At 62.6% G+C, this 55,624-nt stretch carries 57 protein-coding genes (2 of these 57 cut by a window edge); 35 read left to right on the forward strand and 22 right to left on the reverse strand.

Annotation, left to right across the window (positions count from 1 at the left end):
• Window positions 1–829: the 5' portion of a sugar diacid recognition domain-containing protein gene (locus V5F23_RS15985; protein ID WP_212802686.1), read on the reverse strand. 296 nt of this gene lie to the left of the window's left edge; the window shows 829 of its 1,125 coding nt (coding positions 1–829); its start codon is at window positions 827–829; its stop codon lies off the left edge, out of view.
• 194 nt (window positions 830–1,023) lie between these two features.
• Between V5F23_RS15985 and V5F23_RS15990 the strand changes: the two genes are divergently transcribed.
• The 3 genes from V5F23_RS15990 to rarD all read left to right on the forward strand — a co-directional run bounded on the left by V5F23_RS15990 (window position 1,024) and on the right by rarD (window position 4,577).
• On the forward strand, window positions 1,024–2,334 hold the full coding sequence (locus V5F23_RS15990) for an MFS transporter (protein WP_053143671.1): 1,311 nt from the start codon (window positions 1,024–1,026) through the stop codon (window positions 2,332–2,334).
• Between the two features lie 189 nt (window positions 2,335–2,523).
• A complete protein-coding gene (locus V5F23_RS15995) occupies window positions 2,524–3,537 on the forward strand; it encodes an aldo/keto reductase (RefSeq protein WP_042729399.1) in 1,014 nt (337 codons plus the stop codon).
• Window positions 3,538–3,689: 152 nt separating this feature from the next.
• Window positions 3,690–4,577 (forward strand): EamA family transporter RarD, encoded by an 888-nt coding sequence (gene rarD, locus V5F23_RS16000; RefSeq protein ID WP_042729398.1) that lies wholly within the window; start codon window positions 3,690–3,692, stop codon window positions 4,575–4,577.
• Between the two features lie 121 nt (window positions 4,578–4,698).
• Here the strand turns inward: rarD and hppD are convergent, their stop codons facing one another.
• Both hppD and V5F23_RS16010 read right to left on the reverse strand, forming a co-directional pair.
• Window positions 4,699–5,775, reverse strand: a complete 1,077-nt coding sequence (gene hppD, locus V5F23_RS16005) for a 4-hydroxyphenylpyruvate dioxygenase (protein ID WP_123578939.1) — start codon at window positions 5,773–5,775, stop codon at window positions 4,699–4,701.
• Window positions 5,776–6,021: 246 nt separating this feature from the next.
• Entirely contained in the window at window positions 6,022–6,966 is a 945-nt protein-coding gene (locus tag V5F23_RS16010) for a DMT family transporter (protein WP_047738898.1), read from the reverse strand.
• 124 nt (window positions 6,967–7,090) lie between these two features.
• Between V5F23_RS16010 and V5F23_RS16015 the strand changes: the two genes are divergently transcribed.
• Both V5F23_RS16015 and V5F23_RS16020 read left to right on the forward strand, forming a co-directional pair.
• Window positions 7,091–7,987 (forward strand): LysR family transcriptional regulator, encoded by an 897-nt coding sequence (locus V5F23_RS16015; protein ID WP_338495578.1) that lies wholly within the window; start codon window positions 7,091–7,093, stop codon window positions 7,985–7,987.
• Window positions 7,988–8,267: 280 nt separating this feature from the next.
• On the forward strand, window positions 8,268–8,633 hold the full coding sequence (locus tag V5F23_RS16020) for a histone-like nucleoid-structuring protein, MvaT/MvaU family (RefSeq protein WP_042731978.1): 366 nt from the start codon (window positions 8,268–8,270) through the stop codon (window positions 8,631–8,633).
• A gap of 90 nt (window positions 8,634–8,723) precedes the next feature.
• Here the strand turns inward: V5F23_RS16020 and V5F23_RS16025 are convergent, their stop codons facing one another.
• Entirely contained in the window at window positions 8,724–9,257 is a 534-nt protein-coding gene (locus V5F23_RS16025; RefSeq protein ID WP_338495580.1) for a DUF4946 domain-containing protein, read from the reverse strand.
• 193 nt (window positions 9,258–9,450) lie between these two features.
• On the opposite strand from V5F23_RS16025, the gene gloA reads away from it, so the two are divergent.
• Window positions 9,451–9,972, forward strand: coding sequence for a lactoylglutathione lyase (gene gloA, locus V5F23_RS16030; RefSeq protein ID WP_338495582.1), 522 nt, complete (start codon window positions 9,451–9,453; stop codon window positions 9,970–9,972).
• A 90-nt stretch (window positions 9,973–10,062) separates the two neighbouring features.
• On the opposite strand, the gene ahpF is transcribed toward gloA, so the two are convergent.
• From ahpF to galU, 4 genes are all read right to left on the reverse strand, one after another.
• Window positions 10,063–11,625, reverse strand: a complete 1,563-nt coding sequence (gene ahpF / locus V5F23_RS16035; RefSeq protein ID WP_338495584.1) for an alkyl hydroperoxide reductase subunit F — start codon at window positions 11,623–11,625, stop codon at window positions 10,063–10,065.
• 124 nt (window positions 11,626–11,749) lie between these two features.
• Window positions 11,750–12,313, reverse strand: coding sequence for an alkyl hydroperoxide reductase subunit C (gene ahpC / locus V5F23_RS16040; protein WP_212802689.1), 564 nt, complete (start codon window positions 12,311–12,313; stop codon window positions 11,750–11,752).
• A 197-nt stretch (window positions 12,314–12,510) separates the two neighbouring features.
• Window positions 12,511–13,866 (reverse strand): glutathione-disulfide reductase, encoded by a 1,356-nt coding sequence (gene gorA, locus V5F23_RS16045; protein WP_042731982.1) that lies wholly within the window; start codon window positions 13,864–13,866, stop codon window positions 12,511–12,513.
• A 345-nt stretch (window positions 13,867–14,211) separates the two neighbouring features.
• Complete coding sequence (galU, locus tag V5F23_RS16050; RefSeq protein WP_003182953.1) at window positions 14,212–15,051, reverse strand: UTP--glucose-1-phosphate uridylyltransferase GalU; 840 nt, start codon at window positions 15,049–15,051, stop codon at window positions 14,212–14,214.
• 233 nt (window positions 15,052–15,284) lie between these two features.
• On the opposite strand from galU, the gene V5F23_RS16055 reads away from it, so the two are divergent.
• Entirely contained in the window at window positions 15,285–15,497 is a 213-nt protein-coding gene (locus V5F23_RS16055) for a hypothetical protein (protein WP_042732064.1), read from the forward strand.
• 116 nt (window positions 15,498–15,613) lie between these two features.
• Window positions 15,614–15,895 (forward strand): hypothetical protein, encoded by a 282-nt coding sequence (locus V5F23_RS16060; protein ID WP_042732071.1) that lies wholly within the window; start codon window positions 15,614–15,616, stop codon window positions 15,893–15,895.
• Between the two features lies 1 nt (window position 15,896).
• Here V5F23_RS16060 and V5F23_RS16065 read toward each other — a convergent pair whose 3' ends face one another.
• Window positions 15,897–16,247: a hypothetical protein gene (locus V5F23_RS16065; RefSeq protein ID WP_042732065.1), complete on the reverse strand. Its 351-nt coding sequence runs from the start codon at window positions 16,245–16,247 to the stop codon at window positions 15,897–15,899.
• A 198-nt stretch (window positions 16,248–16,445) separates the two neighbouring features.
• Between V5F23_RS16065 and V5F23_RS16070 the strand changes: the two genes are divergently transcribed.
• The 5 genes from V5F23_RS16070 (at window position 16,446) to ada (ending at window position 19,624) form a co-directional block, all read left to right on the forward strand.
• Window positions 16,446–16,748 (forward strand): DUF1883 domain-containing protein, encoded by a 303-nt coding sequence (locus V5F23_RS16070; protein WP_030142225.1) that lies wholly within the window; start codon window positions 16,446–16,448, stop codon window positions 16,746–16,748.
• 16 nt (window positions 16,749–16,764) lie between these two features.
• Window positions 16,765–16,950, forward strand: a complete 186-nt coding sequence (locus tag V5F23_RS16075; RefSeq protein WP_042732066.1) for a hypothetical protein — start codon at window positions 16,765–16,767, stop codon at window positions 16,948–16,950.
• 122 nt (window positions 16,951–17,072) lie between these two features.
• Complete coding sequence (locus V5F23_RS16080) at window positions 17,073–17,795, forward strand: 2OG-Fe(II) oxygenase (RefSeq protein WP_338495589.1); 723 nt, start codon at window positions 17,073–17,075, stop codon at window positions 17,793–17,795.
• A complete protein-coding gene (gene alkB, locus V5F23_RS16085) occupies window positions 17,782–18,462 on the forward strand; it encodes a DNA oxidative demethylase AlkB (protein WP_338473603.1) in 681 nt (226 codons plus the stop codon). Before V5F23_RS16080 ends, alkB begins: the two co-directional genes overlap by 14 nt.
• Before the next feature lie 88 nt (window positions 18,463–18,550).
• Window positions 18,551–19,624, forward strand: coding sequence for a bifunctional DNA-binding transcriptional regulator/O6-methylguanine-DNA methyltransferase Ada (ada, locus tag V5F23_RS16090; protein WP_338495590.1), 1,074 nt, complete (start codon window positions 18,551–18,553; stop codon window positions 19,622–19,624).
• Here the strand turns inward: ada and V5F23_RS16095 are convergent.
• Window positions 19,588–20,076 (reverse strand): GyrI-like domain-containing protein, encoded by a 489-nt coding sequence (locus V5F23_RS16095; RefSeq protein WP_042732069.1) that lies wholly within the window; start codon window positions 20,074–20,076, stop codon window positions 19,588–19,590. The two genes, ada and V5F23_RS16095, sit on opposite strands and share 37 nt — an antisense overlap.
• A 147-nt stretch (window positions 20,077–20,223) precedes the next feature.
• On the opposite strand from V5F23_RS16095, the gene V5F23_RS16100 reads away from it, so the two are divergent.
• The 7 genes from V5F23_RS16100 to V5F23_RS16130 all read left to right on the forward strand — a co-directional run bounded on the left by V5F23_RS16100 (window position 20,224) and on the right by V5F23_RS16130 (window position 26,347).
• Window positions 20,224–21,303, forward strand: coding sequence for a nitronate monooxygenase family protein (locus V5F23_RS16100; protein ID WP_047738902.1), 1,080 nt, complete (start codon window positions 20,224–20,226; stop codon window positions 21,301–21,303).
• A gap of 205 nt (window positions 21,304–21,508) precedes the next feature.
• Window positions 21,509–22,261: a molybdate ABC transporter substrate-binding protein gene (modA, locus tag V5F23_RS16105; protein ID WP_338495592.1), complete on the forward strand. Its 753-nt coding sequence runs from the start codon at window positions 21,509–21,511 to the stop codon at window positions 22,259–22,261.
• Window positions 22,262–22,942 (forward strand): molybdate ABC transporter permease subunit, encoded by a 681-nt coding sequence (gene modB / locus V5F23_RS16110; RefSeq protein ID WP_042730357.1) that lies wholly within the window; start codon window positions 22,262–22,264, stop codon window positions 22,940–22,942.
• 3 nt (window positions 22,943–22,945) lie between these two features.
• Window positions 22,946–24,025: a molybdenum ABC transporter ATP-binding protein gene (modC, locus tag V5F23_RS16115; RefSeq protein ID WP_042730356.1), complete on the forward strand. Its 1,080-nt coding sequence runs from the start codon at window positions 22,946–22,948 to the stop codon at window positions 24,023–24,025.
• 196 nt (window positions 24,026–24,221) lie between these two features.
• Window positions 24,222–25,277, forward strand: a complete 1,056-nt coding sequence (locus V5F23_RS16120; RefSeq protein ID WP_042730355.1) for a DNA topoisomerase IB — start codon at window positions 24,222–24,224, stop codon at window positions 25,275–25,277.
• A gap of 106 nt (window positions 25,278–25,383) precedes the next feature.
• On the forward strand, window positions 25,384–25,947 hold the full coding sequence (locus tag V5F23_RS16125; protein WP_042730354.1) for an ATP-dependent Clp protease proteolytic subunit: 564 nt from the start codon (window positions 25,384–25,386) through the stop codon (window positions 25,945–25,947).
• 217 nt (window positions 25,948–26,164) lie between these two features.
• Entirely contained in the window at window positions 26,165–26,347 is a 183-nt protein-coding gene (locus V5F23_RS16130; RefSeq protein WP_042730353.1) for a general stress protein, read from the forward strand.
• A gap of 182 nt (window positions 26,348–26,529) precedes the next feature.
• On the opposite strand, the gene V5F23_RS16135 is transcribed toward V5F23_RS16130, so the two are convergent.
• Window positions 26,530–27,288 carry an OBAP family protein gene (locus tag V5F23_RS16135; protein ID WP_042730352.1) on the reverse strand — a complete coding sequence of 253 codons (759 nt, stop codon included), beginning with the start codon at window positions 27,286–27,288 and terminating at the stop codon, window positions 26,530–26,532.
• Window positions 27,289–27,405: 117 nt separating this feature from the next.
• Window positions 27,406–27,939 (reverse strand): DUF3087 family protein, encoded by a 534-nt coding sequence (locus V5F23_RS16140; protein WP_042730351.1) that lies wholly within the window; start codon window positions 27,937–27,939, stop codon window positions 27,406–27,408.
• Between the two features lie 217 nt (window positions 27,940–28,156).
• On the opposite strand from V5F23_RS16140, the gene ppnN reads away from it, so the two are divergent.
• A complete protein-coding gene (ppnN, locus tag V5F23_RS16145) occupies window positions 28,157–29,530 on the forward strand; it encodes a nucleotide 5'-monophosphate nucleosidase PpnN (protein WP_042730350.1) in 1,374 nt (457 codons plus the stop codon).
• Window positions 29,531–29,748: 218 nt separating this feature from the next.
• On the opposite strand, the gene V5F23_RS16150 is transcribed toward ppnN, so the two are convergent.
• From V5F23_RS16150 to V5F23_RS16170, 5 genes are all read right to left on the reverse strand, one after another.
• Window positions 29,749–30,480: a transporter substrate-binding domain-containing protein gene (locus tag V5F23_RS16150; RefSeq protein WP_047738907.1), complete on the reverse strand. Its 732-nt coding sequence runs from the start codon at window positions 30,478–30,480 to the stop codon at window positions 29,749–29,751.
• A 48-nt stretch (window positions 30,481–30,528) separates the two neighbouring features.
• Window positions 30,529–31,851 (reverse strand): MFS transporter, encoded by a 1,323-nt coding sequence (locus V5F23_RS16155; protein ID WP_047738908.1) that lies wholly within the window; start codon window positions 31,849–31,851, stop codon window positions 30,529–30,531.
• 62 nt (window positions 31,852–31,913) lie between these two features.
• Window positions 31,914–32,966: a lactonase family protein gene (locus tag V5F23_RS16160; protein WP_047738909.1), complete on the reverse strand. Its 1,053-nt coding sequence runs from the start codon at window positions 32,964–32,966 to the stop codon at window positions 31,914–31,916.
• 18 nt (window positions 32,967–32,984) lie between these two features.
• On the reverse strand, window positions 32,985–35,672 hold the full coding sequence (gene acnA, locus V5F23_RS16165; RefSeq protein ID WP_338495596.1) for an aconitate hydratase AcnA: 2,688 nt from the start codon (window positions 35,670–35,672) through the stop codon (window positions 32,985–32,987).
• A gap of 115 nt (window positions 35,673–35,787) precedes the next feature.
• Window positions 35,788–36,705: a LysR substrate-binding domain-containing protein gene (locus tag V5F23_RS16170; RefSeq protein ID WP_338495598.1), complete on the reverse strand. Its 918-nt coding sequence runs from the start codon at window positions 36,703–36,705 to the stop codon at window positions 35,788–35,790.
• Between the two features lie 291 nt (window positions 36,706–36,996).
• Here V5F23_RS16170 and V5F23_RS16175 point away from each other — a divergent pair, with 291 nt between their 5' ends.
• Entirely contained in the window at window positions 36,997–37,959 is a 963-nt protein-coding gene (locus V5F23_RS16175; protein ID WP_212802694.1) for a GntR family transcriptional regulator, read from the forward strand.
• On the forward strand, window positions 37,956–38,597 hold the full coding sequence (locus tag V5F23_RS16180) for an aldolase (RefSeq protein ID WP_212802695.1): 642 nt from the start codon (window positions 37,956–37,958) through the stop codon (window positions 38,595–38,597). The genes V5F23_RS16175 and V5F23_RS16180 overlap by 4 nt, the downstream gene beginning before the upstream one ends.
• 64 nt (window positions 38,598–38,661) lie before the next feature.
• Here V5F23_RS16180 and V5F23_RS16185 read toward each other — a convergent pair whose 3' ends face one another.
• The 4 genes from V5F23_RS16185 to V5F23_RS16200 form a co-directional block, all read right to left on the reverse strand.
• Entirely contained in the window at window positions 38,662–39,717 is a 1,056-nt protein-coding gene (locus V5F23_RS16185; protein ID WP_053143718.1) for an AbrB family transcriptional regulator, read from the reverse strand.
• On the reverse strand, window positions 39,707–40,975 hold the full coding sequence (gene otnK, locus V5F23_RS16190) for a 3-oxo-tetronate kinase (RefSeq protein WP_123578923.1): 1,269 nt from the start codon (window positions 40,973–40,975) through the stop codon (window positions 39,707–39,709). Before otnK ends, V5F23_RS16185 begins: the two co-directional genes overlap by 11 nt.
• 105 nt (window positions 40,976–41,080) lie before the next feature.
• Window positions 41,081–42,094 carry an isocitrate/isopropylmalate dehydrogenase family protein gene (locus V5F23_RS16195; protein ID WP_244868226.1) on the reverse strand — a complete coding sequence of 338 codons (1,014 nt, stop codon included), beginning with the start codon at window positions 42,092–42,094 and terminating at the stop codon, window positions 41,081–41,083.
• A gap of 341 nt (window positions 42,095–42,435) precedes the next feature.
• Window positions 42,436–43,317, reverse strand: coding sequence for a GntR family transcriptional regulator (locus V5F23_RS16200; protein WP_338498934.1), 882 nt, complete (start codon window positions 43,315–43,317; stop codon window positions 42,436–42,438).
• Window positions 43,318–43,539: 222 nt separating this feature from the next.
• On the opposite strand from V5F23_RS16200, the gene V5F23_RS16205 reads away from it, so the two are divergent.
• The 8 genes from V5F23_RS16205 (at window position 43,540) to V5F23_RS16240 (ending at window position 52,385) form a co-directional block, all read left to right on the forward strand.
• Entirely contained in the window at window positions 43,540–44,199 is a 660-nt protein-coding gene (locus V5F23_RS16205) for an aspartate/glutamate racemase family protein (protein ID WP_047738916.1), read from the forward strand.
• A 234-nt stretch (window positions 44,200–44,433) separates the two neighbouring features.
• Window positions 44,434–45,177 carry an acetoacetyl-CoA reductase gene (gene phbB, locus V5F23_RS16210; protein WP_047738917.1) on the forward strand — a complete coding sequence of 248 codons (744 nt, stop codon included), beginning with the start codon at window positions 44,434–44,436 and terminating at the stop codon, window positions 45,175–45,177.
• Window positions 45,178–45,297: 120 nt separating this feature from the next.
• Window positions 45,298–46,632 (forward strand): CitMHS family transporter, encoded by a 1,335-nt coding sequence (locus tag V5F23_RS16215; protein ID WP_047738918.1) that lies wholly within the window; start codon window positions 45,298–45,300, stop codon window positions 46,630–46,632.
• Window positions 46,633–46,805: 173 nt separating this feature from the next.
• Entirely contained in the window at window positions 46,806–48,428 is a 1,623-nt protein-coding gene (locus V5F23_RS16220; protein ID WP_047738919.1) for a methyl-accepting chemotaxis protein, read from the forward strand.
• Between the two features lie 117 nt (window positions 48,429–48,545).
• A complete protein-coding gene (locus V5F23_RS16225) occupies window positions 48,546–49,220 on the forward strand; it encodes a TetR/AcrR family transcriptional regulator (RefSeq protein WP_047738920.1) in 675 nt (224 codons plus the stop codon).
• Between the two features lie 66 nt (window positions 49,221–49,286).
• Window positions 49,287–50,156, forward strand: a complete 870-nt coding sequence (locus V5F23_RS16230) for an aldo/keto reductase (RefSeq protein ID WP_338495603.1) — start codon at window positions 49,287–49,289, stop codon at window positions 50,154–50,156.
• Between the two features lie 79 nt (window positions 50,157–50,235).
• On the forward strand, window positions 50,236–51,459 hold the full coding sequence (locus V5F23_RS16235) for an alpha/beta fold hydrolase (protein ID WP_338498937.1): 1,224 nt from the start codon (window positions 50,236–50,238) through the stop codon (window positions 51,457–51,459).
• Entirely contained in the window at window positions 51,456–52,385 is a 930-nt protein-coding gene (locus V5F23_RS16240) for an NADP-dependent oxidoreductase (protein WP_338495604.1), read from the forward strand. Before V5F23_RS16235 ends, V5F23_RS16240 begins: the two co-directional genes overlap by 4 nt.
• A gap of 54 nt (window positions 52,386–52,439) precedes the next feature.
• Here V5F23_RS16240 and V5F23_RS16245 read toward each other — a convergent pair whose 3' ends face one another.
• Window positions 52,440–52,997, reverse strand: coding sequence for a helix-turn-helix domain-containing protein (locus V5F23_RS16245; protein ID WP_234407902.1), 558 nt, complete (start codon window positions 52,995–52,997; stop codon window positions 52,440–52,442).
• Window positions 52,998–53,208: 211 nt separating this feature from the next.
• On the opposite strand from V5F23_RS16245, the gene V5F23_RS16250 reads away from it, so the two are divergent.
• The 4 genes in view from V5F23_RS16250 to V5F23_RS16265 are tightly spaced (at most 12 nt apart) and all read left to right on the forward strand, a layout consistent with a single transcriptional unit that may run on beyond the window.
• Entirely contained in the window at window positions 53,209–54,096 is an 888-nt protein-coding gene (locus V5F23_RS16250) for an ATP-binding cassette domain-containing protein (RefSeq protein ID WP_080964356.1), read from the forward strand.
• On the forward strand, window positions 54,093–54,872 hold the full coding sequence (gene mlaE, locus V5F23_RS16255; RefSeq protein ID WP_047738924.1) for a lipid asymmetry maintenance ABC transporter permease subunit MlaE: 780 nt from the start codon (window positions 54,093–54,095) through the stop codon (window positions 54,870–54,872). Before V5F23_RS16250 ends, mlaE begins: the two co-directional genes overlap by 4 nt.
• 12 nt (window positions 54,873–54,884) lie before the next feature.
• Window positions 54,885–55,355, forward strand: a complete 471-nt coding sequence (gene mlaD / locus V5F23_RS16260) for an outer membrane lipid asymmetry maintenance protein MlaD (protein ID WP_047738925.1) — start codon at window positions 54,885–54,887, stop codon at window positions 55,353–55,355.
• On the forward strand, window positions 55,352–55,624 hold the 5' portion of the coding sequence (locus V5F23_RS16265) for a VacJ family lipoprotein (RefSeq protein ID WP_047738926.1). Its footprint extends 483 nt past the window's final position; only the first 273 of its 756 coding nucleotides appear in the window; its start codon is at window positions 55,352–55,354; the stop codon falls past the right edge of the window. The genes mlaD and V5F23_RS16265 overlap by 4 nt, the downstream gene beginning before the upstream one ends.

Below are 55,624 nucleotides of genomic sequence, written 5' to 3' on the forward strand. Positions count from 1 at the left end.
CCGGCAGGCGATAACGGGCAAGGCTCAGCAGCCGCAATTGCGGCAACACATCGCGACCGTAGGCCAGCAGGTCCGCGACCCGACGGTAGCACCGACGCAGTCCCGCCAGCCCTTCGGCCTGGCCACCCACCGCCACTCGCAAGATGCACCAGCCCAGCCCGTCGAGCTTGCCCAGCAGCCGCTCGTTTTCCACCGACGCGGTGACCGGCCGGCACCAGAGCAACGAGGACTTGGACGAGGTCAGGCACCAACTGTCCGGGTAGCGTGACATCAACCAGGCGCTCAACGTCTCGACGCTCTGCCCTGGCCCATGCTCCGGGCCCAGCTCGAACAGATACGGCACCCGTGACAGTTGCGGCTTGAGGCCCATCTGGCGGGCTTCGTCCAACAACCGCGGCGAATCCCCGGCGTCCCCCAGCAGCAAAGCCAGCAAGTCGTCACACCGTTGCCGGCGCCATTGCTGCTCGGCCTGCTGGTTGCGCTGGCCCACCAGCATCTCGGCGGTCATGCGTACCAGTTCGGCGTAGGTGCGCAACTGCTCGGGCTCGCCGGTGATGCCCAGCACGCCGATCAGGCGCTGATCGAGCATCAGCGGCAGGTTGATGCCTGGCTGCACGCCCTTGAGGTGCCTCGCCGTGTGCGCGTCGATTTCCACCACCCGGCCATTGGCCAGGACCAATTGCGCGCCCTCGTGGCGGGTATTGACGCGCCCGGGCTCACCGCTGCCGAGGATCAGGCCCTGGTTGTCCATGACATTGACGTTGTATGGCAGGATCGCCATCGCCCGGTCGACGATGTCCTGCGCCAGGTCATGATCCAGTTCGAACATGGGACGGTGTTCCTTGCAAGCGGCGTGGGTGAAGGTTTGGAGCGCAGGGCGCCAGGGCGATTGGTCAGGCGCACAGGGTCCTGCTCCAAACCCTGTGCTCAGGCACAAAGACACGGCCCCCGGGCTGGCCGAGACTCAAGGGCAGTCAACGTTACCCCTTGGCTCGTACAAATCATAATAAAGAGAGACCCGCCATGTCCCAGAGCGCAACGGCCCTCCTGGCTACGCACGACGAGAAAAACAGCGTCTACAAGCGCATCACCCTGCGCTTGATCCCCTTCATTTTCATCTGCTACCTGTTCAACTACCTCGACCGGGTCAACGTTGGCTTCGCCAAGTTGCAGATGCTCGATGCGCTGAAGTTCAGCGAAACCGTCTACGGCCTCGGTGCCGGGATCTTCTTCATCGGCTACGTCCTGTGCGGCGTACCCAGCAACCTGGCCCTGAGCAAGTTCGGCCCCCGGCGCTGGATCGCGCTGATGATGATCACCTGGGGCACGTTGTCGACCTGCCTGCTGTTCGTCACCACGCCCACCGGCTTCTACACCTTGCGGCTGTTCACCGGCGCGGCCGAAGCCGGGTTCTTCCCGGGTGTGGTGCTATACCTCTCGCAGTGGTTCCCGACCTTCCGACGCGGCCGGATCATGGCGTTGTTCATGTCCGCCATTCCGGTGTCGGGCCTGTTGGGCAGCCCGTTTTCCGGCTGGATCCTCAACCACTTCGCCGCCGGCCAAGGCGGCCTGGCCGGCTGGCAGTGGATGTTCCTGCTGCAAGGCATCCCGACGGTGATCCTCGGTGCGCTGGCGTTCTTTTTGCTCAGCGACACCTTCGCCAACGCCAAGTGGCTGACCGACCAGGAGCGCGCCGTGCTCACCGCCGACCATGCCCAGGACCTGGCGAACAAACCGAACACCAGCAGCGACTCCCTGCTGGCCGTGTTCAAGAACCCGGCGATCTGGGCCTTTGGCCTGGTGTACTTCTGCATCCAGAGCGGTGTGTATGCGATCAACTTCTGGCTGCCGTCGATCATCAAGAGCCTGGGTTTCAGCGATAACCTGGTGATCGGCTGGTTGAGCGCGATCCCCTATCTGCTGGCGGCGGTGTTCATGCTGCTGGTGGGCCGCTCGGCGGACCTGCGCAAGGAACGTCGCTGGCACCTGGTGGTGCCGATGCTGATGGGCGCGGCCGGGCTGCTGATCGCCGTCAACTTCGCTACCACGCCGGCCATCGCCATCCTCGGCCTGTCCATCGCCACCATGGGCGCCCTCACCGGCCTGCCGATGTTCTGGCCGGTGCCTACCGCCCTGCTCAGCGCCGGCGCGGCGGCGGGCGGCCTGGCGCTGATCAACTCCATGGGCCAGATGGCCGGTTTCCTGAGCCCTTACCTGGTGGGTTGGGTCAAGGATGCCACCGGCTCCACCGATGCCGCGCTGTACGTGTTGGCCGGGGTGATCGTGGCCGGCAGCCTGCTGGCGTTGCGCATGACGCGTACGCTCAGGGCCTGAGCATTGCCTCTGTGGGAGCCGGCTTGCTCGCGAAAGCAGTGGATCAATGGCAGCTATGTCAACTGACACGCCCTCTTCGCGAACAAGCCTGCTCCCACAGTGAATGGGGGGGTGTTCGATAAATCTGTTTGATCCATGCGCCTGTTCTGGGGTTTGATTGGACCTTTCCCATGGATGAAGGATTTTGTCATGAGCTACCGCACGCTAGGCCATTCCGGGTTGCAGGTGTCCACGCTGACCCTGGGCACCATGATGTTCGGCGAACAGACCAGCACCGAGGACTCGCTGCGGATCATCGACAAGGCCTGGGACCAGGGCATCAACTTCATCGACACGGCGGACGTCTACACCAACGGCCGCTCCGAAGAGATCGTCGGCGAGGCGATCGCCCGCCACCGCCACGAGTGGGTGCTCGCCACCAAGGTCGGCTTCGGCCCGGCGGACGGCGTGCCCAATCGCAGCGGCCTGAGCCGCAAGCATCTGTTCAACGGCATCGAGGCCAGCCTGAACCGCCTGGGCACCGACTACCTGGACATCTACTACCTGCACCGTGAAGACCACAACACCCCGCTGCACGTCACCGTCTCGGCCATCGGCGACCTGATTCGCCAGGGCAAGATCCGCTATTGGGGCCTGTCGAACTACCGCGGCTGGCGCATCGCCGAGGTGATCCGGATTGCCGACAGCCTGGGCATCGACCGACCGGTGATCAGCCAACCGCTGTACAACATCGTCAACCGCCAGGCGGAAACCGAGCAGATCACCGCCGCCCAGAACTACGGCCTCGGCGTGGTGCCCTTCAGCCCCCTCGCCCGTGGCGTGCTCAGCGGCAAGTACGCGCCGGACGCCGCGCCAGATGCCAACAGCCGCGCCGGTCGCCAGGACAAACGCATCCTGGAAACCGAGTGGCGGGTCGAGTCCCTGCGCATCGCCCAGCAGATCCAGCAGTACACCCAGGGGCGGGGCGTGGGCATCGTCGAGTTCGCCATCGCCTGGGTGCTGAACAACCGCGCGGTCACCTCGGCCATCGTCGGGCCTCGCACCGAAGCGCAATGGGACGCCTATGCCAAGGCGCAGGCGGTCAGGATCACGGCGGATGACGAAGCCTTCATCGATTCGCTGGTGACGCCGGGGCATGCCTCGACGCCAGGCTTCAACGACGTCGGGCATTTCGTGTCGGGGCGCGTACCGCTGACGTCATAGGCCTGATACGCAACAAGCCCTTGCGGCGAGGGAGCGTGCTCCCGCTCGGCCGCGCAACGGACCCCACCGCTGCGCGGCCGGGCGGGAGCTCGCTCCCTCGCCACAACAAGGGTCCGTCACACACGCCGCCACCCCGCTAACAAGAGGCCTCCGTGTCCAAAGGTATCGCTCTATCGGTCTCGGCGTCCGCGCTGTTCGCCGTCATGTACTACTACACCTCGCTGCTCACGCCACTGACCGGCGTGGAGATTTTTGGTTGGCGCATGTTGCTGACCATGCCCTGCATGACCGTGTTCATGCTGGTGGCTCGGGAATGGAAACTGGTCACGGCGCTGCTGCGGCGCCTGGTCGACACCCCACGGCTGTTGATCGGGGCGATCGCGTCTTCGGCCCTGATGGGGGCGCAGTTGTGGCTGTTCATGTGGGCGCCGCTCAACGGCTACAGCCTGGATGTGTCGCTGGGGTACTTCCTGCTGCCGCTGTCGATGGTCCTGACCGGGCGCATCGTCTATGGCGAACGCCTGTCGTACCTGCAGAAAATCGCCGTGTTCTTCGCCACGCTCGGGGTGTTCAACGAGCTGTACCAGGCCGGTGGTTTTTCCTGGGCGACCTTGCTGGTGGTGATCGGCTATCCGATCTACTTCATCCTGCGAAAACGCATCAAGACCGACAACCTGGGTGGGCTCTGGCTGGACATGACGCTGATGCTGCCGGTGGCGCTCTGGTTCGTGCAGAGCGGCGAGCAAGGCTTCAACGTGTTCGACCAACACCCCTGGTTGTCGCTGCTGATCCCGGTGCTTGGGGTGATCAGCGCCTCGGCGCTGGTGTCCTACATCATTGCCAGCCGGCTGCTGCCGTTCAGCCTGTTCGGGCTGTTGAGCTACGTAGAGCCGGTACTGTTGCTGGGCGTCGCGCTGTTGCTGGGCGAGAGCATCAAGGCCGGCGAATGGCTGACCTACCTCTCGATCTGGATGGCCGTGGCAGTGCTGGTGTTCGAAGGCTTCAAGCACCTGACGCGACATCATCGGCGTAAAGCTTGAAGTATAAATAGGACCTCGTGGAAGCGAGCTTGCTCGCGATAGCGGTATGTCAGTCAACAGGCATTGAATGACGGGCCGCCATCGCGAGCAAGCTCGCGCCCACAACCGTGTGGCTCGCGGATTACTCCGTGGCCAACACCCCACGCCGCACCTGGTCACGCTCGATGGACTCGAACAGCGCCTTGAAGTTGCCCTCGCCGAAGCCATCATCGCCCTTGCGCTGGATGAATTCGAAGAACACCGGCCCCATCAGAGTTTCCGAAAAGATCTGCAGCAACAGGCGCTTGTCGCCCTGCTCGGACGCGCCGTCCAGCAGGATGCCCCGCGATTGCAGCGCCTCGACCGGCTCACCGTGGTTGGGCAGGCGGCCTTCGAGCATCTCGTAGTAGGTGTCTGGCGGCGCGGTCATGAAGCGCATGCCGATACTCTTGAGCCGGTCCCAGGTCTTGATCAGGTCGTCGGTCAGGAATGCCACGTGCTGGATGCCTTCGCCGTTGAACTGCATCAGGAACTCTTCGATCTGCCCAGCGCCCTTGGACGACTCTTCGTTCAGCGGGATGCGGATCATGCCGTCCGGGGCCGTCATGGCCTTGGAGGTCAGGCCGGTGTACTCGCCCTTGATGTCGAAGTAGCGGATCTCGCGGAAGTTGAACAGCTTCTCGTAGAAGCCGGCCCAATAAGCCATGCGCCCGCGATACACGTTGTGGGTCAGGTGGTCGATGATCTTCAGGCCGGCGCCCACCGGATTGCGGTCGACGCCTTCGAGGAACACGAAGTCGATGTCATAGATCGAGCTGCCTTCGCCGAAACGGTCGATCAGGTACAGCGGCGCACCGCCAATGCCCTTGATCGCCGGCAGGTTCAACTCCATCGGGCCGGTCTCGATGTGGATCGGCTGGGCGCCGAGCGACAGGGCCCGCTTGTACGCCTGCTGCGAATCCTTGACCCGGAACGCCATGCCGCACACCGACGGGCCATGCTCGGCCGCGAAGTACGACGCCACGCTGTGGGGTTCATTGTTGAGGATCAGGTTGATCGCGCCCTGGCGATACAGGTGCACGTCCTTGGACCGGTGGGTCGCCACCTTGGTGAAGCCCATGATCTCGAAGATCGGCTCCAGGGTGTTGGGGGTCGGTGATGCGAACTCGATGAACTCAAAGCCCATCAGGCCCATTGGGTTTTCGTATAGATCTGCCATGTCGGCGCCTCATCATGCTTATCAATTAACAAACGTTAGTTGCCAGTCATGCGAGGGCACGCGGTGGCGCGCAGGAAATGCCGCGAACGCTGCGGGCGAGGAAATCGCCGTAGATCAGTTGAAACCCAAGTATCTTCATTGTCGACCCAAGGCTTTTGCGGGCGAGGCTTCTGCTGCCAGAAGACGTTATTCTTATATGCGTAAATCGATTCTACACAGCGTAACCAGATTTGTCCGCCTTCCGTATCAAATCGCCTTTTTCCTCGACCGCGCAAGAGGTTTGTTGCACAGGAAAATGCCGCCCAGGATCAACCCGCCGCCCAGGCTCATCATGGCGGTGAACCGCTCGTCCAGTAGCAGTGCTCCGAGCAGCACCGCCGTGAGCGGATTGAGGGCGATGAACACCCCGGAACGGGTCGCACCAATCCGCCGGATGCCGTCGTACCAGGCAATGTAGGCCAGGGCCGAGCCCAACACGCCCAGGTACAACAGGCTCAACCACTGCTTCAGGTCCAGCGCGCGCAGGGTGTCGAGGCGAACCTCCCCGCCGATGGCGCAGGCCAGCCACAGCATCAACGTGCCCAGCAGAATCGACCAGGTCACGGTTTGCAGCGGCCCCAGGCGCTCATTCAGGTCCCTGGAAAACAGCGAATAGATGCCCCACCCCAGCACACAGCCAAAAATCAGCCCGTCGCCCAGCCAGCTTTGCGTCGCCCCCTGTAACAGGGCAGGGTCACGGCTCACAATCACCAGCCCCGCCCCACCGATGCACAGCACGATGCCCGCGACTTTCAGCGCCCCAAGGCGTTCCTTGAACAGGCCCCAGGACGCCAACCCGATCACCGCCGGGTTCAAGGCGACGATCAACGAGGCCCGCGATGCGCTGATGGACTGCAAGCCGTAGAAGAAACACAGGTTGTAGAAGAAGATGCCAAAAAAGCCCAGCGCGGCCAATTGCAGCCCTTGCTTGAAGCTGGGCCTGGCCAGGGGAATCCGCGCCAAGGCGAGAAACGACAGCAGCGCGAGGCTGGCGAGCAGGAAACGCAAGCTGGCCGCGAACAGCGGCGCCAATGCATCAGAGAGGATCCGGCCAGCCACGAACGTGCCGCCCCAGATCATGGTGACCATGGCGAGCTTGAAGTAGACCGGCAGGTCGGAGGGGGTTGAGACGGTTTGTTCCAACGCGTTCATGGTTCACCTGGAGGTCAATCGAACCGTGTCGAGGGGCGCTTGCTTCCTCACCACGGTATCGGACGGGGCTGGGATGCCGTATTGTTTGCCTCATGCCTGATCATCGTAAAATGAGCATTCACTCATGACCCTCACCCAACTGGAAATCTTCTCCGTGGTCGCCGAGCTGAGGGGGTTTACCGCTGCGGCTACCCGCCTGGGCATCAGCCAGTCGGCGGTATCCCACGCCATCAAGGCGCTGGAGCAGGAGTTGGGGGTGGAACTGCTCCGACGTCACCAGGCCCCGGTGGAGCTCAGCGACATCGGTCAGCAGTTACTGCCGCGGGCACGGGCCATGCTCGGGTTGGCCAACACATTGCGCCAGGAAGCCGCCGATGCCCGGGGCATGCGCCGTGGTACGTTGCGCATCGGCTCGTTCGGGCCGACGTCGTCCATGAAACTGCTGCCCGCCCTCCTGCAGCGCTACCGTGCCTTGCATCCGGGGATCGAAGTACACATCGACGAAGGGCCGGACCGCCAGGTCATTCAATGGCTGGACGAGCGGCGGATCGACGTCGGCTTCGTGGTGCTTCCCGAAGACCGCTTCGACACCGTTCAATTGCTGGAAGACCAGATGGTCGCGCTGCTGCCCACGCAGCATCCCTTGGCCGCCCATGCCAGCCTGAGCCTCAAGGATTTGTGCAACGACCCGTTCGTGCTCACCGAGGCTGGCTCGTCGGAACTGGTCATGCGGCTGTTCAATGCCGCCCGGCTCACGCCGAACGTGCGCTTTCGCTGCTCGCAATTGCTCAGCACCCTGGACGTGGTACGACGGGGCGAAGCGCTGAGCGTGGTGTCCGAAGGCTCGCTGCCGGCGAGCGGAAACCCGGGTTTTGTCGCTCGCCCCCTGGCACCGCCGATCCCCCGCCAGATTGGCCTGGCGGTCCTGGACAGTCGCCAGGCGTCACCGGCCACCCTGGCGTTCATCGAACTGGCGAGGCAATCATTGCGCGGTCCGCGCGGGCAACTTCCACAACCTTAACTACTTGCAATTGATTAGCCATCAAGACTACTTGAAGCACCCGGCATAAGGCTAACTGCCCACCGTCGAGACATTGACGCCAGCGTTTCATTCATAAATACCGGCGCTATTGTTACATGGAGAAAAAGTTACGATTTACACTTTCGGGATTAACTACTACAATTTTTTTACCTGTGCTAGATAGCAGGAGAGTCATTTATCACCGAGTCGCTTCAAGCGCTTGGCTTGTGGCTTTGTTTGCGGTTGATATCAGCCAAACATTCTGATTGGAGTAACGATTTTGTCCAGACTCGCTGAATTTCGTGCAGCCGAAAAGGCCCTTCAAGAACAGCTCAAGCAGCTGGAATCACTGAAGAACGACGCCGGGCTCAAGAAAGAAATCGAATTCGAAGAAAAGCTCCAGGGACTGATGAAAACCTACGGCAAGAGCCTGCGCGACATCGTCGCGATCCTCGACCCGAACCCGTCCAAGGCCAGCCTGCAATCGAACAAACCCACCAAGACCCGCCGTGCGCGAGTGGTGAAGGTCTACCAGAACCCGCACACGGGCGAACTGATCGAGACCAAGGGCGGCAACCACCGCGGCCTGAAAGCCTGGAAAGAACAGTATGGCGCGGCCACTGTCGATTCCTGGTTGCGTGGCTGACAGCAAACGGCCTGCAAAAAAGCCCTGAATCATTCAGGGCTTTTTTATGGAGCACACTTTTGTTTACACCGGCACATTGCGCTGAACGCCTTATAGTTTCAGGCTGTTTCGTACCGACTGCACTTCATCCTGGCTTTCAACAAATACCTGTGCCTGTCCCGCATAGGACAGCACATAAGCCTTACCCCCATTTAGTGCCGCAACGAGAGCCTGGGACAATACGTGTCGTCCGTTCTGGGTGATGGTGCAAGTGGTTTCCAATGCTGTTACTCCACCCAACATGGCGGCATGGATCTTATTGCAGACACTTTGGTAACCGCCCTGGAAAAAATCCTTCTGGATGGACTTGCGCATTTCCAGCAACACGCCTTGCAAGTTGACCTGATGATCAGGCTCGACGGGGGTCGTGGTCAGTTCCATGACCATCACCGCATTGCCGGCCGAATCGTTTTTAGTGGCTCGCTGGCGCAAGGTACCCACTGCTGCCGGAGCATCGGTGGCGGCGGGCAGCGGTTCGACGACCCACCCCTGGGGCCACGCCACCTGCGGTTCGTCCGCCTGGACGCCGGTGCCCGTAACGGTGGCAATGAGCAGGACAAACAGCGAAAGGAACGGTCGAATCATTGCGTTGGCACTCAAGGACGAAGCGTAAAGTCTGAAGCCCGCCGCCGGACCAGGCAATAGCCACGCGCGGTTTGGCGATGCCGCGCCCCTTGCGTATCATGGGCACGCCTGCAAGGAAGCCGTTTTACGCAAGCCCAGGAACCGTCGCGGCCTGCTGCGACGGCGTTTGCCCCACTTATTTTCCGGAGGGCCCATGAGCCTGCACGAACTCGATACTTTCCCTGGCGTCACCGCCCAACCGGACGCCGCCACGGCCCAATTCGTCTTCAACCACACCATGCTGCGAGTCAAGGACATCACCAAGTCCCTGGACTTCTACACCCGTGTGCTGGGTTTTTCCCTGGTGGAGAAACGCGACTTCCCGGAGGCCGAATTCAGCCTGTACTTCCTGGCCCTGGTGGACAAGAAGCAGATTCCGGCAGATGCCGCGGCGCGCACCGAATGGATGAAGTCGATCCCCGGCATCCTCGAACTGACCCACAACCATGGCACCGAAAACGACCCGGCGTTCGCCTACCACAATGGCAACACCGACCCTCGCGGATTCGGCCATATCTGCATCTCGGTGCCGGACATCGTCGCGGCTTGCGAGCGTTTTGAAGCACTGGGCTGCGACTTCCAGAAGCGCCTGAGCGATGGTCGCATGAAAAGCCTCGCGTTCATCAAGGATCCGGATGGCTACTGGGTCGAAATCATCCAGCCGGCGCCGCTGTGAACCTCACCACCGCTCCCACTGGGTGATGCATGATCCAAAACAAAACCCCATGGGCCAGGCCCATGGGGTTTTGTTTTTTCCAGCGACAACCTACGCCGGCGCAGAGGTACGGATCAGGTGGTCGAAGGCACTCAGCGAGGCCTTGGCGCCCTCGCCCACCGCGATCACGATCTGCTTGTACGGCACGGTGGTCACATCACCGGCGGCGAACACGCCCGGGATCGAGGTTTCCCCTCGGGCATCGACGATGATCTCGCCACGCGGGGACAGCTCCACAGTGCCTTTGAGCCAGTCGGTGTTAGGCAACAGGCCGATCTGCACGAAGATCCCTTCCAGCGCCACGTCCCGTACGTCACCACTTGGACGATCTTTGTAGCGCAGGCCGTTGACCTTCTGGCCGTCGCCCGTCACTTCAGTGGTCTGGGCGTTGGTGATCACGGTCACGTTCGGCAGGCTGTGCAGTTTACGCTGCAACACCGCGTCGGCCCGCAATTGCACATCGAACTCCAGCAAGGTGACGTGGGCGACGATACCGGCCAGGTCGATGGCCGCTTCGACACCGGAGTTACCGCCGCCGATCACCGCCACACGCTTGCCCTTGAACAGCGGACCGTCGCAGTGCGGGCAGTACGCCACGCCCTTGTTGCGGTACTGCTGCTCGCCCGGCACGTTCATTTCGCGCCAGCGCGCGCCGGTCGCCAGGATCACCGTCTTGGCCTTGAGGCTCGCGCCACTGGCGAACCTGACTTCGTGCAGCGCCCCCTCCTGCCCCGGCACCAAGGCCTCGGCGCGCTGCAGGTTCATGATGTCCACGTCGTATTGCTTGACGTGTTCCTCCAGGGCGACGGCCAGTTTCGGCCCTTCGGTTTCCTGGACCGAGATGAAGTTCTCGATCGCCATGGTGTCGAGCACCTGGCCGCCGAAGCGCTCGGCCGCCACACCCGTGCGGATGCCTTTGCGGGCCGCGTAGATCGCCGCTGAAGCACCAGCCGGGCCACCGCCGACCACCAGTACATCGAAAGCGTCCTTGGCGCTGATTTTCTCAGCCTGGCGTTCGATGCCGCTGGTGTCGATCTTGGCCAGGATTTCTTCCAGGCCCATGCGGCCCTGGCCGAAGTTCACGCCATTGAGGTACACGCTCGGCACGGCCATGATCTGACGCTCATCAACCTCAGCCTGGAACAGCGCACCGTCGATGGCCACGTGGCGGATATTCGGGTTCAGCACCGCCATCAGGTTCAGCGCCTGGACCACGTCCGGGCAGTTCTGGCACGACAGCGAGAAATACGTCTCGAAGTTGAATTCGCCCTTGAGTGCGCGAATCTGTTCGATGACTTCAGCACTGGCCTTCGACGGGTGGCCGCCGACTTGCAGCAAGGCCAGTACCAGCGAAGTGAATTCATGGCCCATGGGGATGCCGGCAAAGCGCAGGCTGATCTCGGCTCCCGGGCGGTTCAACGAGAACGATGGCTTGCGCGCATCGGTGCCGTCGTCGAGCAAGGTAATCTTGTCGGAAAGACTGGCAACGTCTTTGAGTAAGGCGAGCATTTCCTGGGATTTCGCACCGTCGTCGAGGGATGCGACGATCTCGATCGGCTGGGTGACCCGTTCCAGGTATGACTTCAACTGAGCTTTAAGATTGGCGTCCAACATACGGGCGATTTCCATGTTTTGAATTCAGAAAAAAAACGCCCGAGCGAATCTCGCCCGGGCGTTTTTGGGGGCGAAGCGGCTTACTTAGATCAAGAGCTGGTTCGCCCTCGGATGATGCATGGACTTAGATCTTGCCGACCAGGTCCAGGGACGGAGCCAGGGTGGCCTCGCCTTCTTTCCACTTGGCTGGGCAGACTTCGCCCGGGTGAGCGGCAACGTACTGGGCAGCCTTGATCTTGCGCAGCAGCTCGGAAGCGTCACGGCCTACGCCGCCGTCGTTGATTTCAACAATCTTGATCTGGCCTTCCGGGTTGATCACGAAGGTACCGCGGTCAGCCAGGCCAGCGTCTTCGATCAGCACGTCGAAGTTGCGGGAGATGGCCAGGGTCGGGTCGCCGATCATGGTGTACTGGATCTTGCCGATGGCTGGCGAGGTGTTGTGCCAGGCTGCGTGGGCAAAGTGAGTGTCGGTGGACACGCTGTAGATCTCGACGCCCAGTTTCTGGAACTCGGCGTAGTTGTCGGCCAGGTCTTCCAGTTCGGTTGGGCAAACGAAGGTGAAGTCGGCTGGGTAGAAAAATACGACAGACCACTTGCCTTTCAGGTCAGCGTCCGAGACTTCAACGAATGCGCCGTTTTTGAAGGCGGTAGCTTTGAACGGTTTAACTTGGCTGTTGATGATAGGCATCGATGTTTCTCCGTCAGGGTTGAAAAGTTGATGGAGAGAATCTTACCCACTCATTCCCGGCCTGGCTCATTGGCAAAGCTCATGCGAATGATTGGTTTTGGCTATCAGGAAACGCTATAGATAGAAGAAATCTGTGGGCGACGGCGAAGGCTGCGATCCGACGTGCTTGCACGAAAGATCGCAGCCTTGTTGGCGCATCAGGCGGTGGGCGTACGCAGGGTAACGAACTCTTCGGCGGCCGTCGGATGCACGCCAATGGTTTCGTCAAAATCACGCTTGGTGGCGCCGGCCTTGAGCGCGATGGCCAGGCCCTGGACGATCTCGCCAGCATCCGGGCCGACCATGTGGCAGCCCAGCACCTTGTCGGTGTGGGCATCGACCACCAGTTTCATCAGGGTGCGTTCCTGACAGTCGGTCAGGGTCAGCTTCATCGGCCGGAAACGGCTTTCGAAAATCTGCACCGGGTGGCCTGCCTCTCGGGCCTGTTCCTCGGTCAGGCCCACCGTGCCGATGTTCGGCAGGCTGAACACGGCCGTGGGGATCATCCGGTAGTCCACCCGGCGATACTGCTCAGGCTTGAACAGCCGCCGCGCCACGGCCATGCCCTCGGCCAGGGCGACCGGCGTGAGCTGGACGCGACCGATCACATCGCCAATGGCCAGAATCGAAGGCTCGGCGGTTTCGTACTGTTCGTTCACCTGCACAAAGCCTTTGTCGTCGAGGGTCACGCCGGTGTTTTCCAGGCCGAGGTTGTCGAGCATCGGACGTCGACCGGTGGCGTAGAACACGCAATCGGTGAGCAAGGTACGACCGTCCTTGAGCGTGACCTTGAGGCTGCCGTCATCCAGCTTGTCGATGCGCTCGATATCGGCGTTGAACTGCAGGTCCAGGCCACGGCGCGTCAGCTCTTCGGCCAGGTGCTTGCGCACCGCGCCGTCAAAGCCGCGCAGGAACAGCTCGCCGCGATAGAGCAGCGACGCTTGCGCGCCCATGCCATGGAAAATCCCGGCGAACTCCACCGCAATGTAGCCACCGCCGACCACGATGACCCGCTTGGGCAGTTCCTTGAGGAAGAATGCCTCGTTGGAACTGATGGCATGCTCGCGCCCCGGAATGTCCGGGATCATCGGCCAGCCGCCCGTGGCAATCAGGATGTGCCTGGCGGTGTAGCGCTGGCCATTGATCTCGACTTCATTGGGCCCGGTCAGCCGTGCATGGCCTTCGTGCAGCACCACGCCGCTGTTGACCAGCAAATTGCGGTAAATGCCGTTCAGACGGCTGATTTCGCGGTTCTTGTTGGCGATCAACGTGGCCCAATCGAAGCTTGCCTCGCCGGCGGTCCAGCCATAGGCCGAAGCTTGTTCGAAGTCCTCGGCAAAGTGTGCGCCGTAGACCAGCAGCTTCTTCGGCACACAGCCGACGTTCACACAGGTCCCGCCCAGGTAACGGCTCTCCGCCACGGCCACCTTGGCGCCAAAACCGGCGGCGAACCGCGCGGCCCGCACCCCACCGGAACCGGCGCCAATCACGTACAAGTCAAAATCGTAGGCCATTTTCTATCTCCTTCGGCAGGCCATCAGCATACCTGCTGTTACTGGCCAGCGTTGCGTTTCGATAGTTATGGGGATGGAAAATAAAAAATGCCAGCCCGAGCAGACGAGGCCCACCGCTCAGGTAGCAATCCCGAATCAATTGTGGCGAGGGGATTTATCCCCGTTGGGGCGCGAAGCGGCCCTGAACCAGATGAACCGGTAGATTGCGTTGACAGCCTGGGGCTGCTTCGCAGCCCAACGGGGATAAATCCCCTCGCCACATTTTGTATGGGGAGCGCCTTTCACCAGGCAAAAAAAAACGCCCCGAACCAGTCGGGGCGTTTTTTCAAGGCGTGGCGCAGGCGATCAGTAAGCCTTGCCCGTCTTGTAGAAGTTCTCGAAGCAGAAGTTGGTCGCGTCGATGTAGCCTTCGGCGCCGCCGCAGTCGAAACGCTTGCCCTTGAACTTGTAGGCCATGACGCAGCCGTTCTGGGCCTGCTTCATCAGGGCGTCGGTGATCTGGATTTCGCCGCCCTTGCCTGGCTCGGTCTGTTCGATCAGGTCGAAGATGTCCGGGGTCAGGATGTAGCGGCCGATGATCGCCAGGTTCGACGGGGCGTCTTCTGGCTTTGGTTTTTCAACCATGCTGTGTACGCGGTAGATGTCGTCGCGGATCATTTCGCCGGCGATGACGCCGTACTTGTTGGTTTCCTGCGGGTCGACTTCCTGGATTGCAACGATGGAGCAGCGGAACTGCTTGTACAGCTTGACCATCTGGGTCAGCACGCCGTCGCCTTCGAGGTTGACGCACAAGTCGTCCGCCAGGACCACGGCGAACGGTTCGTCACCGATCAGCGGGCGACCGGTCAGGATCGCGTGGCCCAGGCCTTTCATTTCGGTCTGGCGGGTGTAGGAGAACGAGCACTCGTCCAGCAGTTTGCGGATACCGACCAGGTACTTTTCCTTGTCGGTGCCCTTGATCTGGTTTTCCAGCTCGTAGCTGATGTCGAAATGGTCTTCCAGCGCGCGCTTGCCACGGCCAGTCACGATGGAGATTTCCGTCAGGCCCGCATCGAGGGCCTCTTCGACGCCGTACTGGATCAGTGGCTTGTTCACCACCGGCAGCATTTCTTTAGGCATGGCTTTAGTCGCTGGCAGGAAGCGAGTACCGTAACCGGCTGCTGGGAACAAGCATTTCTTGATCATATAAGTCCTTGAAAAGGCGGTGTGTACGAGTTTCGGCGCAGTCTAATCAGGCGGCGGGAACCTTACAATGCCCACGCTGGCCAACCGATGCCATCATAGAGAAATAAAAAACGGCGGATAGTTCAATCGTCTTTCATTTCGATGGCTGCGGGGCTCCACTCTACGCTCATGAGCCCTGTTTGCGAGCATTTGACGTATCATGGCGACCTTGATCCCGCCAATGAGGCAGCTAGATGTCGGCAACAAGAAACGCAAACGGTTATTCGGTCAGCCAGGGCAAGGACGGCCAATGGTGGATTATCAACTACCACGGTGAACAGGTCGCCGGCCCCTTGCCGACCAAGACGATGGCCGTGGAAGTGGCCGCAGTGTTCCAGGACGAGCGCCCTGCTCCTGCGGCCAAAGAGCGTGAGAGCGCCCCGGCCCGCCCTCGCCGCAAGAAATAAGCAGCCCAGCCTCAAGTAGATGCCTACCGGGCATCGAACGAGGCTGGTTTAGCTGTACCGAAATGGCCATTCGCTATAACCTCGCGACTGCCCTTTCCCTCTCGATGACGATCCCGATGAAAACACTTCTGGCGCTGTTTACAGTCCTGGCCCTGGCGGGCTGTGCCTCGGCGGAAAAAACCTACCTGGCCAACGGTGAGCAAGGCCTGAGCATCGACTGCTCGGGCGAAGCCAATTCCTGGGCCACGTGCTATGAAAAAGCCGATGCGTCGTGCGCGGGCACCGGCTACCGCATCGTCGGCACCGATGGCACACCACAGGCAAAGGAAAGCGAAAAGACCCTGGGGGTCGATGTCGGCAACTACACCAGCCGCAGTGTCGTGGTGGTGTGTAAGTAACTCAGCCGGAAATACAGGCGTTGGCCGCGTCCTGCACATCACCAGGACGCACCGGCACGTTGGACATGCTTTCGTGCAACTTGATGCTGCTGCCGCTGGAACGCTCGTCGATGTCGAACACCGCCGCCGGCAGGGACGACAGTTTGCCAGGAACGATCAGCCGCACGCCGTTCTTGTGCGGCTCCATCTGCAGCGGGCCACGGCTGCTGGCCAGGTGGTCGGCAACGCACTTGGCATATTCATGGGGTTTCTTGCCGGAGATGACGCTCATGGTGGGCGGCGTCTGGTTGATGTCCGATACGGACGCACATCCACCCAAGGCCAATGCCAACACCCACACGCTGCGCTTCATATGTTTCCTCCGATAAAGATCGTCGGACAGTGCAAACGCTGTTTTTCTCCAGCGCCCACCGTCTTTTTTTGCGCTTCCTGCAATAAATGACCAAAGCCTGGGACGCGGGCCGGATATTACCCCTTGAGGCTGATAAACTGCACACCATTGTCCTTGCTATCGTTTGATTTTGTAGAAAAAGCCCTTCTGGAGGCGCCCATGAAATTCATCCACCAGCGCGAGCACCTGAACGAAGACGACATCGTCGTCATCGAATGCTCCCAAATGTGCAACATCCGGCTGATGAACGACGCCAACTTCCGCAGCTTCAAGAACGGCGGCCGGCACACCTACCACGGCGGTGCGTTCGATACCTTCCCGGCGCGGATTACCGCCCCGAGCACCGGTTTCTGGAACATTACCATCGACACCGTCAGCCGCCGGGCCATCAGCGTCACGCGCAAGCCGACCCTGACCCACAAGATCAAGATCATCCGGCGCTCCAGCTCCAAGCTGAGCTGAAGCATCCCCCACCTTCATGACAGGCAAAACCGTGGCCCAGACGACCAAATACGTCATCAAGTACAAGCTCAACGACGAACGTCGTTTCGAATTCGCGCAACTGGAAACCGGCACCCAAGAAGAAGCCCTGGCCGCTCTGCAGGCGCTGCACGGCAAGACCGACGATGTGATCACCGACGTCAAGGTCAGCAAGGCGCTGTAGGCACCTGTGCAGTTAGTGGTCCGGGAGAGAGGTGTGGCGAGGATTGTCAACGCAAGATCCGGGGTGGCGGGCGATGGAACGCTCGGCAAACTGGCCCATCCTACGCGTTCAGGTTGGTCATCATGCACCCTCTCCCCCCTTCGCTCGCCCACTCCCTCGCCGCAATCGACTGGCCAGCCCTGACAGACAGCCTCGATCAGGACGGCAGCGCTGTCGTGCGCAATCTGTTATCCGTAACGCAATGCCGACAACTCAGCGACTTGTACGCGCAGCCCGCGCTGTTCCGCTCCCGGGTGATCATGGCCCGTCACGGGTTCGGCCGCGGCGAATACCAGTATTTCCGTTACCCGCTGCCCGACATCGTCCAGCCACTGCGCGAATCGTTGTACCCGCTGCTGGTGCCGCTGGCGAACCGCTGGAATGAACACATGGGCCTGACGGTGCGCTACCCCACCACCCACGGCGACTTCATCCAGCGCTGCCATGCCGCCGGGCAGCAGCGCCCTACACCGCTGTTATTGCAATACGACCCCCAGGACTACAACTGCCTGCACCAGGATCTGTACGGCGAGCACGTGTTCCCGTTGCAAGTGGCGATCCTGCTGTCGGAGCCGGGCCGCGACTTCACCGGCGGTGAGTTCGGCCTGACCGAACAGCGCCCGCGCCAACAGTCACGGCCCCAGGTCGTCGATCTGAAACAGGGCGATGCACTGGTGTTTGCCGTGCACCAGCGACCGGTCCAGGGCGTTCGCGGGTATTATCGGGTGAACATGCGCCATGGCGTCAGCCGCGTGCACAGCGGCCGCCGCCACACCTTGGGAATCATCTTTCATGATGCGCAGTAACGACACGCCGGTCACCCTGGACCTGTTCGCGGACCAGGCCCCCACCACGTCCGGGCGGACCGAGCCGATCGGCCAGCAATCGTTCGTGTTGCGCGGGTTCGCCCTGCCATGGCTGGAGCGTCTGCTGCCCGCACTGGAAAAGGTATTGCAGGCTGCGCCCTTCCGGCAGATGGTCACTCCCGGTGGCTTTACCATGTCGGTGGCCTTGACCAGTTGCGGTGCCTTGGGTTGGACCACCGACCGCAGGGGCTATCGCTACACCGCCCACGACCCGCAGAGCGGCCAGCCCTGGCCCGAGATGCCGGGGGTGTTCCGCGAGCTGGCCCAAGCGGCCGCCCGCCACGCCCAGTTCGAAGGCTTCGAGCCGGACGCCTGCCTGATCAACCGCTACGTACCCGGCGCGCGGATGTCCTTGCACCAGGACAAGGACGAACGTGCCCTCGATGCGCCCATCGTCTCGGTCTCCCTGGGCTTGCCGGCGGTGTTTCAGTTCGGCGGGTTCGAGCGTGGCGACAAGTGTCAGCGCATCGCCCTGCTCCATGGCGACATCGTGGTCTGGGGCGGCGTCGACCGGTTGCGCTATCACGGCGTGCTGGCGCTCAAGGAAGGCCTGCACCCGGCCCTGGGCGCCCAGCGGATCAACCTGACCTTCCGCACCGCCGGTTGAGGGTGCAGAATTCGACCGCAAGACCCGGAGTGTCGTCGCCTCGCAGGCTCGCTACTGTAGGCAAAACGGGCCAATGGACAGAACGACCATGAACAGCACTTCGAAACACCTCGCCGCCGAACAGGATCCACGCTGGGCCGCCGTGCTCGCCCGCGACCCTCGTGCCGATGGGCAATTCGTCTATGGCGTGAAGACCACCGGGATCTATTGCCACCCCAGCAGCCTGTCGCGCCGGCCCAACCCGCGCAACGTCGAGTTCTTCGACACCGCGCAACAGGCCGAGGCCGCGGGCTACCGTCCGAGCAAGCGCACCGCTCGGGACCAGACCCAGGTCGCCGCCCAGCACGCCGCGCGCATCGCCGGCGCGTGCCGGCAGATCGAGACGGCCGAGACGCTGCCGAGCCTGAGCGAACTGGCGCAGCACGCGGGCCTGAGCCCATTTCATTTTCATCGAGTCTTCAAGGCGGTCACCGGCCTGACGCCCAAGGCGTATGCCGCCGCTCACCGCTCACGCAAGCTGCGTGAACGCCTGGCCGACGGCAGCAGCGTCACCGACGCGCTGTACGACGCCGGGTTCAATTCCAACAGCCGCTTCTATGAGGCGGCCGACAAACTCCTCGGCATGAAACCCACCGACTACCGCGCCGCCGGCCAGAACACCGACATTCGCTTTGCCGTCGGCCAATGCTCCCTTGGCGCGATCCTGGTGGCACAGAGCGAGCGTGGCGTGTGCACGATCCTCCTGGGCGATGACCCGGATGCCCTGGTGCGGGACCTGCAAGACAAATTCCGCCGCGCCAACCTCATCGGCGCCGACCGGGCGTTCGAGCAGTTGATCGCCCAGGTCGTGGGCTTCGTCGAAGCGCCGGCGCTGGGCCTGGACCTGCCCCTGGACCTGCGCGGCACGGCGTTCCAGGAGCGTGTCTGGCAAGCCCTGCGGGACATTCCACCCGGCAGCACCGCCAGCTACGCCGAGATCGCCCAGCGCATCGGCCTGCCCAAGGCCGTGCGGGCGGTGGCCCAGGCCTGCGGTGCCAACAGCCTGGCGGTGGCGATCCCTTGCCACCGGGTGGTGCGCAGCGACGGCAACCTGTCGGGCTATCGCTGGGGCGTGGAGCGCAAGCGTCAGTTGCTGGCGCGCGAACGCTCGTCGGGGGATTGAACACCGATGTAGATCGCCACCGATTCAGGACCGCTGTAGACCTCGAAATCGGTGGTGAAACGGCGTACCGCTTGCGGGTTGTCGGCGAAATACGCCCAGATCAGGCCCCAGGTCTGGATCACGCAATCGGGCATCGGCCCCTTGGCCGAGAACACCAGGTAATCCCCGCCCTCGATGTCCACGGCGGGGTAGCCGGCGCTCGTCGCATCGACCTGCACGCCCGCCGTCACATCGAAGTGGCCAGTGGCGTCGGACTCATAGTTGGAATACACGCCGTAGACGAACGACTCCGACTGCCTGGCCGGGATCGCGTCGAACAAGCCTTCGGTGAAGAACCGCTGCCACATCGGGCCGATCCTGGCGGTGTCGGGCTGCTGCTCGTCGGCGTTGCGGGTGCGCACCTGCAGGCCGGCGACGCTGAAGGGTTCGACAGTCTTGAGTTTTACGTCCATGCCTCGGGCTCCTTGAAAGTGAACCTGCATGGTAACCCGCTCGCCATCGGGATCAAGCGCCAGGGCCGGATTGAAAAACTCGACTGGCCCTGGCCCGCTCACACCTGTTAAAACCGCTGTTTCCTTCTGCCGTCGGAGACCCGCACCATGAGCCAGTGGCCAGACACTCGCATCCTTGACCTGCTCGGTATCGAGCTGCCGATCATCCAGGGGCCACTGGCCGGGGTTACCGGGCCGGCCATGGTGGTCGCCACCTGCAATGCCGGCGGCCTGGGCTCGATGCCGGCGGCGATGCTCGACGTCGAGCAACTGCGCCAGGCGCTGACGAGCATCGGCGAACAGACCGACAAACCGTTCAACGTGAACTTCTTCTGCCACCAGCCGCCGGCGTTCGACGCACAACGCGCCGAGGCCTGGAAGCAGCGGCTCAAACCTTACTATCAGGAACTGGGCGCCGACTTCGACGCGCCGACGCCGGTGTCCAACCGCACGCCATTCGACGACGCGGCCTGCCGCGTGCTGGAGCAGATGCGGCCCAAGGTGGTCAGCTTTCACTTCGGCCTGCCGGAAAAATCCCTGTTGGCGCGGGTCAAAGCCACCGGCGCGAAAATCCTCTCTTCGGCCACCACCGTCGAAGAGGCGGTCTGGCTGGAACAGCAAGGTTGCGACGCGATCATCGCCATGGGCTACGAGGCCGGCGGCCATCGCGGCATGTTCCTCAGCGATGACCTCAACACCCAGGTTGGCCTGTTCGCCTTGCTGCCGCAGGTGGTGGACGCGGTCAAGGTGCCGGTGATCGCCACCGGTGGCATTGGCGATGCGCGCGGGATCGTCGCGGCGTTTGCCCTGGGCGCCTCGGCGGTGCAACTGGGCAGCGCCTACCTGTTCACGCCGGAGGCCAAGGTCAGCCCGTCCCATCACCGCGCGTTGCGTACCGCCAAGGAAAGCCAGACCGCCGTGACCAACCTGTTCACCGGCCGCCCGGCTCGGGGCATCGTCAATCGGGTGATGCGCGAAGTGGGCCCGATGAGCCCGCTGGCCCCGGCCTTCCCCCTCGCCGGTGGCGCACTGATGCCGCTGCGCGCCAAGGATGAGGCCGATTTCAGCAACCTCTGGGCCGGCCAGGCGTTTCCCCTGGGCCGCGAGTTACCGGCGGGCGAACTGACCCGGCGACTGGCCGATGAGACGCTGGCGCGGCTCCACGGCCCGGGTCGCGTCTTGGGTTGAGCGTCGCCGGGTAGAGCTGCTTCGCGAGCGAGCTCGCTCCCACAAGGGACCGGTTGAATCCAACACCCTCCCTGTGGGAGCGAGCTTGCTCGCGAAAGCTGCGCCGCTGCTTACGAACCTGTCGCAAAAAGTCGCATTCCGTTTGTCGGGCATTCGCTATATATTTCCGTATACAGCGAACTCACCCCACCCCTTGGAGTCTTCAATGCGTCCCACCCCTTTACTGCCGTTGTTGCTGAGCACCTTCCTGGCCGTCGGCACCGTCCAGGCCGATGAAGTACAAGTGGCGGTCGCCGCCAACTTCACCACGCCGATCCAGGCCATGGCCGCCGACTTCGAAAAAGACACCGGCCACAAACTGGTGGCGGCCTATGGCGCAACCGGCCAGTTCTACACGCAGATCAAGAACGGTGCGCCGTTCGAAGTCTTTCTTGCCGCCGACGACACCACCCCGGCCAAACTCGAAAGCGAAGGCGATACCGTCAAGGGCTCGCGCTTCACCTACGCCATTGGCACCCTGGCGCTGTGGTCGGCCAAGGACGGCTACGTCGACGCCAAGGGCCAGGTGCTCAAGGACAACGCGTTCCAACACCTGTCGATCGCCAACCCGAAAGCCGCGCCCTACGGGCTGGCTGCCACCCAGGTGCTGGACAAGCTGGGGCTGACCGCCCAGGTCAAGGGCAAGATCGTCGAAGGCCAGAACATTACCCAGGCCTATCAGTTCGTCTCCACCAGCAACGCCGAACTCGGCTTCGTGGCCTTGTCGCAGATCTACAAGGATGGCAAGGTGACCGGCGGTTCGGCGTGGATCGTCCCAGCCGAGTTGCACGACCCGATCAAACAGGACGCCGTAATCCTCAGCAAGGGCCGGGATAACCCCGCCGCCGCCGCGCTGGTGGATTACCTCAAGGGTCCGAAAGCCGCCGCCATCATCCAAGCCTACGGTTACCAACGCTAAATGCCACTGACCACCGCCGACTTCGCCGCCATCTGGTTGACCCTGAAACTGGCGTCGTTGACCACGGTGATCCTGTTGCTCGTCGGTACACCCATTGCCCTGTGGTTGTCACGGACACAGTCCTGGCTGCGCGGGCCGGTGGGTGCGGTGGTGGCACTGCCGTTGGTGCTGCCGCCCACGGTAATCGGCTTCTACCTGCTGCTGGCGCTGGGGCCCAACGGCTGGATCGGCCAGTTCACCCAGGCCCTCGGGCTGGGCACCCTCACCTTCAGTTTCACCGGGCTGGTCATCGGCTCGGTGATCTATTCCATGCCGTTCGTGGTGCAGCCGTTGCAAAACGCCTTTGCCGCCATCGGCAGCCGCCCCCTGGAAGTCGCCGCCACGCTGCGGGCCGGGCCCTGGGACACGTTTTTCAGCGTCATCCTGCCGCTGGCCCGGCCCGGGTTCGTGACCGCCGCGATCCTCGGCTTCGCCCACACCGTCGGCGAGTTCGGCGTGGTGCTGATGATCGGCGGCAACATTCCCGAGAAGACCCGAGTGGTCTCGGTGCAGATCTACGACCATGTCGAGGCCCTGGAATATGCCCAGGCCCACTGGCTGGCCGCGGCCATGCTGGTGTTTTCATTCGTGGTGCTGCTGGCGCTGTACTCCAGCCGCCGCAGCCGTGCCGGTTGGAGCTGATCGATGATCCACGCGCGTTTTCAGCTCGATCGCGGGGACTTTTCCCTCGACCTGGATGTGCAACTGCCAGGCCGTGGCGTGACTGCGCTGTATGGCCAATCCGGCTCCGGCAAGACCACCTGCCTGCGCTGCATCGCCGGTTTGGAGCGACCGGCACAGGGGTTCATCGAGGTCAACGGCGAGGTCTGGCAAGACGCCGCACGCCGGGTGTTCGTGCCGCCTCATCGACGAGCCCTGGGCTACGTGTTCCAGGAAGCCAGCCTGTTCCCCCACCTGTCGGTGCGGCACAACCTGGCGTTCGGCCTCAAGCGCATCGCCCCCGGCCAGCGCCGCGTGGTGATGGAACAGGCAACCGAGCTGCTGGGCATCGGTCACTTGCTCGATCGCCAGCCACACAACCTGTCCGGCGGTGAACGCCAGCGGGTCGGCATTGCCCGCGCCCTGCTGACCAGCCCGCAACTGTTGCTGATGGATGAGCCGCTGGCGTCCCTCGACACCCGGCGCAAGAACGAGATCCTGCCGTACCTGCAACGGCTGCACGATGAGCTGGACATTCCGGTGCTCTACGTCAGCCACTCCCAGGACGAAGTGGCGCGCCTGGCCGACCATATCGTCCTGCTCGAGGCCGGTCGCGCCCTGGCCAGCGGACCGATCGGCGAAACCCTGGCCCGCCTCGACCTGCCGCTGGCCCTGGGCGATGACGCCGGCGTGATGATCCAGGGCAAGGTCAGCGGCTATGACCCGGCTTATCAACTGCTGACGCTGAACCTGCCCGACAGCCAGTTGAACATCCGCGTGACCCACACGCCGCTGGGGCTGGGGCAACCGTTGCGGTTCAAGGTTCAGGCGCGGGACGTCAGCCTCAGTTTGGCGAACGATGCCCAGACCAGCATCCTCAATCGTCTGCCGGTCACGGTGGTCAGTGAGTTGGCCGCTGATAATGCCGCTCATGTGCTGATTCGCGTGGAGGCGGGTGGGACGCCGCTGCTGGCGCGTATCACGCGTTATTCCCGTGATCAGTTGAAGTTGCATCCGGGGCAGGCGCTTTGGGCGCAGATCAAGGCCGTGGCGGTGCTGGCTTAGGTCGCCGATCTACCATGGGAGCCCGCCTGCTGGCGAAGACGGCGGCACATTCAACTTCGATTCCAGCCGCCCCTCCGCTTTCGCGAGCAAGCTCGCTCCCACCAGGGTGACCGGCAGCTTGAGAAACTTGGCACGACCGCTCGGGCCCGCGGTCCATCCTCCATAGGCCACCGGATTTGCTGCCAAGGATTTTTTCATGCCCGACACCCTGTCCCCGGATGCCCTGCCGCCCGACCTGCATTACGTCGACGACACGGCGCCCGGCATCACCCGCAAGAAGTTGCGGGGCAAATTCTGTTATTTCGACCCCGCGGGCCAACGCATTACCGACGCGGCCGAGATCCAGCGCATCAATGCCCTCGTGGTGCCGCCGGCCTACACCGATGTGTGGATCTGCACCGACCCGCGCGGTCATCTCCAGGCCACCGGCCTCGATGCCCGTGGCCGCAAGCAGTACCGCTACCATCCGCGCTGGCGTGAAGTGCGCGACGCGGACAAGTATTCGCGGATGCTGGAGTTCGGGCGTGCCCTGCCCCGCTTGCGCAAGCGCCTGGAGGAAATCCTGGCCCAGCCCGGCTTCAGCCGCGACAAAGTCCTGGCGACGGTGATCACCTTGCTGGACGTGACCTTGATCCGGGTCGGCAATCCCCAGTACGCCCGCGAAAACCGCTCCTACGGCCTGACCACCCTGCGCAACAAGCATGTCGAGGTCAACGGCAGCGCCATCGCTTTCCAGTTCCGAGGCAAGAGCGGCGTCGAGCATCAGATCACCGTGAAAGACCGGCGCCTGGCGCGGATCATCAAGCGCTGCCAGGAAATCCCCGGGCAAAACCTTTTCCAGTACCTCGATGAAGACGGCGAGCGCCACACCGTCAGCTCATCGGACATCAATGCTTACCTCAAGTCCCTCACCGGCGCCGATTTCACCGCCAAGGACTACCGCACCTGGGCCGGCAGCGCGGCGGCCCTGGCCGGGCTGCGGGCCTTGCATTGGGAAACCGAGACCGAAGCGAAAAAACACGTCGCCGAAATGGTCAAGCAGGTCGCCCGGCAACTGGGCAACACGCCGAGCGTCTGTCGCAAATGCTACATTCACCCTGCGGTGCTGGAAGGTTTCCTGCTCGGCACACTGAAGGAACTGCCCAAGCCTCGGGTGCGCAAGGGCCTGAGCATAGAAGAAGCCGGGCTGACGATGTTTCTGAAGCGGGTGGCGCAAGCCACGCAAGCCTGCGAGGCGAAGTTCGGGTACTGACGGTCACGAACGACGGCTCGTCCATCAGGAACATCCGGCCGAGGCTGAACTCCCAAAACTGTGCGCTCGCGCAACACCACACGCGTGAAATCGACAGGAGTCTCCGATGTCCGAACACATTGTCCATTTTCATTGCCAGATCGATCAGGGGACCACCGAGCGCTTCCGCGACAATTGCCTGGAAGCCATCGAGAAAGGCGCGGACTCGCTGATGCTCAATCTGTCCACGGTGGGCGGCAGCACCAACTTCGGGTTTACCTTGTACACCTTCATCAAGTCCTTGCCGGTGCCGGTGCGTGCGGTGAACGCCGGCAATATCGAGTCGATGGGCATCGTCATGTACCTGGCCGCCAGCGACCGCACCACCACGCCCCATTCACGCTTTCTGATCCATCCCATGAACTGGTATTTCGGGCAGAAATCGGTGGATCACTCGCGCTTGCGCGAATACCTGTCCAGCCTGGACAACGACGTGGCGCGGTACGTGGAAATCTACGTCAAGGAAACCGCCGGGGCCGCCACTCAGCTGGATATCTTCAAGTGCCTGTGCAACGAGGAGCGGGTCATCCCGGCAGAGAACTCCCTGGCTTTCGGCATCGCCCATCGGGTCGAGCAGGTGGTGTTCCCGGCGGACGCCAGGCATTGGAAAGTCAGCGGCGGCGAAGATTAAGCGCGCGGCATCATTCAACATGATAGTGCCGTCGTTACTGATAAAAACCCTCAATCTCCAACAACAACGAAACGAAGCGGAAAAATAACACCTTAATTAAAAAAGTACGACCACTCGTCGCCAGCACAACGCTTTTTTTAAACTTACTCCGCCGCTGGCCTTTCACATTTAATGCGAGGCACGTTGCTCGCTTTAAACCACACTGAGGATTCTCGAAATGGCTAACAGCGGAAACAAAAACCCAGGCAACTTCGCAAATGATCGTGATAAAGCATCTGAAGCCGGTAAGAAAGGCGGACAGGCGTCGGGCGGCAACAACACCAACGACCGTCAGAAAGGCTCTGGCGCCGGCAGCAAAGGCAACGAACGCGGCCAAGGCGGCGGTGGCAGGAAGTCTTAATCCTTGAGATCCGCTGGGGCGCAGCCTGGCTGCGCCCTGGTGCCGGGGAATCAAACACTTGAGCGCTGCGCGCTTTTATCGTCAACTTCAAACAGAACAACACCGCCACCGCGTTTAAACAAATGCCGAACAACTATCCTTATAACAAACCGTCCCTTATGACAAACCGTCATAGCGACCTGTTATTCATGCGCGGGTACACCCGCCGGCCCCTTGATTTGAAATACCTGCCCTCTTTGCCAGGCGTCCGCGCCCTTATCTATCGCCGGGGTCTTTATACCGGCGCGGGCCGCTTTCCTGGCGTCGCTGTCCACGTTCATCCGACTGTCCCGCTCACGCACAAGTTGCGGGTCGATCTGGCCATCGGCGGTGAACCCCATCATCAATTGCGGCACGCCATAAGGCAGGGCCTGACCCGACTCGGTGTGCCAGGTATGCCAGGTCTTTCCGTAGGTGCCGATCAGGTTTTCCATCAGGCGGGTTTCGGCCACCTGGGGAATCCCGGGCGCGATCAACTGCCCGGACTTCACCTCATGCACGTGGCTATGCCAGAGCTGCTTTTCAGCGGCCGGCAACCCTTCGAACAAACGCTTGCTGATGATGTATTCCACCCCCATCAACTTGGCACCGGACGTATTGCCATCGAAGATCGCACACTGGAACACTTCCTCGTTCAGCGCCGAGCAGTAGTGATGCGCCTCCATTTGCCCGGACATCCGGCCGTTGTAGAAGTGGAAGCCGTCGAGGTAGGTGTCGAGCGCCCGCAGCGCAGGTTTGTCCTGCATCAGCCCCGCCCCCACTTCCAGCGCCGCGGTGGTCGGCGTTTTCGCCACTCCCGGCGCGCTCACTGGCGAGTCGGTGTTACCGCCCGCGCAGCCGGTCAAGCCGACCACTGCTGCGCACAGCACTGCCCACGTTGAATAAACGCTTTTACCTGGCATGTCGTTTCTCCTGTCCATGACAGGACATGAGAATGACGCTCGGTCACGCCGGTTTGATTTTCCTGGCGACCAACCGACGGGCGGATCCCCTCGACCCAGTGCCTGCCTCCGGGCCGATCAACGCCCGCCCGGCACGCGTTTAACCGCTTCGATCCAGGCCGGATCCAGGCGAGGTTGTTCGCCCTCCAGGCCCAGCGCCTGCATCTTCGCCAGGTGGTCATCGGCTTCGCGGGCCAACGAGCCCTGGTCGCTGGAGTTGGCGTCCAGCTGATGCATCTGGGCCAGACCCAGGTGATAGAACCGCAGCAGTTTCATCGCCGCCGGGTCCTCGGCCTGCACGCCGGCCTTCACCTTGTGCATGACATTGGTAACACTCATCAGGCTGCGCTTGAGCTGCCAACCGTACACCGCCGCGGCCATCCACGGCTGCGACCAGAAGTACCCGCGCAGCAATGCGACCATCGCCAGCACCGCGACGATCACGCCACCCAGATTGAAGCGCAGGTTGTCGCCTCCGGGCGTGCCGAACAGCATCACGGCCAGACTGGAGAGCAACATCGCCAGCGCCAGGAACGTCACGGCCAGGATGAAGGTGCTGCGTCGGGTCTGCTGGCGGTAGGTCCCGGCGTCCCACGGTTTGATCTCGAACATCGCGGGGTAATTTCCTTGTATGACATGAAAAGAGTCGCGCATTATCGCCTGCCCGGTCGATTTAGCTATGCTGGGGCGCATTGTGTGCGGCAACCGACCCGAAGGATCCGGATCAAAGCCCATGGCGATACCGCAAGGATCGTGCGATCTTTGCCCGTGGACGTATTTTTCAAGATGCCGCCTCTGTGTGCACGGCATCGTTTTCAAGGAACGCTGAATGACTCAAAGACATGTAATCAATGCCTCGGTGAGCCCAAAGGGCAGCCTGGAGACCTTGTCCCAGCGCGAAGTCCAGCAACTGAGTGAAGCCGGTTCCGGCAGTATCTACACCCTCTTCCGCCAGTGCGCCCTGGCTATCCTCAATACCGGCGCCCATGTCGACAACGCCAAGACTATCCTCGAAGCCTACAAGGACTTCGAGATCCGTATTCACCAGCAGGACCGTGGCGTGCGCCTGGAGCTGCTGAACGCACCGGCCGATGCCTTCGTCGACGGTGAAATGATCGCCAGCACCCGGGAAATGCTGTTCAGCGCCCTGCGCGACATCGTCTACACCGAAAACGAACTGGACAGCCAGCGCATCGACCTCAGCTCGTCCCAGGGCATCAGCGACTACGTCTTCCACCTGCTGCGCAACGCCCGCACCTTGCGCCCTGGCGTGGAGCCGAAGATTGTCGTGTGCTGGGGCGGGCACTCGATCAACACCGAAGAATACAAGTACACCAAGAAAGTCGGCCACGAGCTGGGCCTGCGCAGCCTGGACATCTGCACCGGCTGCGGTCCGGGCGTGATGAAGGGCCCGATGAAAGGCGCCACCATTGCCCACGCCAAGCAGCGCATCCACGGTGGTCGCTACCTGGGCCTGACCGAACCGGGCATCATCGCCGCCGAGGCGCCGAACCCGATCGTCAATGAGCTGGTGATCCTGCCGGACATCGAGAAGCGCCTGGAGGCCTTCGTGCGCGTCGGCCACGGCATCATCATTTTCCCGGGCGGTGCCGGCACCGCGGAAGAGTTCCTCTACCTGCTGGGCATCCTGATGCACCCGTCCAACCAGGACCTGCCCTTCCCGGTGATCCTCACCGGGCCGAAAAGCGCGGCGCCGTACCTCGACCAGTTGCACGCCTTTGTCGGCGCGACCCTGGGCGAAGCGGCGCAGAAGCATTACCAGATCATCATCGATGACCCGGCCGAAGTGGCGCGGCAGATGACCCAGGGCCTCAAGGAGGTCAAGCAGTTCCGCCGCGAGCGCAACGACGCGTTCCACTTCAATTGGCTGCTGAAGATCGACGAAGGCTTCCAGCGCCCGTTCGACCCGACCCACGCCAACATGGCCAGCCTGGGCCTGAGCCGCGACTTGCCGCCCCACGAACTGGCCGCCAACCTGCGCCGGGCGTTCTCGGGCATCGTGGCAGGCAACGTCAAGGACAAGGGCATTCGCCTGATCGAGGAACACGGGCCGTACGAGATCCACGGCGACCCCGCCATCATGGAACCCCTCGACCGCCTGCTCCAGGCCTTCGTCGCCCAGCACCGCATGAAACTGCCCGGCGGCGCGGCGTATGTCCCGTGCTATCGCGTGGTGACCTGACGGGTTTGCCCTAGGCTATGTACGAAATAGCCTGAAACTTGGTTATGCGGCGTTAAAAACCGGCTCGGAATGCTCATTGACAACCAGTCAAGTCGAGCGCGACCCCGGTCGTTCCTCGCCGGTTTTTGCCTTGCCTAACCTGCGTTTCAAACTGTTTCGTACACAACCTAGGGGGGTGAGGTTGCTTTCGAAAGCGCTAGCCCCACCCTCCTCTCACTTCACGCTGACGGCGCCACCGTCACGTCAGCCTGCCCACTGGCGGCCAATGCGGCGTGGACAAAGCCTTCGGCTTTCTTACGCTCGATGAAATCCCGGACGTAGGCCGCTGCGGCTTCGCAGCGACGTGGCACGGCCATCGCCTGCCGGATGGACGTGAACGCGCCGTCGAGGACCCGGTACCGTGGGTTGCGCGCCGCGACCTGCTCCAAGGGCTGGCGTACGCCGGCCGCCGCATCCAGGCCCTGTTCAACATACAGATCCACCGCGCCCGCGGATGTCGGTGCGCGCTCAAGCTGCGCATGCTCCAGCGTCCGGGAAAGGAACAGATCGTAGGCCGCGCCCTTGCCGACGGCCAACCGCAGGCCCGGCCGGTCCAGGTCTTCCACCTGCCGGTAAGGCGAGTCCGCAGCCACCAGGTATGTCCCTTCGATGATCACGTAGGGTTCGCTGAACGCAATCTGCTCCTCACGCACCGGCTCGATCGCCAGGAAGGCGACGTTCCATACCCCCTCCTCCAGTGCCGCGAAGACCTTGCCGGCCGCATCGAACGTGATCATCTCCAGGCGTACGCCGAGTTCCTCGGCCAGCGCCCGTGCCAGGGCGACCGACACCCCTTGGGGCGATCCATCCCCAGCCTTTTGCGCCAGCACCGGATTGCCAAAGTTGATGGCTGCCCGCAGCAGGCCTTGCGGCGCCAACTGATCGATTACCGCTTGGCTGATAACACTCATTGCTTGCTCCTGGTTCAGTGAAAGCCTTGCCTGGACAAGGCGTCAGTCTCAATGGGCCTGGCGCCCCAAGGCCGCCCCGGCGTCGGGCGCTGGCCGGTTGGTCACCCGCATGAACAGCGTCATCAGGAAGCCAATAAGCAACAACGCGCTGAGGAACAACAAACCATTGGCGGCGCTGTGGCTGGTGCCCTTGACCAGGCCGATCAGCGACGGCCCGACGAAGCCGCCAAGGTTGCCGATGGAGTTGATCACCGCAATGGACACCGCCGCCGTGGCGCGGTCCAGGAACAGCGTCGGCAAGGCCCAGAACGGTGATTTGAAACTGTAGAGCCCGGACAGCGCAATGCAGATCATCGCCATGGCCAGGAATGGATTGCCCAGCACCGCCGCACCGACCAGGCCCAGCGCGGCCATCAACAATGGAAGGGCCGAATGCAGCTTGCGTTCATTGCGCAGATCCGAATGCCGCGACCAGAGAATCATCGCCGCCGTGGCGACGATGTACGGCAGCATTGCGATCAGGCCAATCTGCGTATGGGTCAGTGACTCGGAAAAGCCCTTGATGATCTGTGGCATCCAGTAGCCGACGCCGAGGCTGCCGCACTGGTAGACAAAATAGATGAACGCCAGGTACAGGACCTTGGGGTGGGTCATGGTCTTGTAGACGCCCAGGCTCTTGACGTCCTTGCGGCTCAGGCGATCGCGCTCCAACTCGGCGATCAACCATTGCTGCTCCTCAGGCTTCAACCATTTGGCCTGTTCGGGGCGGTCCGTCAGGTAGAAGAAGCAGGCAACACCGAGGAACACCGCGGGAATGCCTTCCAGGAACAGCATCCAGCGCCACCCGCTCCAGTCGAACCAGCTGACGTTGTCCATGATCCAAGTGCTCATGGGCGCGCCGATGATGTAGCTCACCGGGATCGCCGCTGTGAACAACGCCACCGTGGTGGCCAGTTCCTTGGCGCGAAACCAGAAGGTCAGGTAGACGATGATGCCCGGGAAAAAACCGGCCTCGGCCACACCGAGGAAAAAACGCAGGATGTAGAGCTGGTTGGCGGTCTGCGCGAACGCGGTCAGGGCGGCGATGCAACCCCAGGTCACCAGGATGCGGGCGATCCAGACCCTGGCGCCGAACTTGTTCAACATCACGTTGCTCGGCACTTCAAACAGGAAGTAGCCGATGAAGAAGATCCCCGAGATGAAACCGAAGGCCTCGCTGGACAGGGCGAGCTCCTTGTTCATTTGCAGGGCGGCATAGCCGATGTTGGCACGGTCGAGATAGGAGACGATGTAGAGCAGGAAAACGAAAGGGATGATTCGCAGGGTAACCTTGCGAACGATCGCGGCTTCATCAGGCTTGTTATTGTTCATGGCGACCTCGTTGAAGCAGGCGGTAACCTGCTGGTGTCATTGCAGGGGGTGGATCAGAACGCTCAGGGCGAGAAGACCATGCAGACAGGGCTGCCCGTCGAAACCGAAAACCCTGTCCTGGCAAGGCCACCCGTGTCCGGGTCCACGGCCATCGAGACAAGGGTGTCGCTGTCTTCGTTGAGTGCGAAAAGAAACTGCCCATTGGGTGTGAGCGCGAAGAAACGGGGCGTCTTGCCGTCGGTGGGCGTGAATTGCACCGGGCTCAACAAACCGCTGTCCGGATCGATGGCAAACACCGCCACGCTGTCGTAACCCCGGTTGGAGGCGTAGAGAAAACGGCCGCTGCGATCCACTTCGACTTCCGACGCCCGGCTGTTGCCGGTGAAGGTCGCAGGCAACGACGGCAGGTTCTGAAGCGCTGCCAGTGCCCCCGTCCGAGCGTCGAAGCGATAGGTGGTGACGGTGCTGTCCAGTTCGTTGATCACGTAGGCAAACGGCGCGTGGGGGTGAAACGCCAGGTGCCGCGGCCCAGCCCCCTCGCGAGTCGCCACGAAGGGTTGGGCGGCCGGGTACAACTGGCCCGCGTCGAATCGAAAGCTGAACACCCGATCCAGGCCTTTGTCCGGCACCAGCACGAACTGGCCGGTGTGGTCGAAGACATTGAAATGCGGCTTGGAGAACGGCTGCTCGACCCGATGAGGGCCAATCGGTCCTTCCAGTTCGAGCAGTTGGTTGACCACCCCGAGCGCCCCGTCCTCTTCCACGTTCAGCACTGCCAGCGAGCCGGTAAGGTGGTTCGACACCACCAGGAATCGCTCGCCAGGGTCCAGCGCCAGGTGCACCGGGTTCTGGCCTTCGCAGCCCTGCCGGTTGAGGAAGGTCAGCCTGCCGGTCGTCTTGTCGATGCTGAAGGCGCTCACGCCGCTCTGGTCCCCGTGAACGGTGTAGAGCCGGTCACCGGCCTTGTTCAAGGCCAGGAAAGACGGGTTCACCAGCGCCTTGACCACTTGGACAAGCGCCAGCGTGCCCTGCTCCTGGTCCACTTTGTAGACACTGATGCCCTCGCCGCGAGCGTTGCGCTCGCGCGTGGTTCTTGATCCAACATAGGCAAACATAGGGGCATTCTCCGGGTATCAGATGACGGGCCGCTGCGTGCGCTGGACCACCTTGCGGATCACGAACGGCAGCACACCGCCGTTGACCAGGTAGCGAATCTCCTGGAGGGAGTCGATACGCACGTTCAGCGACACCTGCAACGACTCGCCGTTGGCCCGCTGCATCACCATGCTCACGGGGTTGTCGCCCACATCGAGGTCATCCAGGCCGAAAAAGTCGAAGCGCTCGTCGCCCTGCAATGCCAGATCGTCGACCGACTGCCCGGGCATGAATTGCAGGGGGATGACCCCCATGCCGATCAGGTTGCTGCGGTGGATACGCTCGATGCTCCGAGCCACGACGGCCTTCACCCCCAGCAGGGCCTGGGCCTTGGCCGCCCAGTCGCGGCTGGAGCCGGCGCCATAGTTGATGCCGGCGAACACCAGCATGGGCGTGTGCTGGCTGGCATAGCTCTGGGCAGCCTCGAACAACGGCAGGCACTGGGTGTGGTCGGCGTTCCAGGCCCAGGCCCCCAGGCCCGGATGGCTGTCGCCCAACAGGCGATTCTTCACGGCCTTGTTGGTGAACGCGCCACGCAGCATCACCTCGTGGTTGCTGCGACGCGTGGAATACTGGTTCAGGTCCTCGGGGTGTTCGCCACGCTCCAGCAACCATTGGCCGGCCAGGCTATCGGCGGGAATCGAGTAGGCCGGCGAAATGTGGTCGGTGGTGACGTTGTCGCCCAACACCAGCAAGGTGCGCGCCGCGCGGATGGCCAGGCTGGACTTCGGCTCGGCGCTGATATCGGCCAGGTATTGCGGGCGGCGCAGGTAAGTCGAATCCGGGCTCCACGGGAACTGCACGCTCCCTTCCGCCGACAACGACTGCCAATGATGCGTGCCGTCCCACACCTTGGCCAGGCGTTGCTGGAAGAACTCAGGCTTGACCACCTTGACCACTTGCGCGGCAATCTCGGCATCCGACGGCATCAGGTCACGCAGGTACACCGGGCTGCCCTCGCGGTCCGTGGCCAGCGCCTGGGATTCCAGGTCGATATCGATGGTGCCGGCGATGGCGTAGGCCACGCACAGGGCCGGGGACGCCAGGTAGCCGGCAGGCACCTTGGGGTTGACCCGACCCTCGAAGTTGCGGTTACCCGACAACACCACGACACCCTTCAGGCCCTGGTCGGCAAACTGCTCGACCTGCGTCTGCAGGGACCCCGAGTTGCCGATGCAGGTCATGCAACCAAAGCCGGCAAGGTCAAAGCCCAGCGCGCGGAAATCTTCCAGCAGATCGGCATCCGCCAGGTAGTCGGCCACCACCCTGGAGCCCGGGGACAGCGACGTCTTGACCCAAGGTTTGCGGTGCAGGCCCAACTGGCGCGCCTTGCGCGCCAACAGACCGGCCTGGATCATCTGCGACGGGTTTGCGGTGTTGGTGCAACTGGTGATCGCGGACATGACCACCGCGCCATGGGTGATCGGCTCCTTGAAGGAAGGCTCGAAGAACGTCTGCTCGACCGGCCCGGCAATCAGGTTGGCGCCCCCCATGACTTCGTTGCGAAACGACGCCGCGGCATCGGACAGTTTTCGCCGCTGGTGCGGCTGGTGAGGTCCGGCCACGCTCGGCTCGATACTGTCGAGGTCCAACTCGATCCATTCATCGAACCGGGGTTCGGGCAACTCGTCGCGGCGCCACAACGGTTGGGCGCGCATGTAGCCCACGACACGGTTGCACAAAGACTCGGAACGACCGCTGAGTTTCAAGTACGCCAGCGTCTCGTCGTCGAACGGGAAGAACACCACCGTGGCGCCGTACTCAGGTGCCATGTTCGAGACCGTGCCGCGAGCGGCCCAACTCAACGAAGACAACCCAGGGCCAGTGAACTCGACGAACTTGCCGACCACCGAGCGCTTGCGCAAGATCTCGGCCACATGCAGCGACAGGTCGGTGGCGGTGACACCGGGGCGCAGGGCGTTGGTCACGCGGATGCCCACCACTTTCGGGAAACTGATCGGCACCGGCTCGCCGACCATCGCGGCCTGCCCTTCCAGGCCGCCCACGCCCCAACCCAGCACGCCAATCGCGTTGATCATCGGCGTATGGCTGTCGGTGGCGACCATGTCGTCCGGGTGCAGCAGACGCTGGCCGTCTTCGCTGCGACTTTCCCAGACCACCTGCGCCAGCGCTTCCATGTTCATCTGATGGATGATGCCGGTGCCAGGGGGAATCACCCCGAAGTTGTCCAGGCTCTTCTGCGCCCACTTGATGAAGCGGTAACGCTCACTGTTGCGTCGGAAGTCGATGTCCAGGTTCTGCTCGACGGCATCGGCCTCGGCGTAATGCTCGACGATCACCGAATGGTCGATCGTCAGGACGGCAGGGATCAACGGGTTCATCGCTTGCGGATCGCCGCCCAGCTCGGCCACCACATCGCGCATCCCGGCGAAATCCGCCAGCGCCGGCAGGCATGTGGTGTCGTGGAACATCAGCCGGTTTGGCTGGAAAGGCACCTCGCAATCAGGGCCCTCGCCAATGGCACGCGCCATGACCGAGGGCAGCGCTTGAGGGGAACAGCGCGCGACGTTCTCCAGCAGGATGCGTATCGAATAAGGCAGCTTCGATAGCTGCTGGGGTGAGAACATCTTGTTCAAATCGATGTAGGCATAGGGTGTGCCATCGATCTGCAGATGATTGATGAAGTCGCGGGCAGTCTCGGTCATGCTCTATCGCTCAGGCTTTTTTATAAGGTCGCGGGGCTCGGGTTAACCAGTCGTTACCGCTGATCAACCGATAGTAGGAGCAACCCCTGCGGGTGAAAATTGATCAATTGCCACGTCAGCGTTCTCTATCGGAGAACGCTCTGTTGTCGTGGCGATGACTCAGGTGTTCGATCAAGGCTTTGAGGGTGGGTGAAGCGGTGTCGTATTTCTTGCAGACCAGCAACAGCGAACGGCGCGCCCAAGGTTCATCCAGGGTCACGGCCTTGAGCCTGTGGCTGCGCAGGTATTGGTTGATCACGCTGCGTGGCAGCACGGCGAGCCCCAGGCCCGTCGACACCATGCGGCACATGCAGTCGAAGCTGCTGATACGGATCCTGAGCTTGAGCGCCCTGCCCAGCTTTTGCGCCTCGTCGGTCAGCAGCGTGTGCATCGAGCTTTCCAGGTGCGGCCCGACAAACTCATGGGCCAGGACCTGCTTGAAACGCACCGACTCGCGGGCCGCCAACGGGTGGCCTCCCGGCACGACCAGGGTCAGTTCATCATCGCGATAAGGCAGGGTTTCCAGGCCCTGGGCCGGCGTCTGGGCCGCGATGATGCCCAGGTCGGCACGACCATCGGCCACGGCCCGGATGACCGCCGACCCCACCCGTTCCTCGATGTCGAACTTGATCTGCGGATAGAGCGCCACGAAACGCGACACGTCGTCCGGCAGGAACTGGGAGAGCGCCGAGGTGATGGCATGGATACGGACATGGCCCTTGACGCCGGTGGCGTAGTCGCCCAGTTCATGGTCCAGTTGCTCAAGGGTCTGCTTGACCTGGCGGGCATAGAACAGCAGCGATTGTCCCGCCGGCGTGAGGTCCACGCCCCGTGCGTTACGTATCAACAGCGAGGAGCCCACCTGGGCTTCGAGCTCGGAAATGCGCTTGCTGATCGCCGACACCGCCAGGTGCCGGCGCCGGGCCGCATGGGTCAGGTTGCGCTCTTCGGCGACGGTGATGAAAAGGTCCAGGCTGGTAATGTCGTATCGCACCCGTTGATTCCTGGTGGAGAGGCTGGCGTGAGTGCCTTGCGGTCGTTGATCCATCGGGCTGGCGATCCCGCATGCCTACTAGACGTCAGTCTAAATTGCTTTGCAAGGCAACAAAGTACAATTTTATGAAAAATCGGATAACTTAACGCCTGCGATGGCTCCCCATCGGCTGAAATCTCCAAGAAAATTTCATATTGGCGCACCAAAATGCAATAATTGCGAAATACCTTTCCGGTCCAGCGAGGCCGAAGCAAGGTCAACCTTCCCTCAATGCCTTGAGTAACGACAGACATGGCTTCAAGCGCCCTGGTGCAACGAATCGCCGCACAGATCCGGCAGAAAATCCAGACCGGAGAATTGGCCACGGGCGATCATCTCAGCGCGCAGAAAGTGGCCGACCAGTTCAACGTCTCGCGTTCGCCTGCCCGCGAGGCCCTGGTGCTGCTGGCGGACCAATCGGCCCTCGAACAACGGCCCAACCGTGGTTTCTTCGTCCTCGACGCCCTGGTCCCCGTGACAAATATCCACGATGAAGGGGTCCCGTTGGAGGAGCCGGAAGCCTATTACCGCCTCTCCGAGGATTGGCTGAACAACGCCATTCCCGCAGAAGTGACCGAACACATGCTGCGCACGCGCTACGACCTGACAAAAGCCCAGGTCGTCGACGTGCTCAACCGTGCCGCGAACGTCGGCTGGGTGACGCCGAAACCCGGTTACGGCTGGCGCTTGCTGGATGTGGCGAAGACCCCGGAAAGCCTCGAACAGATCTACAAGGTGCGCTCGCTGATCGAACCCGCGGCGCTGCTGGAACAGACTTACCAGCCTGATGCCAGCAAACTTCTGCAATTGAAGAAAGAGCAGCAGAGCCTGCTCGACGGCGGCATCGAGACCCTGCCCGCCGACGTGCTGCTCAAAAGCGGCATTCGCTTCCATGAAGCGTTCATCCAGCTCTCGGGCAACCCGCTCTACCACATGATCCTGGTGCAGATGAACAACATGCGGCGGCTGATCGAATACCGCTCGATGATCGACCGCAACCGCTTCTACAAACAGTGCGCCGAACACATCCAGATGATCGAGCGAGTGGAACAGGGTGACAACGTCGAGGCGGCGCGCCTGATGAGCCAGCACCTGAGCGGCTCGTTGGCGGAAAAATCCCCCATCCTGGCGCGGCGCGCATTATCAACCGACGCCCCTGGCCCACTCGACCCCGAGCACGGCACTGTCACGGCCACCGAGGAACACCCACGATGAGTCATCACGAGCAGCAACTGCGCGAAGAAATCTGCACCGTTGGCGCAAGCCTGTATGCCCGCGGCTATGCCGTTGGCAGCGCCGGCAATATCAGTGCGCGCCTGGAAGATGGCTGGCTGATCACCCCGACGGACGCTTGCCTGGGCCGGCTGGAGCCCGCGCAGATCGCCAAAGTCAGCCGGGACGGCAGTTGGGTCTCCGGCAGCAAGCCGTCCAAGACCTTGGCGCTGCACCGGCAGGTGTACGACCGCAATCCAACCGTCAACGGCGTCGTGCACACCCATTCGACCGCGCTCGTGGCGCTGACCCTGGCAGGCGTCTGGCACGACGACGACATCCTCCCGCCCTTGACGCCCTATCAAGTGATGAAGGTCGGGCACATTCCCCTGATCGCCTATCAACGGCCGGGCTCGCCCGAGGTCGCCGCGCAAGTGGCGCTATGGGCACAGCGTGTGCGGGGCGTGATGCTGGAGCGCCTTGGTCCGGTGGTGTGGGAAAGTTCGGTATCGAAGGCCAGCTTCGCGCTGGAGGAGCTGGAGGAGACGGCAAAGCTCTGGCTGATGAGCGACCCCAAGCCGGCGCCGCTGGACGAGCGCGCGATCGAGGAGTTGCGCAGCGTTTTCGCCGCCAACTGGTGACGCCGGCGCCCTCGCGCCCCGGATGCAGCAGTGCCTGCCGGGGCCGCGCCGTGGTTTCCCGGCCTCACATGCGGCGATTGCGCAGATACTTCAGCCATGCGCCATGGATCGGCTCGGCACAGAGCATCACCACGACAAGCCGCATGATCTGCATCGCGGTCACCACCCCCACGGCCAGGTTCAATGCTTCGGCGGTCAGGTACATTTCCGTGCTGCTGCCCGGCATCATCCCGAGGGCCAGCGTCATCAGCGGGACATGAAGCCAAAGCCCGATGAGCGCCGCCAGCCCCACGGTCGACATGATCATGATCACCGTGAACACCGACACCTTGAGCAGGAAGGCCGGAGAGGAGCGGAAGAACTGCCGGTCGAAGTAACCGCCCAGGGCGCAGCCAATCATCAACTGCCCATAGTGACTGAGCTCCACCGGCAATGCGGTTTGCACGTTGCAGGCAGCCGTGACCACGGCACAGCAGGCCATGGGGCCGAACATCCATGGGTTGGGCAACCGGCAGCGCTTCCAGATGACGGCCGTGAGCGCCCCGCCTGCCAGGAGCGGCAGCAACCAATGCCAGTCACTTGGCAGGCGCGCGGGAACCACCGAGGGTGAGACCTGAGCGGTGAAGAACATCGCCGGCGGCACGCACAGGACGATCAGCACCAGGCGCATGCTGTGCGCAGCGGCAATCTGGCTGACGTTGGCCTTGTGCCGGATGCCGGCCTGGATCATCTCGGAGAAGTTCGCCGGCATGAACGCGAAGAATGCAGTGGTCAGGTCCATGCCCCTGCGCTGCATGAAGGCGATGCCCAGCAGCGCCAGCAGCATCGTCAGAACCGCCGCGGACGCCATCATCACGAAATGCCCGAGGATCTGCTCCAGCACCGCCGGTGTGAAATGCAGGCCGATGGAGGTGGCGATCATCCATTGGCCTGACAGGCGGCCATAGGGTATTTCCCCCAGGGGCCCACCCAGGCAACGCACCAGGATGACCGCCAGCATCGAGCCAATGATCCAGGGCAGCGGCCAATGGAAGACGCTGGCCAGCCAGGCGCCCGCCGCACCGACGACCGGGGTCGCCCACCACCGCCCCAGCGAGGTGAACAACGCCCTAAGGCGCACAGGCCAACGCCTTCTCGAAGAAATCGACCGAGCCGAAATTGCCCGACTTGAGTGCCAGCGCCAGCGGATCGTCTCGCAGGCCGAGGGTCCAGGGCACACCGGGGTCGATCGTGGTGCCGATTCTCAGGGCCTTGATCCCGAGCGCCTTGACGACCGCCCCAGACGTTTCGCCACCCGCCACCACCAATTTACGCACGCCCAGGTTGTAGAGCCCCACGGCGATGGCGGACAAGGCCTCTTCCACGAGCTGGCCGGCGGCTTCAACGCCAAGTGCCTGTTGGGCACGGTTCACCGAATCGGCAGCAGCGCTGGCGTAGATCAAGACCGGCCCGGCCGCGAGCAGGCCCTGGGCCCATTCGAGGGCGGCGCGCACCAAGTCCTGCCCATTGGCCAACTGCAACGGATCGATGGCGAAGCTTGGCCTCTCCTTGCGCCAATGCTCGACCTGCCCGTTGGTTGCCAACGAACAACTGCCCGACACCACCGCACCGAACCCTTCGAGCACGGGCAGCACCGAGGCAGCCTGAGCTTCACCGAGTAAACCGGCGCGCCGGAAATTGCCTGGCAAGCCCCGGGCCACGCCGGAGCCCCCCGTGATCAGCAGATGGTGGGCCAACGCCGTGCCAATCGCATGCAGATGCTCATCTTCGATGGCATCGACGATGGCGTAGCCGAAACCCTGGGCCTGGAGGGACTGCAAGCGAGCTGAAATGGCGTCCGCACCTTGCCTGACGACCCCGTGCGCAACCAACCCCACCGCCCTGCCCGTCTGCTGTTGCAGCACGCGCACCAGGTTGGCGTCGGTCATGGGCGTCAGCGGATGATTGCGCATGCCTGACTCGCTTAACAGCACATCGCCGACAAACAAGTGCCCTTGGAACAGGGTGCGCTGGTTCTCCGGAAACGCCGGGCATGCCACGACGAACGACACGCCCAGAGCCTGCGCCAAGGCGTCGGCGACAGGGCCGATGTTGCCCTGGGGAGTGGAGTCGAAGGTCGAGCAGTATTTGAAGAAAAACTGCCGACATTGCGCCCCGCGCATCCACTGCAACGCTTGCAATGACTGGCTGACGGCGGCCTCGCTGGCAATGGTCCGGCTTTTCAGGGCGATCACGACCGCATCGATGTCCCCCGGTAGGGGCCCCTGTGGAATGCCGATCACCAGCAATGTTCGCATCCCGCCGCTCACCAGGGTACTGGCCAGGTCCGTTGCGCCGGTGAAATCATCGGCGATGCAACCCAGTAGTAATTGACTCACTGTTCGCTCCTCGGGCCCGGTCTCGCCTGAAGTGGGTGCGGGACCAGGCCGATGTAGTTATCCGACAGCCGCCGGCCGCCATGGCCGATGCGGCGTCCTCGCCGCTCAGCCCAGGATGAGGTTCGCGACCGCGTTGCCGAAGGCCTGGGTCCCGAAGGCGCCGCCGAGGTCAGGGGTGCGCTGGCGAGGGTCCTCCAGCACGGCATCGACCGCCTTGTCGATTGCCTGCGCGGCGTCGATCAAGGCCGGCCGACCGTGGTGCTCGCCCATCCACGCCAGCAACATGCCGACGGAAAGGATCATCGACACCGGATTGGCCTTGTCCTGGCCGGCGATGTCCGGTGCCGAGCCATGTTGGGCCTGGGCACAGCAATGGTGATCGCTGGCCATCATCGAGCCCGCAAGCCCGAGGCTGCCGGACAACTCGCTGGCCAGGTCGCTGAGGATATCGCCATAGAAATTCGTCGCGACCAGCACGTCGAAACGCTCCGGGTTGCGCACCAGGTGAGCGGTCGAGGCGTCGACCAGCAAGTCGTCGAGGACAACCTGCGGAAACTCCCTGGCCACGTCCCGAACGCATTCCAGGAAGAGGCCGTCGGTCATGTGGAAACTGTTGGCCTTATGGATGGCGGTGACTTTCTTCCCGCGCTTCATGGCCAGTTCGAACGCCCGGCGAGCGATGCGCTCACTGCAGTGGCGGGTGATCTTGCGCGTGGACAGGGCCATGTCCGGCGTCGGCATCACCTCACCCCAGCCACGGCTCATGTTGCGATCCGGGTAGAACCCCTCGGTGGCCTCGCGCATGATCACCAGGTCCATCACCTTGCCTTCCTTCATGTTCGAGGCCAGGAACGGTCGGGTACGGGCTGGCCGGACGTTGGCATAGAGGTCCAGGCCGATCCGGAAGCCGGCCGACACATTCCGCCCGCCCTTTTCAGGCGCCGGGTAATCCGCATGGGACTGGGTGCCGAGGATGATGCCGTCGTAGCCCTTGGCCTTTTCCAGCACTTCTTCGCGCAGGGTGGTGCCGTATTTGCTCAAGCTGGCAAAGCCGACATCGTCATAGTCGAATGTCAGCCCGAGGCCGAGCTTCTGATTGGCTGCTTTGAGAACCGACATCGAAGACTCGATGATTTCCGGACCGATACCATCACCAGGAAGTACCAAAATGCGCATCGCTAACCCCTTACCTTTTTATTGAGCGGATGTGTTTGCCGGGACTGAAACGACCTTTTATGTACATCGTCACTACAACGTACAATTTTGAACGAAGACCGGAGCACTGCTCAAGGGCCCCGCCAAGGCCATGAACCCGGACGCTATCGCCTTCGCAGGTCGACAGATTGCATTTTATTGCATGAATATACAATTTGCGCAATGCTTGAGTCCCACGAGCGTCCGATGTCGCATTGGCAAGCTGGCCGGACGCAAAACGGGGGCGACAGGCGTGCAGAGACGACTTAACAGCGGGCGGAAACCTCAAGGCTGCGCTGGTGCTCCAGCTCGTCCCTGGCTTCTTTTTCAGTTTTTTGCCGGCCGACGACATCGAGGTGGTTGCGCAAAAAATCCGCAGCCGCTTCACGCTGCCCACTTTCGATCAAGTCCAGGAGTTGGATGTGCTCCTTACACTGGTTGATCAACCGAGGCCGATCCACGTTGGCCTTGTAGGCCATGAAGCGACGCAACTGGTTCTGGCGGCGGATGGCTTCAAGAAAGAATGCGTTGCCCGAACAACGGACGATCAGCTCGTGCAACTGTGCACCGATCTGGAACAACTGCGAGCGCGACAGCTTGAAGATGTCGCCGTCGAGCAATTGCTGCTGCGCCGTGCGCGCCTTGGCGAAGGCCACCTTGTCTACCACGTAGCCGGGTTCGAGCAAGGCCGCAGGCTCGATGGCCATGCGAAAGCGGTAGCTCTGGATATGGGCCTTGGAGTCGTGCAGGAAACTATTGATCTCCCAGCCCTGCCCGGGCTTGCGCTCGACCATGGCTTCGTTGGCCAGGCGACTGAGCACCTTCAGCAGTTGCCCACGAGGCACTGCGTACTTGCGCATCAGCTCGGCTTCGAAAAACGTCGTGGGAATATCGCCACGGAGCACGTCGTCGACCACCCGCAGGTAGAAGTCTTCGAACGGATCGACCTCCAACGGCAACTTGCCGCTGTCGATACCCCGCGCGTCAGCGGTCAGGAAGTACCCGCGGTTGGGCTCCTTGACGGCCAGGCCAAGCTCGGCGAGCAAGGCGAATCCACGGCGTATCGGCGAGCGGGAAACCCCCAGCTCCTTGGCGAAAGATTCTTCGCGCAGGGGGTCACCGGCACGCATCGACCGGGCGCGGGCCATGTCGATGATCTTGGGCGCCAGTTGCTCCGCCAGGTCTTTCTTTATCTTGACCTTGACCCTGGACAGATCGCCCGCGGGTGGTTCAAGAGTCGGTTCTGCTGAATTCATGGCTATCAGTGATCAAAGAAGGTTAGGGTCGATACGCAGAGTGGACGCTGTCGCCACAGGCCAAGCCTTGCGAAAAAATAACACACAATCACACCACTACGACCCGGGGAACACATGACTGCACCGCTGATTTTTCTGATCCACGCCACTGCCGTCTCCATTGCGCCGATCAGTGACGCCTTCGCGCGCCTGTGGCCTGAAGCCAGGCTGGCCAACCTGCTGGAGGACTCGTTGTCCCGCGATCTGGCTGCTGCGGGCGAACTCACGCCGGCCTTGACCGAGCGCTTCGTGAAGCTGGCGAGCTACGCCTCGGCGTCGGGCGCCGACGGCATCCTGTTCACGTGTTCGGCGTTCGGTGATGCCATCGACCAGTGCAAACGTGCGCTGAGTATCCCGGTGCTCAAGCCGAACGAAGCCATGATCGAAGAAGCGCTGCGCAGGACCGGCAAGCTGGCCTTGTTGGCGACGTTTCCCCAGGCCATCACGTCGATGGTCGAGGAATTCGAACAGCATGCAAGCCAGCAGGGTCGGGAGCTGGCGTTGGCCACCTACGTCTGCGACAACGCCTTCGATGAGCTGCGTCGCGGCAATCAGGCGTGCCATGACCAACTGATCAGCGAACGGGCCAGCGACATCACAGGCAGCGACCTGCTGTGCTTTGCGCAGTTTTCCATGACCAGCGCTGCGGTGGCCGCCAGCAAGGCCAGCGGGCTCGAAGTGCTGACCACGCCTGACAGCGCGGTACTGAAGCTTCGGCACCTGCTGCACGCCTGAGGCCGGGACGAATAAACGGCAGGAAAATCAACAGGATCAGGTCGACTGCCGCCCTCGGCTACCCCTCGCACGGATAGCCGAGCACCCACCGTTCGTAAAAAAAGACGCCTGTTTTTTGGCAAATTGTACTGCGTTAGCTTGCAAAACAATTTGCAGTGGAGTCTATTAGCGGCCAGTGGCCCTTCATCGCCACCGGCACTACTCCCCACAAGAAAACACAACAGGAGTTAACGCATGAGCAAAAAAATCGCCTTTGTCACCGCTGGCATGGGAACACTGGGCACCGCTGTCTGCCAGCGATTGGCAAAAGACGGGTTTACCGTCGTCGCGGGATGCGGCCCGAACTCTCCGTTGAAAAATGCCTGGCTGGCCCAGCAGAAAGCGCTGGGGTTTTCCTTCATCGCCTCCGAAGGCAACGTGGCCGACTGGGATTCCTGCCGCCGGGCCTTCGAGGAGATCAAGCGCCAATACGGCCCGGTCGAAGTTCTGGTCAACAATGCCGGCACCGCTCGAAACGTGGTGTTCCACGACATGCAGCCCAACGATTGGGCCGCCGTGATCGATACCAATCTCAATTCGCTCTTCAACGTGACCAAGCAGGTCATCGATGCAATGGTCGAGCGAGGCTGGGGACGGGTGATCAACATTTCCTCGGTCAACGCCCAGTTGGGCCAGGTCGGCCAGGTCAACTACTCCACCGCCAAATCGGCGATCCGCGGGTTCACCCGGGCCTTGGCGCGGGAAGTCGGGCCGCGCGGGGTGACGGTGAACACCGTGTCTCCGGGATACATTGCCACCGACAAGCTCAAGTCCATCACCACCGCCGAGGTCATGGACCGGATCATCCAGGACATCCCTTCCCGTCGCCTCGGCACCGCCCAGGAGATCGCCTCCATGTGCGCCTGGCTCGCGTCCGATGAATCCGGCTACGCCAACGGCGCCGATTTCTCCCTGAACGGCGGCCTGCATATGAGTTGAGCCATCCTGGGCCCTCGACGAGCCATGCCCGCTTGGCAGATTCCAATCCTTCGGGAACCTTGATGCGCACCACGCGCAGATCCCATAAAAATAATTGTACTTTACGTCAAGGTGATACAAATGCTCTCACTACTCGGCTACGGCATGATCGTGACCTTCATGGCCCTGATCATGACCAAGCGGTTGTCACCCTTGGTTGCCATGACCACAGTGCCGATCGTATTCGCGCTGATCGCCGGTTTCGGCCCGGAGATGGGCGACATGATGATCGAGGGGCTGCGCAAGGTCGCACCGACGGCGATCATGGTGATGTTCGCGATCCTCTATTTCGGGGTCATGTTCGATACCGGTCTGTTCGATCCCATCATTCGCAAGTTCATTACGCTGATCAACGGCGACCCGATGAAGGCGGTCCTGTTCGCCACCTTGCTCGCGGGCATGGTGTCGCTGGACGGCGATGGCTCAACGACGTACATGATCACCATCACCGCGATGCTGCCGTTGTTCAAGCGCCTGCGCATGGACCCCTTGTGCCTGACGTGCGTGGTCATCCTGGCGGCGAGCGTGACCAACCTCCTGCCTTGGGGCGGCCCGTTGGCACGGGCGGCCGCGTCCCTGCAGGTCGACACCTCGGACCTGTTCCTGCCGCTGATCCCGGTGATGGTCGTGGCCTTCCTGGGCGTCATGGCACTGGCCTGTTTCATCGGCATTCGCGAACGCCAACGCCTGGGCAAGCTGCGGCTTTCGGCCGGCGCGGCGGCCACCCTTTTCGAGGATGATGGCGATGAAGGCTTGCCTTCGATGTCCGAGGAGAACGCCGAACTGCGCCGGCCAAAGTTGTTCTGGCTGAACGCCGGGCTGACCATCGCCTTGATGACGGGCCTGGTCACGGAAGTGCTGCCGCTGTCCATCCTGTTCATGGTCGCGTTCTCGATAGCCCTGGTGATCAACTACCCGCACATGCATGACCAGCGCCGACGAATTTCCGCCCACGCGCCAACGGCCTTGAACCAGATCGCGATCTTCCTCGCCGCCGGCATCCTGGCCGGCATCCTGTCGGGGACGGGCATGGTCAACGCAATGTCGGCCAGCTTCCTGGCGATGCTGCCAGAGACCTGGGGACCGTACATGGCGCCGATCACCGCGCTGGCGAGTATCCCGGGCACGTTCTTCATGTCCAACGACGCGTTCTACTACGGCGTGCTTCCGGTGCTGGCCAAGGCGGCCGCGGTGTACGGCATCTCCCCCGCGGAAATCGGCCGCGCATCGCTGGTAGGTCAACCGGTGCACCTGCTCAGCCCGCTGGTCGCCTCCACCTACCTGTTGTGCGGGCTGGCGGGCGTGGAGTTCAGCGACCACCAGAAGTACACCCTCAAATGGGCGTTCGCGCTGAGTTTCCTGCTTCTAGGCGTGTGCCTGGTCATGGGACTGTTCCCGCTCCAGGCAGGTGCTTGAGCCCCCCTCAAGCCGCCGATCCGTTGCACGTTCCAGTGACGGGCATTGCGGGGCATTCGTGCCTCGGGATGCCCGTCACGTTTATCCGCGCAGGCCCCAGGCTGGCGCATCAAGACCTCGTCGAACGCATCCGGCGGTGCCCGGATCCATCACTTGCGAAAGGGACATTTCTCATGCGCTTACGCCACCTCTCCATTGCCACTCGCATGGTTCTGGGGTTCGTCATCATTGCCCTCCTGAGCGTGGCGCTCGGGCTCTTTGCGTTACGCCAGATTGACGAAGTGCAGGATCAGTCGCTCAAGATCAAGGACAACTGGCTCCAGCAGGTGCGTGCGCTGGGAGCGGCGAACGCCGCGTTGAACCGCTATCGGATGGGGTCGATGCAGCACATCCTCTCCACCCGTGAACAAGACATGCAGTCCTATGAAGAAAAAACCGCCGGACGCCTGCAGCAGGTTCGCGAACAGATGCAGACCTACGCTCGACTGCTTGAAAGCGATGAAGAAAAAGCCCGCCTGGCGGCCTTCAATGCCAGCCTGGATGTGTACGCGCAGAACCATCTCGAATTGCTCAAGCGTTCTCGTCAAGGCGACAAGACCGGCGCCCGGGAATACCTGATGACGATCAGGAACTCCTATGACCAGATGACCCAGAACTTCGACGACCTGATCGACCGTTCCAACGCTGGGGCCGAAGCCGCGGGCGATCATTGCGTCGAGGCCTACCAGCGTGCCGTGCGTGGCGTGGTCCTGGTGATCGTCATGGTGGGCATTGGTACGATCCTGGTGGCCTGGCTGCTGACCCGCAGCATTACCACGCCGCTGAACCAGGCGGTGAAAGCGGCGCGAACGATTTCCGAAGGTGACTTGAGTCACCCCATCCACCCTACCGGCAACGATGAGGCCACCCGCCTGCTGGAGTCGCTGGCGACGATGCAGGACAACCTGATCCGGACCCTGGGCCAGATTTCCAGCTCATCACGCCAACTGACCCTCTCCACGGCGCAACTGAACACGGTCACACAGATGTCCGGCAAGGACATTCACCAGCAGCACGGTGAAATCGAGCAAGCGGCCACGGCAGTCAATGAAATGACCGCGGCCATCGAAGAGGTCGCCCGCAACGCGCTGTCCACCTCGCAACTGTCCGTGGCGTCCCGGGACACCGCGCTTCGTGGCCAGCAACGCATGGTCGAGACCCTCAGTGCGATCCAGGCCCTCACCCACAACGTGCAGCTGAGTTCAAGGCAGGTGGAGGGCCTGGCGGAACAGGCCCAGGGCATTGGCAAAGTGCTGGACGTGATTGGCACCATCGCCGAACAAACCAACCTGCTGGCCTTGAACGCGGCCATCGAAGCCGCCCGTGCCGGCGACGCCGGTCGCGGTTTTGCAGTGGTGGCCGATGAGGTGCGTGCGCTGGCGCACCGTACCGTGCAGTCGACACGGGAAATTGAACTCATGATCAGCGGCATTCGCAGCGAAACGGACCTGGCCGTATCGACCATGCTCAGCAGCAGTGAAAAGACCCGCGTCACCCTTTCCCTGGCCCAGGCCACCCAAAGCGCACTGGCAGACATCGTGGCCGCCAACGACGACATCAACCAACGCAACCTGATGATCACTACCGCGACCGAGGAACAGGCCCACGTGGCCCGATCGGTCGATCGGAACTTGCTGAACATCCGCGACCTGTCGGTTCAATCGGCGACGGGCTCCGAGCAAACCACTCGTGCGTCCCAGTCACTGGGGCTGCTGGCAACGGAGCTGAACGCCATGGTCCAGCACTTCAAGATGTAACCAGGCGCCACCACAGGTTTGCCATGGGCCCCTGGTTTATTACGCGGCCGGACAGTTGGCGGGTTACAAAATGTACTGTACAGTACGATACGTAATTAACCCTTGCAGACACCCGCCATGACCCCGATTCCGCCCATCACACCACCCAAGCACCGAACAGCCAAAGGCGCCCAACGTCTTCGAGACCTGCTGGCTGTCGCGGCGGAACAGTTCCTGGACCGCGGCTTTGACGGCGTAGCCGTCGACGACCTGATCGCCCGTGTGGGCGGCTCGCGCAGCAACATCTACAGCCACTTCGGCGGCAAGGAAGGGTTGTTCAAGGAAGCGATGCTCAACCTGTGCGTAGAAGTGGCCAAGCCGCTGGAGCAATTGAACATCGCCAACGGCAAGCCAGAGCAAGTGCTGCCGCTTCTCGGCAAGCGCCTGCTGGACACGGCCCTGGCACCACGCACGCTGGCGCTGCATCGGCTGCTGGTGAATGAAGGCAGGCGCTTTCCCGATATTGCCCAGGCGATGTGGGATGTCAGCTACGGCAAGGCCGTCGACATCCTGGCCAGCTGGATCGCGACCCAGCAAGAAAGTGGAAAAGGGTTGGCGAACACGGTCCCGGCAAAAACCCTGGCCGAACACTTCATCAGCCTGGTGTCGGGTCACACCAAGCTGCTGGCCGCCTCGGGGCTGCGCTCTTCACTGTTGTCCGACAGCGAGATCGACGACATCGTCGGTCATGCAGTCCAGACGTTTCTCTACGGCGCATCAAGCCTCGAATCGAGGCGTCAGGGAGAACCCTGAGCGCCGCAGCACGTGGGGTTTTTCAACGACCGTTGAATCGGCCAAGGCCTTGTCCGGAGGGACAACATGAACACACCCGCTCTCAATCCACGTCAATGGCGCCTTGGCGCAGACCTGCCCATCAACCGGCTCGGCTTTGGCGCCATGCGCCTGCCCTGCAACGGCTTTCGAGGGCCGGCGCGCGACCCTGAAACCGGACGCGCGGTACTGCGCCGTGCCTTGGAACTGGGCGTCAATCTGATCGACACGGCTGATTTCTATCGCAGCAGCGATGGCCCCGTGCGTGCCAACTCGCTTATCCGCGAGGCATTGCACCCCTACCCGTCCGACTTGGTGATCGCCACCAAGGTGGGCGTGGTGTTCAATGCAGATGGCAGTCACCGTCCGGCAACGGGTTCCCAGATGCGAGGGCTGGTTGAAGCGAACCTGACAAACCTGGGCCTGGATCGTCTTGACCTGGTCTATCTGCGCATCGGCGAAATGTCGCCGCCCCACGGCGAGTCCCTGGCGGAGCGATTCGAAGCGCTGGCCGCGCTGCGCGAGGAAGGCCTGATACGCCACCTTGGCCTGAGCAACATCGACCACGGTCATCTGACGCAAGCCCGCGCCATCGCGCCGGTCGCGGCGGTCCAAAACAACTTTCACATCGCCAGACGCCAGGACTTGGGGTTGCTCAAGGCCTGCGAGGAGGCAGGCATAGCTTTCTGTCCATTCTTTCCGCTGGGCGGAGGCGCGGGCAACCTCGACGAGGCGCGGCTGGACCGAGTAGCGAAGCGGCACGCTGCCACACCCTCCCAGGTAGCACTGGCCTGGTTGCTGGCGTTGTCGCCGGCGATGCTGGCGATCCCTGGCACGGGCTCGATCCAGCATCTGAACGAGAATGTCGCCGCCGCCAACATCCAGCTGACTGACGAAGATCATGCCGACCTCGCCTGAGTCGGGTCGATGGCCCGTCGTGGGACGCCTGTGGGTCGGCTGCGCGCTACTGGCGATGACGGCGGCGGTCGCGGCGTTGATGGCCGGCTGCACCACGGCGAATTTCAGCGAACCGCCCGTTGCATCGGTCAGCTTCGAAGACTACCGGCGCGACACCATCCAGCGAATCCAGGCCAACCGCCGCTTCCAGCTTGCCGACGCGGCCGCCGAGCTGGCCTGGAATGCGCCGCAGGAGTGGCGGCCGGCGTCATCCGACGCAGGCGCCAGGCCGCGCAAAGGAATTCTGCTCGTGCACGGTCTCGGCGATTCGCCCTGGTCATTCCAGGACCTGGCGCAACCGCTGGCCAGGCAAGGTTTCCTTGTGCGGACCATCCTGCTCCCCGGTCACGGGACGCGTCCCGAAGACCTGCTGGAAACCACCGCGCAACAATGGCGCCAAGTGGTCTGGGAGCAGGCCAATGCACTGCAACGGGATGTCGAGGGCCCCGTTTACCTGGGCGGTTTCTCCACGGGCGCCAACCTGGTGCTCGAATACGGCTACGCCCATCCGCAGATCGCCGGGTTGGTGTTGTTCTCCCCCGGGTTCAAGAGCTCGCCCTTCGACTGGCTTGCGCCGCCGGTGGCCCGCCTCCGACCCTGGCTTATCCAGCCGGGCGGCAGCCTGCCCATGCAAAACGCCTTCAAGTACTTCAATGTGCCCGCCAACGGATTCGCCCAGTTCTATCGCACCAGCGCCAATGCGCGCCAACTGTTGCGTGACCGGACCTATGACAAGCCGGTCTTCATGGTGGTCGCCCAACACGACTCGGTGCTGAACACCGATTACCTGCTCGAGGTTTTCCAACGGCGCTTCACGCACCCGGACAGCCGCCTGGTCTGGTATGGCGATGAACCCGACGGCCTGGTGGATCGGCAGCGTGTACTGATCCGCCCCGACCGCCTGCCCGAATGGCACATCAGTCAGTTCTCGCACATGGGCCTGATGTTTTCTGCGGACAATCCCCTCTACGGCAACGGCGGCAGCTTGCGCATCTGTCTTAACGGCTTGCGTGAAAAAGACACGCAGGTCTGCGAGCAAGGCGTACCCGTCTGGTATTCGGACTGGGGCTATCGCGAAGAAGGAAAGATCCACGCCCGGCTGACCTTCAACCCTTACCTGGACTGGCAGACCTCAGTGATGGCACACGTGCTGGGCGGTCCCCAGCCCCACAGCGTCAGCGCCGAGAGCGAGCGGACGACGACTCACAGCAACCCCAGCGATGCATCCGGTTCCCCCACACCCATCAAGACGAGTCGTCCATGAAGAGAGTGCAATTTGGCCGCTACGGTGGCCCTGAAGAAATGTCGTTTGCCGACTACACGCTGCCACCGCTGGCGCCTCAAAGGGTCCGCGTTCGCGTCAAAGCGGCGGCGCTCAACCCCCTCGACTGGAAGGTGCGGCGCGGCGACATGAAGCTGGTCAGCGGATGGAAATTTCCCCAAGGCATGGGCTCTGACTTCGCCGGCGTGGTGGAGCAGATCGGTGCCCAGGTCAGCGGGTTTCAAGTGGGCGACGAGGTGTTCGGCACGACCGAGATCAGCCGGCAAGGTGCGTTCGCCGAAGTCATCGACGCCAACGCCAAGCTGGTCGTACGCAAGCCCGCCTCACTCTCCTTCAGCGAGGCCGCCTGCCTCCCGATCCCGGCCACGACGGCGTGGGCCGCCATCTTAGGCATCGCAGACGCGGGCCCTGGTTCGAGGATCTTCATTCACGGGTGCAGCGGCGCGGTGGGAAGCTGCGCGGTTCAGCTTGCGCTGGCCCATGGGGCGCAGGTTTCCGGCGCCTGCGGCGCTGCCTCGCTGGCCGCCGTGAAGGCTGCCGGGGTCAACCCCGCGTTGACGTACTCGGACAAAGCCTCGTTCGCCGCCGAGGGTCTCTACGACGCGGTATTCGATACCCTCGGTACGCTGACGCTCCACGACGGGCTGAAGCTACTCAAGCCCAAGGGCCGCTTCATCGACATCAACCCGACCCCCGGCAGAGTGCTGCGGGGCCTGGTATCCGGACGCTACCGGATGACGTTCTCCACCAGCGGCTACAAAAACCTGGAGGACATCGCCAGGTTGTCCGCCGAAGGGACGTTGCATGGCTGCATCGGGCTGGAGGCACCGTTCGCGGATGCGCTGTCGGTCATCAAGGCCGCCGAACAGGGGCATCGGCGGCTCGGCCGGATCGTCTTGCTCATGTAACCGCGCCACGTTGGGCAGGGTCGACAGGCGATCGACCTTGTCCAGCCGCAGGGTCTATCGGGCGCACACGCCTTCGAGAAACGCCTGCTCGATCACCCCGGCCAAACCCGCCCGGGCAATGCGGCCTCGTCGCTCGGCATCGACCAGCCCGATCATCGTGGCGGCCCAGAGCTCGGTCAGGCCCGCCGCCGGGATGTCGATGCGAAACACCCCTTCGCGCTGGCCGCGCAGGAAGAACCCATCAAGGCGCAGTTCCCACTCCGAGGCCTTGTTCGCGTCCTGGGCCGCGTACTTCTCCCGCCGGAAATACATCAGGAACGTAATCAGCTCGCGATGCTCGAGGTAATTGGCGTTAAGGCGTCCGAGTGCCTCCAAGGGAGGCGACGAATCGAGCGCTGCGCGGTGCATCGCCTGGCTCAGCAAGCTCATGCTATGGACCATCAAACGGGTGACCAGCGCATCGCGAGTCTGGCAATAGCGGTACAGCGTGGCCTTGCTGATCCCCACTGCCCTGGCCAACTCCATCAAGGTGCCTCGCGGGTGTTCCACCATCGCCATCGCCAATGACGCCAGAAGTTGGCTGTCATCGGCCTGAATCTCCGGGCCTGCCACAGGGTTCTCACCAAATACCAATTCAAGAGGGCGTGAATCCTATCAGGGTCCCTGGCGATCTTCACCACTCACCTCAGGGGTCATGCTGCTCGTACGAACCATTACATCAAGAAACAAATCTTAACCGTATCTTATGAATCTTTATTGATTCAATTTTTACGCATAAGTACCATCCAACTCTCAAATGTTCACCCTAAAAAGGGGCAGAGCCATGTCCAGTCGCCACGCCACACCGTCCCAGGAGCTGTCCGCCGTCAGTGCTGGACACCCTCTCAGCCGCTGCCAGGAAGGGACGCAAGACGAGGCCTTCGTTGAACTGCACCAGGTCTCTTTCAACTACGGCGACAGGAGGGTCCTCAGCGACGTGTCCATGCGTTTCCCTCGTGGCAAGGTCACGGCCATCCTGGGTGGTTCCGGCTGTGGCAAGACCACGTTGTTGCATCTGGTCGCGGGGGTGCATGCCCCCTGTTCCGGGCATCTGACCCTGGAGGGTGAACACTTCGACGCCACCGACAAAACCCAGCTCCACGCGCTGCGGCGCAGGCTGGGCATGCTGCTGCAGTTCGGCGCGCTGTTTACCGACTTGACGGTGTACGAGAACGTGGCGTTCGCGTTGCGCGAGCACACCGACCTGGGTGAGCCCGCCATCCGCGACATCGTCTTGATGAAGCTCAATGCGGTGGGACTGCGCGGCGCGGCAAACCTGCGCATCGATCAGCTCTCGGGTGGCATGGCCCGGCGTATCGCGCTGGCCAGGGCCATTGCGCTGGACCCCGAGCTCTTGCTGTATGACGAGCCGTTCTCCGGGCTGGACCCCATTTCCCTGGGCGTCATCGCCAACCTGATCCGCAGTCTGAACGACGCCACCGGCGCAACCACGCTGATGGTGACCCATGACGTACGCGAGTCGTTCGCGGTCTGCGACTACGCCTACCTCATGACCTCCGGGGGCCGGCTGATCGCACGTGGAACCCCTGCCGAGCTGCAGGCCAGCAGCGATCCCGAAGTGCGCCAGTTCATCCGGGGCGAACCCGATGGCCCGGTGAGATTCCACTACCCCGCCGAGCCCATCGACGAGCAACTGGGGCGAACACAATGACGGCGTTGCGAGCGCTCGGTCACGTCACCCTCGATCGCGTGCAGGCGCTGGGCCAGGCCACAGTGCTCTGCCTCAGGATGACCCGCGCGATCCCTGCCGCCCTGCGTCGCTCCCGGCACGTGGTCGACCAGTTGCATGCCACCGGCAATCGCTCGCTGGCACTCATCCTGGCTTCGGGGACCGCAGTGGGACTGGTACTGGCGCTGCAGCTTTACCTCACGCTGGCCACCTACGGCACTGCCGAAACCCTGGGGTTGGTGGTGAACCTCTCGCTGGTGCGCGAGCTCGGCCCGGTGGTCGCGGCCCTGCTGTTCGCCGGCCGTGCGGGCACATCGCTCACGGCGCAGATCGGCTTGATGAAAGCCGGCGAGCAACTCCTGGCGATGGAACTGATGGCCATCGACCCGCTGGCCCGCGTACTGACGCCGCGCTTTATCGCCGGCATCGCAGTCATGCCGCTGCTGGCCTTGCTCTTCAGCGCCGTGGGGATTCTCGGTGCCTATGTCGTTGCCGTGCCGCTGCTTGGCGTGGATGCCGGCAACTTCTGGGCGATCCAGCAGAACGGGGTCGATGCCTGGCGCGACATCGGCAACGGCCTGGTCAAGAGCTTCTTCTTCGGCATCGTGGTCACGGCCACGGCGCTCTACCAGGGTTACGAGGCACGGCCGACGCCCGAAGGCGTCGCCGCCGCCACCACGCGGGGGGTCGTCATCGCTTCACTGTGCGTCCTCTGCACCGATTTCATCTTGACCGCGCTGATGTTCAGCCCCCGCTAGGAGTATGTCCCCATGACCCTCAAGAGCACCGAGACACTCGTTGGCCTGTTCGTTCTGCTGGCACTCCTGGCGCTGCTCTTTCTGGCACTCAAGGCGGCCAACCTGGGCAACTTCGAAGCAGGCAAAACCTACGCATTGACCGCACATTTTTCCAACATCGGCAGCTTGCGGCCGCGAGCGCCGGTGAAGAGCGCCGGGGTGAGGGTCGGACGCGTAGACGCCATCACCTTCGACCCCGAGCGCTTCCAGGCGGTGGTCACTCTGGCCATCGATGAGCGCTATCGATTTCCGGTGGATTCCGCCGCAAAAATCCTCACCTCGGGATTGCTGGGCGAGCAGTACATTGGGATCGAGCCCGGCGGCGACGACTTGACACTCGCCTCCGGGGCGACCGTCACACAGACGCAGTCGGCGGTCGTGCTGGAGAACCTGATCGGTCAATTCCTCACGGGTCGCGGCGCCGAATCAGGGAGCCAGCCATGAGCCGGCTGCTGACTTGGCTGGTGGCCGTGCAACTGCTCATGGGTTGCGCAAGCGTCTCTCCAGGCCCATCGCCGGCCGCCCAGCGCGTCGACCCATGGGAGCCTTGGAACCGCAAGGTCTATGCCTTCAACGACACCGTGGACCGTAGCGTCCTGGCCCCCGTCGCCCAAGGCTATCGCGACCATGTCCCGTCACCCGTGCGCAGCGGCGTGGGCAACGTCTTCAACAACTTTGCCGACCTGTGGTCGACCGCCAATCACCTGCTCCAG

It is taken from the genome of Pseudomonas sp. WP18, from assembly GCF_036689585.1.
GTDB lineage: Bacteria > Pseudomonadota > Gammaproteobacteria > Pseudomonadales > Pseudomonadaceae > Aquipseudomonas > Aquipseudomonas chlororaphis_E.

Excerpts from the sequence above, each read along its gene's own strand:
- V5F23_RS16220 (WP_047738919.1), top strand. The coding sequence starts at position 46,806 with ATGCGCTTACGCCACCTCTCCATTGCCACTCGCATGGTTCTGGGGTTC.
- acnA (WP_338495596.1), bottom strand. The coding sequence starts at position 35,672 with ATGACCGAGACTGCCCGCGACTTCATCAATCATCTGCAGATCGATGGC.
- V5F23_RS16075 (WP_042732066.1), top strand. The coding sequence starts at position 16,765 with ATGACAGGCAAAACCGTGGCCCAGACGACCAAATACGTCATCAAGTAC.
- V5F23_RS16080 (WP_338495589.1), top strand. The coding sequence starts at position 17,073 with ATGCACCCTCTCCCCCCTTCGCTCGCCCACTCCCTCGCCGCAATCGAC.
- gloA (WP_338495582.1), top strand. The coding sequence starts at position 9,451 with ATGAGCCTGCACGAACTCGATACTTTCCCTGGCGTCACCGCCCAACCG.
- gorA (WP_042731982.1), bottom strand. The coding sequence starts at position 13,866 with ATGGCCTACGATTTTGACTTGTACGTGATTGGCGCCGGTTCCGGTGGG.
- V5F23_RS16025 (WP_338495580.1), bottom strand. The coding sequence starts at position 9,257 with ATGATTCGACCGTTCCTTTCGCTGTTTGTCCTGCTCATTGCCACCGTT.
- V5F23_RS15990 (WP_053143671.1), top strand. The coding sequence starts at position 1,024 with ATGTCCCAGAGCGCAACGGCCCTCCTGGCTACGCACGACGAGAAAAAC.
- V5F23_RS16250 (WP_080964356.1), top strand. The coding sequence starts at position 53,209 with ATGTCCAGTCGCCACGCCACACCGTCCCAGGAGCTGTCCGCCGTCAGT.
- modB (WP_042730357.1), top strand. The coding sequence starts at position 22,262 with ATGCCACTGACCACCGCCGACTTCGCCGCCATCTGGTTGACCCTGAAA.
- V5F23_RS16015 (WP_338495578.1), top strand. The coding sequence starts at position 7,091 with ATGACCCTCACCCAACTGGAAATCTTCTCCGTGGTCGCCGAGCTGAGG.
- V5F23_RS16215 (WP_047738918.1), top strand. The coding sequence starts at position 45,298 with ATGCTCTCACTACTCGGCTACGGCATGATCGTGACCTTCATGGCCCTG.
- V5F23_RS16130 (WP_042730353.1), top strand. The coding sequence starts at position 26,165 with ATGGCTAACAGCGGAAACAAAAACCCAGGCAACTTCGCAAATGATCGT.
- V5F23_RS15995 (WP_042729399.1), top strand. The coding sequence starts at position 2,524 with ATGAGCTACCGCACGCTAGGCCATTCCGGGTTGCAGGTGTCCACGCTG.
- V5F23_RS16205 (WP_047738916.1), top strand. The coding sequence starts at position 43,540 with ATGACTGCACCGCTGATTTTTCTGATCCACGCCACTGCCGTCTCCATT.
- V5F23_RS16095 (WP_042732069.1), bottom strand. The coding sequence starts at position 20,076 with ATGGACGTAAAACTCAAGACTGTCGAACCCTTCAGCGTCGCCGGCCTG.
- hppD (WP_123578939.1), bottom strand. The coding sequence starts at position 5,775 with ATGGCAGATCTATACGAAAACCCAATGGGCCTGATGGGCTTTGAGTTC.
- V5F23_RS16240 (WP_338495604.1), top strand. The coding sequence starts at position 51,456 with ATGAAGAGAGTGCAATTTGGCCGCTACGGTGGCCCTGAAGAAATGTCG.
- V5F23_RS16060 (WP_042732071.1), top strand. The coding sequence starts at position 15,614 with ATGAAAACACTTCTGGCGCTGTTTACAGTCCTGGCCCTGGCGGGCTGT.
- ahpC (WP_212802689.1), bottom strand. The coding sequence starts at position 12,313 with ATGCCTATCATCAACAGCCAAGTTAAACCGTTCAAAGCTACCGCCTTC.
- V5F23_RS16100 (WP_047738902.1), top strand. The coding sequence starts at position 20,224 with ATGAGCCAGTGGCCAGACACTCGCATCCTTGACCTGCTCGGTATCGAG.
- V5F23_RS16200 (WP_338498934.1), bottom strand. The coding sequence starts at position 43,317 with ATGGCCCGCGCCCGGTCGATGCGTGCCGGTGACCCCCTGCGCGAAGAA.
- ahpF (WP_338495584.1), bottom strand. The coding sequence starts at position 11,625 with ATGTTGGACGCCAATCTTAAAGCTCAGTTGAAGTCATACCTGGAACGG.
- phbB (WP_047738917.1), top strand. The coding sequence starts at position 44,434 with ATGAGCAAAAAAATCGCCTTTGTCACCGCTGGCATGGGAACACTGGGC.
- ada (WP_338495590.1), top strand. The coding sequence starts at position 18,551 with ATGAACAGCACTTCGAAACACCTCGCCGCCGAACAGGATCCACGCTGG.
- modA (WP_338495592.1), top strand. The coding sequence starts at position 21,509 with ATGCGTCCCACCCCTTTACTGCCGTTGTTGCTGAGCACCTTCCTGGCC.
- V5F23_RS16120 (WP_042730355.1), top strand. The coding sequence starts at position 24,222 with ATGCCCGACACCCTGTCCCCGGATGCCCTGCCGCCCGACCTGCATTAC.
- alkB (WP_338473603.1), top strand. The coding sequence starts at position 17,782 with ATGATGCGCAGTAACGACACGCCGGTCACCCTGGACCTGTTCGCGGAC.
- V5F23_RS16010 (WP_047738898.1), bottom strand. The coding sequence starts at position 6,966 with ATGAACGCGTTGGAACAAACCGTCTCAACCCCCTCCGACCTGCCGGTC.
- V5F23_RS16155 (WP_047738908.1), bottom strand. The coding sequence starts at position 31,851 with ATGAACAATAACAAGCCTGATGAAGCCGCGATCGTTCGCAAGGTTACC.
- V5F23_RS16070 (WP_030142225.1), top strand. The coding sequence starts at position 16,446 with ATGAAATTCATCCACCAGCGCGAGCACCTGAACGAAGACGACATCGTC.
- modC (WP_042730356.1), top strand. The coding sequence starts at position 22,946 with ATGATCCACGCGCGTTTTCAGCTCGATCGCGGGGACTTTTCCCTCGAC.
- V5F23_RS16195 (WP_244868226.1), bottom strand. The coding sequence starts at position 42,094 with ATGTCGGTTCTCAAAGCAGCCAATCAGAAGCTCGGCCTCGGGCTGACA.
- V5F23_RS16125 (WP_042730354.1), top strand. The coding sequence starts at position 25,384 with ATGTCCGAACACATTGTCCATTTTCATTGCCAGATCGATCAGGGGACC.
- ppnN (WP_042730350.1), top strand. The coding sequence starts at position 28,157 with ATGACTCAAAGACATGTAATCAATGCCTCGGTGAGCCCAAAGGGCAGC.
- galU (WP_003182953.1), bottom strand. The coding sequence starts at position 15,051 with ATGATCAAGAAATGCTTGTTCCCAGCAGCCGGTTACGGTACTCGCTTC.
- V5F23_RS16225 (WP_047738920.1), top strand. The coding sequence starts at position 48,546 with ATGACCCCGATTCCGCCCATCACACCACCCAAGCACCGAACAGCCAAA.
- mlaE (WP_047738924.1), top strand. The coding sequence starts at position 54,093 with ATGACGGCGTTGCGAGCGCTCGGTCACGTCACCCTCGATCGCGTGCAG.
- V5F23_RS16235 (WP_338498937.1), top strand. The coding sequence starts at position 50,236 with ATGGCCGGCTGCACCACGGCGAATTTCAGCGAACCGCCCGTTGCATCG.
- V5F23_RS16055 (WP_042732064.1), top strand. The coding sequence starts at position 15,285 with ATGTCGGCAACAAGAAACGCAAACGGTTATTCGGTCAGCCAGGGCAAG.
- V5F23_RS16180 (WP_212802695.1), top strand. The coding sequence starts at position 37,956 with ATGAGTCATCACGAGCAGCAACTGCGCGAAGAAATCTGCACCGTTGGC.
- V5F23_RS16140 (WP_042730351.1), bottom strand. The coding sequence starts at position 27,939 with ATGTTCGAGATCAAACCGTGGGACGCCGGGACCTACCGCCAGCAGACC.
- V5F23_RS16135 (WP_042730352.1), bottom strand. The coding sequence starts at position 27,288 with ATGCCAGGTAAAAGCGTTTATTCAACGTGGGCAGTGCTGTGCGCAGCA.
- mlaD (WP_047738925.1), top strand. The coding sequence starts at position 54,885 with ATGACCCTCAAGAGCACCGAGACACTCGTTGGCCTGTTCGTTCTGCTG.
- V5F23_RS16150 (WP_047738907.1), bottom strand. The coding sequence starts at position 30,480 with ATGAGTGTTATCAGCCAAGCGGTAATCGATCAGTTGGCGCCGCAAGGC.
- V5F23_RS16065 (WP_042732065.1), bottom strand. The coding sequence starts at position 16,247 with ATGAAGCGCAGCGTGTGGGTGTTGGCATTGGCCTTGGGTGGATGTGCG.
- V5F23_RS16175 (WP_212802694.1), top strand. The coding sequence starts at position 36,997 with ATGGCTTCAAGCGCCCTGGTGCAACGAATCGCCGCACAGATCCGGCAG.
- V5F23_RS16230 (WP_338495603.1), top strand. The coding sequence starts at position 49,287 with ATGAACACACCCGCTCTCAATCCACGTCAATGGCGCCTTGGCGCAGAC.
- V5F23_RS16160 (WP_047738909.1), bottom strand. The coding sequence starts at position 32,966 with ATGTTTGCCTATGTTGGATCAAGAACCACGCGCGAGCGCAACGCTCGC.